The sequence below is a fragment of the Blautia parvula genome (assembly GCF_020215665.1).
Lineage (GTDB): Bacteria > Bacillota > Clostridia > Lachnospirales > Lachnospiraceae > Blautia > Blautia celeris.
Window position 1 is genome coordinate 288,358 of record NZ_CP084061.1, and the last position, 57,671, is coordinate 346,028.

The 57,671-nt window shown below is 48.8% G+C and carries 46 protein-coding genes, 1 tRNA gene and 1 riboswitch (2 of these 48 only partly in view); of the genes, 37 read left to right on the plus strand and 10 right to left on the minus strand.

What is annotated here, in order from left to right:
• The 3 genes in view from asd to LC508_RS01490 are tightly spaced (at most 58 nt apart) and all read left to right on the plus strand, a layout consistent with a single transcriptional unit that may run on beyond the window.
• On the plus strand, positions 1–999 hold the 3' portion of the coding sequence (gene asd / locus LC508_RS01480; protein ID WP_033143459.1) for an aspartate-semialdehyde dehydrogenase. It extends 87 nt beyond the left edge of the window; the window shows 999 of its 1,086 coding nt (coding positions 88–1,086); its start codon lies off the left edge, out of view; its stop codon occupies positions 997–999.
• Between the two features lie 58 nt (positions 1,000–1,057).
• Positions 1,058–3,079 (plus strand): DNA topoisomerase, encoded by a 2,022-nt coding sequence (locus LC508_RS01485; protein ID WP_103731621.1) that lies wholly within the window; start codon positions 1,058–1,060, stop codon positions 3,077–3,079.
• 5 nt (positions 3,080–3,084) lie between these two features.
• Positions 3,085–3,759: an acyltransferase gene (locus LC508_RS01490; RefSeq protein ID WP_033143457.1), complete on the plus strand. Its 675-nt coding sequence runs from the start codon at positions 3,085–3,087 to the stop codon at positions 3,757–3,759.
• 113 nt (positions 3,760–3,872) lie between these two features.
• On the opposite strand, the gene LC508_RS01495 is transcribed toward LC508_RS01490, so the two are convergent.
• From LC508_RS01495 to LC508_RS01505, 3 genes are all read right to left on the minus strand, one after another.
• Complete coding sequence (locus LC508_RS01495) at positions 3,873–4,484, minus strand: metal-dependent hydrolase (protein ID WP_033143456.1); 612 nt, start codon at positions 4,482–4,484, stop codon at positions 3,873–3,875.
• A gap of 110 nt (positions 4,485–4,594) precedes the next feature.
• A complete protein-coding gene (locus tag LC508_RS01500) occupies positions 4,595–5,353 on the minus strand; it encodes a TraX family protein (RefSeq protein ID WP_033143455.1) in 759 nt (252 codons plus the stop codon).
• Between the two features lie 116 nt (positions 5,354–5,469).
• Positions 5,470–5,542: transfer RNA gene (locus tag LC508_RS01505), tRNA-Ala, on the minus strand.
• A 164-nt stretch (positions 5,543–5,706) separates the two neighbouring features.
• Here LC508_RS01505 and LC508_RS01510 point away from each other — a divergent pair.
• The 18 genes from LC508_RS01510 (at position 5,707) to LC508_RS01595 (ending at position 31,389) form a co-directional block, all read left to right on the plus strand.
• Entirely contained in the window at positions 5,707–6,966 is a 1,260-nt protein-coding gene (locus LC508_RS01510; protein WP_054352381.1) for a glycosyltransferase family 4 protein, read from the plus strand.
• A gap of 1 nt (position 6,967) precedes the next feature.
• A complete protein-coding gene (locus LC508_RS01515; protein ID WP_033143453.1) occupies positions 6,968–8,059 on the plus strand; it encodes a glycosyltransferase family 4 protein in 1,092 nt (363 codons plus the stop codon).
• On the plus strand, positions 8,029–8,622 hold the full coding sequence (locus tag LC508_RS01520; protein WP_033143452.1) for a TVP38/TMEM64 family protein: 594 nt from the start codon (positions 8,029–8,031) through the stop codon (positions 8,620–8,622). Before LC508_RS01515 ends, LC508_RS01520 begins: the two co-directional genes overlap by 31 nt.
• Positions 8,623–8,883: 261 nt before the next feature.
• Positions 8,884–10,611: a [Fe-Fe] hydrogenase large subunit C-terminal domain-containing protein gene (locus tag LC508_RS01525; RefSeq protein ID WP_033143451.1), complete on the plus strand. Its 1,728-nt coding sequence runs from the start codon at positions 8,884–8,886 to the stop codon at positions 10,609–10,611.
• On the plus strand, positions 10,608–11,780 hold the full coding sequence (locus LC508_RS01530) for a PP2C family protein-serine/threonine phosphatase (protein WP_033143450.1): 1,173 nt from the start codon (positions 10,608–10,610) through the stop codon (positions 11,778–11,780). Before LC508_RS01525 ends, LC508_RS01530 begins: the two co-directional genes overlap by 4 nt.
• Positions 11,781–11,895: 115 nt before the next feature.
• A complete protein-coding gene (locus LC508_RS01535; RefSeq protein WP_033143449.1) occupies positions 11,896–12,375 on the plus strand; it encodes a complex I 24 kDa subunit family protein in 480 nt (159 codons plus the stop codon).
• On the plus strand, positions 12,372–14,252 hold the full coding sequence (locus LC508_RS01540; protein WP_033143448.1) for an NADH-ubiquinone oxidoreductase-F iron-sulfur binding region domain-containing protein: 1,881 nt from the start codon (positions 12,372–12,374) through the stop codon (positions 14,250–14,252). Before LC508_RS01535 ends, LC508_RS01540 begins: the two co-directional genes overlap by 4 nt.
• Positions 14,253–14,263: 11 nt before the next feature.
• Positions 14,264–16,960, plus strand: coding sequence for a formate dehydrogenase subunit alpha (fdhF, locus tag LC508_RS01545; protein ID WP_054352386.1), 2,697 nt, complete (start codon positions 14,264–14,266; stop codon positions 16,958–16,960).
• Between the two features lie 172 nt (positions 16,961–17,132).
• On the plus strand, positions 17,133–18,368 hold the full coding sequence (locus tag LC508_RS01550) for a molybdopterin molybdotransferase MoeA (RefSeq protein ID WP_103731844.1): 1,236 nt from the start codon (positions 17,133–17,135) through the stop codon (positions 18,366–18,368).
• A 3-nt stretch (positions 18,369–18,371) separates the two neighbouring features.
• Positions 18,372–19,646 (plus strand): NTP transferase domain-containing protein, encoded by a 1,275-nt coding sequence (locus LC508_RS01555; protein WP_103731845.1) that lies wholly within the window; start codon positions 18,372–18,374, stop codon positions 19,644–19,646.
• Positions 19,643–19,954, plus strand: a complete 312-nt coding sequence (locus LC508_RS01560; protein WP_103731846.1) for a hypothetical protein — start codon at positions 19,643–19,645, stop codon at positions 19,952–19,954. Before LC508_RS01555 ends, LC508_RS01560 begins: the two co-directional genes overlap by 4 nt.
• A gap of 3 nt (positions 19,955–19,957) precedes the next feature.
• Entirely contained in the window at positions 19,958–21,088 is a 1,131-nt protein-coding gene (gene mobB / locus LC508_RS01565; protein ID WP_103731847.1) for a molybdopterin-guanine dinucleotide biosynthesis protein B, read from the plus strand.
• Positions 21,089–21,178: 90 nt separating this feature from the next.
• Positions 21,179–21,256, plus strand: a riboswitch (cyclic di-GMP riboswitch).
• Positions 21,257–21,362: 106 nt separating this feature from the next.
• Positions 21,363–26,915, plus strand: coding sequence for a fibronectin type III domain-containing protein (locus LC508_RS01570; RefSeq protein WP_181014440.1), 5,553 nt, complete (start codon positions 21,363–21,365; stop codon positions 26,913–26,915).
• Positions 26,912–28,468 (plus strand): hypothetical protein, encoded by a 1,557-nt coding sequence (locus LC508_RS01575; RefSeq protein WP_225305296.1) that lies wholly within the window; start codon positions 26,912–26,914, stop codon positions 28,466–28,468. The genes LC508_RS01570 and LC508_RS01575 overlap by 4 nt, the downstream gene beginning before the upstream one ends.
• Before the next feature lie 161 nt (positions 28,469–28,629).
• Entirely contained in the window at positions 28,630–29,004 is a 375-nt protein-coding gene (locus LC508_RS01580; protein WP_033143444.1) for a GntR family transcriptional regulator, read from the plus strand.
• 2 nt (positions 29,005–29,006) lie between these two features.
• The gene (locus LC508_RS01585) at positions 29,007–29,870 is read left to right on the plus strand and encodes an ABC transporter ATP-binding protein (RefSeq protein WP_033143443.1); all 864 of its coding nucleotides are present in this window, start codon (positions 29,007–29,009) and stop codon (positions 29,868–29,870) included.
• Positions 29,867–30,517 carry an ABC-2 transporter permease gene (locus LC508_RS01590; RefSeq protein ID WP_103731849.1) on the plus strand — a complete coding sequence of 217 codons (651 nt, stop codon included), beginning with the start codon at positions 29,867–29,869 and terminating at the stop codon, positions 30,515–30,517. The genes LC508_RS01585 and LC508_RS01590 overlap by 4 nt, the downstream gene beginning before the upstream one ends.
• 134 nt (positions 30,518–30,651) lie before the next feature.
• Positions 30,652–31,389 carry a Sir2 family NAD-dependent protein deacetylase gene (locus LC508_RS01595; protein WP_033143441.1) on the plus strand — a complete coding sequence of 246 codons (738 nt, stop codon included), beginning with the start codon at positions 30,652–30,654 and terminating at the stop codon, positions 31,387–31,389.
• Between the two features lie 526 nt (positions 31,390–31,915).
• On the opposite strand, the gene LC508_RS01600 is transcribed toward LC508_RS01595, so the two are convergent.
• Together LC508_RS01600 and LC508_RS01605 are read right to left on the minus strand one after the other, a co-directional pair.
• Positions 31,916–32,926: a GGGtGRT protein gene (locus LC508_RS01600; protein WP_033143440.1), complete on the minus strand. Its 1,011-nt coding sequence runs from the start codon at positions 32,924–32,926 to the stop codon at positions 31,916–31,918.
• Between the two features lie 50 nt (positions 32,927–32,976).
• Positions 32,977–33,669 carry an iron-sulfur cluster assembly scaffold protein gene (locus LC508_RS01605; RefSeq protein WP_033143439.1) on the minus strand — a complete coding sequence of 231 codons (693 nt, stop codon included), beginning with the start codon at positions 33,667–33,669 and terminating at the stop codon, positions 32,977–32,979.
• Between the two features lie 330 nt (positions 33,670–33,999).
• On the opposite strand from LC508_RS01605, the gene LC508_RS01610 reads away from it, so the two are divergent.
• From LC508_RS01610 to LC508_RS01620, 3 genes are all read left to right on the plus strand, one after another.
• Positions 34,000–34,437 carry a MarR family winged helix-turn-helix transcriptional regulator gene (locus LC508_RS01610; protein ID WP_033143438.1) on the plus strand — a complete coding sequence of 146 codons (438 nt, stop codon included), beginning with the start codon at positions 34,000–34,002 and terminating at the stop codon, positions 34,435–34,437.
• Complete coding sequence (locus LC508_RS01615; protein ID WP_181014397.1) at positions 34,430–35,767, plus strand: MATE family efflux transporter; 1,338 nt, start codon at positions 34,430–34,432, stop codon at positions 35,765–35,767. Before LC508_RS01610 ends, LC508_RS01615 begins: the two co-directional genes overlap by 8 nt.
• A 92-nt stretch (positions 35,768–35,859) precedes the next feature.
• The gene (locus tag LC508_RS01620) at positions 35,860–36,516 is read left to right on the plus strand and encodes a lysoplasmalogenase family protein (protein ID WP_054352406.1); all 657 of its coding nucleotides are present in this window, start codon (positions 35,860–35,862) and stop codon (positions 36,514–36,516) included.
• 38 nt (positions 36,517–36,554) lie between these two features.
• Here the strand turns inward: LC508_RS01620 and LC508_RS01625 are convergent, their stop codons facing one another.
• Complete coding sequence (locus LC508_RS01625) at positions 36,555–37,721, minus strand: cation diffusion facilitator family transporter (protein ID WP_033143436.1); 1,167 nt, start codon at positions 37,719–37,721, stop codon at positions 36,555–36,557.
• Between the two features lie 157 nt (positions 37,722–37,878).
• On the opposite strand from LC508_RS01625, the gene LC508_RS01630 reads away from it, so the two are divergent.
• From LC508_RS01630 to LC508_RS01645, 4 genes are all read left to right on the plus strand, one after another.
• Positions 37,879–39,447, plus strand: coding sequence for an extracellular solute-binding protein (locus LC508_RS01630; RefSeq protein ID WP_181014396.1), 1,569 nt, complete (start codon positions 37,879–37,881; stop codon positions 39,445–39,447).
• Positions 39,448–39,460: 13 nt separating this feature from the next.
• The gene (locus tag LC508_RS01635; RefSeq protein ID WP_103731177.1) at positions 39,461–43,393 is read left to right on the plus strand and encodes an ATP-binding protein; all 3,933 of its coding nucleotides are present in this window, start codon (positions 39,461–39,463) and stop codon (positions 43,391–43,393) included.
• Between the two features lie 72 nt (positions 43,394–43,465).
• Positions 43,466–43,888, plus strand: a complete 423-nt coding sequence (locus LC508_RS01640; protein WP_033143433.1) for a bacteriohemerythrin — start codon at positions 43,466–43,468, stop codon at positions 43,886–43,888.
• 72 nt (positions 43,889–43,960) lie between these two features.
• Entirely contained in the window at positions 43,961–44,263 is a 303-nt protein-coding gene (locus tag LC508_RS01645; protein WP_225305381.1) for a cysteine-rich small domain-containing protein, read from the plus strand.
• Here LC508_RS01645 and LC508_RS01650 read toward each other — a convergent pair.
• Entirely contained in the window at positions 44,217–44,891 is a 675-nt protein-coding gene (locus LC508_RS01650; protein ID WP_054352412.1) for an HAD family hydrolase, read from the minus strand. The two genes, LC508_RS01645 and LC508_RS01650, sit on opposite strands and share 47 nt — an antisense overlap.
• A 104-nt stretch (positions 44,892–44,995) precedes the next feature.
• Between LC508_RS01650 and yaaA the strand changes: the two genes are divergently transcribed.
• Positions 44,996–45,736 carry a peroxide stress protein YaaA gene (gene yaaA, locus LC508_RS01655; protein WP_054352413.1) on the plus strand — a complete coding sequence of 247 codons (741 nt, stop codon included), beginning with the start codon at positions 44,996–44,998 and terminating at the stop codon, positions 45,734–45,736.
• A gap of 55 nt (positions 45,737–45,791) precedes the next feature.
• Here yaaA and LC508_RS01660 read toward each other — a convergent pair whose 3' ends face one another.
• Positions 45,792–47,150 (minus strand): MATE family efflux transporter, encoded by a 1,359-nt coding sequence (locus tag LC508_RS01660; RefSeq protein WP_033143430.1) that lies wholly within the window; start codon positions 47,148–47,150, stop codon positions 45,792–45,794.
• A 187-nt stretch (positions 47,151–47,337) separates the two neighbouring features.
• Here LC508_RS01660 and LC508_RS01665 point away from each other — a divergent pair, with 187 nt between their 5' ends.
• Together LC508_RS01665 and LC508_RS01670 are read left to right on the plus strand one after the other, a co-directional pair.
• Entirely contained in the window at positions 47,338–47,991 is a 654-nt protein-coding gene (locus LC508_RS01665) for an HAD-IA family hydrolase (RefSeq protein WP_103731176.1), read from the plus strand.
• A 27-nt stretch (positions 47,992–48,018) separates the two neighbouring features.
• Positions 48,019–48,600 carry a cyclase family protein gene (locus LC508_RS01670; protein WP_158587308.1) on the plus strand — a complete coding sequence of 194 codons (582 nt, stop codon included), beginning with the start codon at positions 48,019–48,021 and terminating at the stop codon, positions 48,598–48,600.
• 37 nt (positions 48,601–48,637) lie between these two features.
• Here the strand turns inward: LC508_RS01670 and LC508_RS01675 are convergent, their stop codons facing one another.
• The gene (locus LC508_RS01675) at positions 48,638–49,582 is read right to left on the minus strand and encodes a DMT family transporter (protein ID WP_103731174.1); all 945 of its coding nucleotides are present in this window, start codon (positions 49,580–49,582) and stop codon (positions 48,638–48,640) included.
• Positions 49,583–49,597: 15 nt separating this feature from the next.
• On the minus strand, positions 49,598–52,819 hold the full coding sequence (gene carB, locus LC508_RS01680; protein WP_033143427.1) for a carbamoyl-phosphate synthase large subunit: 3,222 nt from the start codon (positions 52,817–52,819) through the stop codon (positions 49,598–49,600).
• Positions 52,820–53,057: 238 nt separating this feature from the next.
• Between carB and LC508_RS01685 the strand changes: the two genes are divergently transcribed.
• The 6 genes from LC508_RS01685 to LC508_RS01710 form a co-directional block, all read left to right on the plus strand.
• Positions 53,058–54,083 (plus strand): nucleoid-associated protein, encoded by a 1,026-nt coding sequence (locus tag LC508_RS01685; RefSeq protein WP_033143426.1) that lies wholly within the window; start codon positions 53,058–53,060, stop codon positions 54,081–54,083.
• Positions 54,084–54,173: 90 nt separating this feature from the next.
• Positions 54,174–55,541, plus strand: coding sequence for a sodium-dependent transporter (locus LC508_RS01690; RefSeq protein WP_033143425.1), 1,368 nt, complete (start codon positions 54,174–54,176; stop codon positions 55,539–55,541).
• A gap of 154 nt (positions 55,542–55,695) precedes the next feature.
• Complete coding sequence (locus tag LC508_RS01695; RefSeq protein WP_033143424.1) at positions 55,696–56,049, plus strand: Hpt domain-containing protein; 354 nt, start codon at positions 55,696–55,698, stop codon at positions 56,047–56,049.
• A 16-nt stretch (positions 56,050–56,065) separates the two neighbouring features.
• Entirely contained in the window at positions 56,066–56,761 is a 696-nt protein-coding gene (gene pyrH, locus LC508_RS01700; protein WP_033143423.1) for a UMP kinase, read from the plus strand.
• A gap of 18 nt (positions 56,762–56,779) precedes the next feature.
• On the plus strand, positions 56,780–57,337 hold the full coding sequence (gene frr, locus LC508_RS01705; protein WP_033143422.1) for a ribosome recycling factor: 558 nt from the start codon (positions 56,780–56,782) through the stop codon (positions 57,335–57,337).
• 69 nt (positions 57,338–57,406) lie between these two features.
• Positions 57,407–57,671, plus strand: the 5' end (the start) of a protein-coding gene (locus LC508_RS01710) for an isoprenyl transferase (protein WP_103731173.1). It continues 443 nt past the right edge of the window; only the first 265 of its 708 coding nucleotides appear in the window; the start codon lies at positions 57,407–57,409; the stop codon falls past the right edge of the window.

A 57,671-nucleotide genomic window follows, 5' to 3' on the forward strand; every position in this document is an offset into this window, starting at 1 on the left:
TTTGAGGTGGTTACTGTGGCAGCCAGCGCAAGAAGCGCAGGCAAGACATATGAGGAAGCCGTGGGCGGACGCTGGAAAATGGACACTCCCATGCCGGAGGCTGTGAAAAAGCTGGAAGTCATGAATGTATCTGAGGTAGAGAAAGTGGCATCCACTGTTGACTTTGTATTCTCTGCCGTGGATATGAGCAAAGAGGAGATCAAAGCCATTGAAGAAGATTACGCTAAGACAGAGACACCGGTTGTGTCCAACAACAGCGCACACCGCTGGACTCCGGATGTACCTATGGTAGTGCCGGAAATCAATCCGGAGCACTTTGATGTGATCGAATTCCAGAAAAAACGTCTGGGAACCACAAGAGGCTTCATCGCCGTAAAACCCAACTGTTCCATTCAGAGCTACGCACCGGTGCTCACAGCATGGAGAGAGTTTGAGCCATACGAGGTAGTGGCAACCACTTATCAGGCAATCTCCGGAGCAGGCAAGACCTTCAAAGACTGGCCGGAAATGGTAGGCAATGTAATCCCCTTCATCGGCGGAGAGGAAGAAAAAAGCGAGCAGGAACCCCTTCGTCTCTGGGGTGAGATCAAAGACGGCGTGATCGAAAAGGCAGCAGAACCTGTCATCACCACACAGTGCGTGCGTGTTCCGGTACTGAACGGACATACAGCAGCCGTATTTGTAAAGTTTAGAAAGAATCCGACCAAAGAACAGCTCATCGAAAAAATGGTGAACTTCAAGGGCATTCCCCAGGAATTAGACCTGCCAAGCGCTCCGAAGCAGTTCATCCGTTATATGGAAGAAGACAATCGTCCGCAGGTTACCCTGGATGTTGATTACGAAAAGGGAATGGGCGTGACAGTGGGACGTCTGAGAGAGGACAGTGTATATGATTACAAGTTCATCGGCCTTTCCCATAACACCGTGCGCGGCGCTGCCGGCGGTGCTGTCCTTTGCGCAGAGACACTGAAAGCCAAAGGATTTATCACAAAAAAATAAAACTTAAAGTCAGACCGGGGAGCTCCCTCCGGTCTGATTGCATGGAAGAGGAGCTTTTATGAGTAAATCTTTATTTATCGCAGAAAAGCCCAGCGTGGCACAGGAATTTGCCAAGGCTCTCAAGGTCCAGACATCCCGGCATGACGGGTATCTGGAATCTGAGAATACCATTGTCACCTGGTGTGTAGGCCATCTGGTCACCATGAGCTACCCGGAAAAATACGACATAAAATTTAAGAAATGGAGTCTGGAGACCCTGCCTTTTCTGCCTGAAGAATTCAAATACGAGGTCATACCGTCCGTATCCAAACAGTTTCAGATCGTGAGCGGACTTTTAAACCGGGAAGATGTTTCCACCATCTATGTCTGTACCGACTCCGGACGGGAGGGAGAGTATATCTACCGCCTGGTCGCCATGATGGCAGGGGTGAAAGACAAGGAACAGAAGAGAGTGTGGATCGATTCCCAGACAGAGGAAGAGATATTGAGGGGAATCCGGGAGGCAAAGGATATCACTGCCTATGACAATTTATCCGCGTCCGCGTATCTGCGGGCCAAGGAAGATTATCTCATGGGTATTAATTTCTCCCGGCTTCTTTCTTTAAAATATGGAAATGCAGTGTCCAATTACCTGGGCAGCAAATACCAGGCCATATCCGTGGGCCGTGTCATGACCTGCGTGCTGGGCATGGTGGTGCGCAGGGAGCGGGAGATCCGGGAATTTGTAAAAACCCCGTTTTACCGTGTACTGGGCAGCTTCTCGGCAGGCGGACACCCCTTTGACGGGGAGTGGCGCGCCATGGAGGGCAGCCGGTATTTCCAGTCTCCTTATCTCTATAAGGAGAACGGATTCAAGGAGAAAAAACACGCAGAGGAGTTAAAAGCCATTCTGTCCGCCAATCCGCCGTACAAGGCTGTGGTGGAAAGGATTGAGAAGAAAAAGGAGAATAAAAATCCTCCTCTTCTCTATAATCTGGCAGAGCTTCAGAATGACTGCTCCCGCATGTTTAAGATCAGCCCGGATGAGACCCTGAAGATTGTCCAGGAACTGTATGAGAAAAAAATGGTCACCTATCCAAGGACCGATGCCCGTGTGCTCTCCACTGCGGTGGCAAAAGAAATACATAAGAACATCAGCGGCCTTCGGGGCTATGTGCACGGAAAACCCTTTGCGGAAGAGATACTGGAAAAGGGCAGCTACAAAAATCTGGAGAAGACAAGATATGTCAATGACAAACAGATCACAGACCATTACGCCATTGTCCCCACAGGACAGGGAATGGGTGCTCTGGGCAGCCTCCACCCCCAGGCGGCAAAGGTCTATGAGACAGTGGTGCGCAGGTTTTTAAGCATTTTTTATCCGCCTGCTGTGTATCAGAAGGTGAGTATCGTGTCTGTCATTGAGAAGGAGAGACTGTTTTCCTCCTTTAAAATACTGGTTTCAGAGGGATATCTGAAAGTGGTGCAGAACTCTTTCGCAAAAAAGAAGGATGAGAGTCCCCAGGAGGATGGGGAGCAGACAGAGGATACCGGCTTTCTGGAAATCCTGCAGACCATCAAAAAAGGCAGTGAACTGGATATCACGGGTTTCCAGATCAAAGAGGGGGAGACCTCCCCGCCGAAACGCTATACTTCCGGTTCTATGATCCTGGCTATGGAAAATGCGGGACAGCTCATAGAGGACGAGGAGCTGCGGGCGCAGATAAAGGGAAGCGGCATCGGCACCAGTGCCACCAGGGCGGAGATCCTGAAAAAACTTATGACCATCAAGTACCTGGCATTAAATAAGAAGACCCAGGTCATCACCCCCACTTTGCTGGGCGAGATGATCTTTGATGTGGTCAACGCATCCATCCGCTCTCTTTTAAATCCTGAGCTGACCGCAAGCTGGGAAAAGGGCCTTACCTATGTGGCGGAGGGGGAGATCACTCCGGAGGAATACATGGCAAAGCTGGAGAATTTTGTGAGAAGCAGAACCCAGGGCGTACTGGGACTTAGAAATCAACTGGCCCTGAAGCAGTTTTTTGACGCAGCGGCCGTATACTATAAAAAAGCCGGAAAAGCCGGCGGAAAGAGGTAAAGCAAATGGAACAGCTTAAAATCAGTGAATTATACAGCGATTTAGATCAGACAATGGCAAAAGAGCTTCTGGAAAGCAGGACATATCCCTGGGAAGTGCTCCCTCTTATCAGCGAATTTATTGTAAAACTTGGCAGCACACTGTCTGAGGAGGAGTACGAGAAGAGGGGAGAGAATGTGTGGATCGCCAAATCCGCAAAGGTAGCCCCCACTGCATTCATCAACGGCCCGGCCATTATCGGTAAGGACGCCGAGGTGCGCCACTGCGCGTTTATCCGCGGCAATGCACTGGTTGGGGAAGGTGCTGTGGTAGGAAATTCCACAGAACTGAAAAACGTGATCCTGTTTAACAAAGTACAGGTTCCCCACTATAATTATGTAGGCGATTCCATTCTGGGATACAAGTCCCATATGGGAGCCGGCTCCATTACCTCCAATGTAAAATCTGATAAAAAACTGGTGGTTGTAAAAGGTGCTTCCGGAAATATAGAGACAGGACTGAAAAAATTCGGCGCTATGCTGGGCGATGAAGTGGAAGTAGGATGCGGTTCCGTGCTGAATCCGGGAACCGTGATCGGAAGCCACAGCAACATTTACCCGCTGTCCTCCGTGCGCGGAGTGGTTCCGGCGAAAAGTATTTATAAGAATAAGAATGAAGTGGTAGAGAAAACAGAAGATTGAGTGTAACAATTCAGCCGGGGCTGTGCGTTTTAGCGCGCTGAATGGTTATGATTAATAGAAAAGAGCTGACCGGTTCGGAGTGGGTCAGCTCTTTTTGCGTCTGCAGATATATTTTAATGAAAATACATCCGGTATAAGAGAAACAGTACCATAATGGTTAAAACTGCCATACCTGCATGAAACAAGGCTTTGCTCACCAGGCCGTCCGCATGGCACAGATCCAGGCTGATACCGAATTTAAGAGGATATAAAATCCGGACATTTTTGTAATTGAGCATGTCGATAAGCATGTGTGAGAGCATGGCAGCAGAAAAATACGGTGTGATATCCGGAAAGATTCCGTATACTATGCCGCTTAAAATGACAAGTGCGGGCAGAGAATGCATGAAGGACCTGTGGGGCTGGTTTTTTCCAAAGGTGCATACACCCAGGAAGATAAGAAAACTTACGGTAAGTCTGTAAATGCTGCTCTCTTTTTGGAAACGGTATCGGATTCCCACATTCCATTTCCATTCTGCAAAGGCCAGGGCGGCTATGACAAGTACAGTGATGACAGTGATTTTATTCAGTTCATCCCGGGATTCCGAGGTGGTGACATCAATATCGCTGATCACGGAGCCGATGGCGGCTGTGCCAAGACATAATAATAAGCTGCTTAAGTTTTGCGGCTGCGTCACGCAGACAGCGGCGGCTGTACCTACGGACAGATGTGTTTTTCCGGTCATATGTATCTCCAGTTCCGGGAGACTGCAGAAAGGCGTTTCTTTTTTCCTGCCTGGATGCAGTCTCCCTGTTTCATGTAGTGTAAGTGTTTTTTATGCTGCATAGGCTGAAATCAGCATTTTAGAAGGGCATAGCGGATGAGAAACAGCAGGAAAAGATGCACCGGATAAAAGAAATAGAAAAAGTATTTGATCTTCCGGCCTCTCTGTCCGTTATACATGTTGATGGGAATAAAGGCGAAGCAGGCAGGCGGTTCCCACAGAAGAGAGAGACAGCCCGCAATGGTCTTTTCCAGGGGATAACTCTGAAACAGATATAGAAGGATGATCAGTATGACGCCTCTGTAACTGTAATCCGTTTTTAAGAGATATCCGAGGAGCAGACCGGCAGCGGCAGCCACAAGGGCCAGTGCAGGCACTCTTTTTCGGGCTTCGTCCATTGCCGTGATTGCAAGAAAACCGACGAGGAGTGTGATCATGACATTCTGGTAAGAAAATTCCAGGAATTTGCCTCTAAAGCACAAATCGAAAGGTATTTCCGAGAGAAGAGCAAACAGAGCGAGCCGCAGCGCATATTTTTTTCTGTTTGAAGTGTGGATAAAACCCTCTACAAGCAGGAAACAGAATATGGGAAAAGCAATACGCCCTATTTTTCTGAGAACCCAGTCAATCTTCCATATGAGAAGCGTATTTTCGTAGGACAGAGCCTGGGGCAGGTTCATCTGATAAGCATGGATAAATCCGTTTTCCAGAATGACGGCACCGATGTGGTCGATCAGCATAGTGACTATGGCAAGGATCTTCAGGGCAGACCCCGAAAGTACGGGAGGCAGAAGCTGCCAGCGGGACGGACGAAATGTTTTTTCCTGCATGTGATAACTCCTTTATTTTTTTTCGGCTCTTTGCCTTCCTATTTTGAAAAATAAAAGGGGCTGGAAAAATGGAGTTTAGATTCATTCCATTTTTTCACAGCCCTTACTGTTTTAAATGGAGCATACGGGATTCGAACCCGTGACCTCCACAATGCCATTGTGGCGCGCTCCCAGCTGCGCTAATGCCCCTCAGGATTTACAACGATGTTATTATAGCATATAGTTTTTAGAAATGGAAGTAATTCTTACAACTTTCTTTAGAAATTTTTTAAAAATCCGCCGACCATTTCTTTAAGTCTTCCGGTTAAGATAAAGTCAACCTAAGACAAGGAGAAAACAAAGGGGGACTTTTGATGAAGATATTAATTACTACAGACTGGTACAAACCCATTGTCAACGGAGTAGTCACCTCTGTTCTCAATCTGAAGAGAGAATTAGAAGAGCGCGGCCATGAGGTGAGAGTGCTGACACTTTCCGAGACCGGAGCTTCCTATAGAGATAACGAAGTTTATTATGTGAAATCCATGGATCTGGGAAGTATTTATCCCAATGCGAGAGCGGTTCTTCCCTATGGCAATCCCTTTATAGGGGAACTGATCGACTGGGAGCCGGACGTGGTGCATTCACAATGCGAATTTATGACTTTTCAATACGCGGTTAAAATCAGTAAGAAATGCGGATGCCCGCTTCTTCACACCTACCACACCATTTATGAAGATTATATGCATTATCTTCCGGGCATGCTGGGCAGATATACAGCGGGCCGCAAAGCAGGCAAAAAGGCGGTGGCCGAATTTTCCAGAACCATTCTGAACAAAACAGACCGGGTCATCGCACCGACAGGGAAAGTAAGAGACATTCTTTCCACCTATCAGGTTAAACCCGAAGTGGACGTGATCCCAAGCGGCATTGACCTTGGAAAGTTTAGGAGAATACTGACACAGGAGGAAAAAGAGCAGAGAAAAGAAGCTCTTGGGATTCCGAAAGAGAATAAAGTTCTGGTCAGTGTGGGCAGGCTGGCAAAAGAGAAAAATCTGGAAGAGATCATGGAGTATTTCGCCAGACTTTCGGAGGAGGGTACCGAGCACCTGACACTTCTGATCGCAGGTGACGGGCCGGACAGGGAGAACCTGGAAAACCTTTCGAAAAGTCTGGGAATCGACAAAAATGTCTGTTTTACCGGAATGGTGGCTCCGGATGAAGTGTGGGCCTGCTATCAGATGGGAGATATTTTTGTGTGTGCATCCAACAGTGAGACACAGGGAATCACTTACATTGAGGCACTGGCAAGCGGTGTCCCTGCCCTGTGCAGAAAGGATGCATGTCTGGAGGGTGTCATAGCAGACGGCTGCAACGGCTTCCAGTATGAGACGTATGAGTATTTCCGCATGCACCTTACCTATCTTCTGGAAAATGAGGAGAGAAGACAGGCAATGGGGGCAATGGCAAGAGAGATGGCGGAAGAATTTTCAACCTGGAACTTCTGTACCATGGTGGAACGTGCTTACCGCACCGCCTGCCGGGAGAAAGAGCAGGTTTCCGTATATACAGATACAGAGCGTGCTGCCTGGGGACGGGCGATGATGAAACGTATGATGAGGAGGGCTTCTTAATATGATGAAAATAAATATGATGTCAAAGGCAGATATGGTAAAAGGACAGGGCGTTCTTTCCGCTCATGATGAGCAGGTAGCGCTGGCGGCGCAGGTTCTGAAGGGACAGTTTGAGGTGCTGAACAATGCAAAAGAATCCTGTGAGATCACCCACTACCATTCCATCAACCCGGAATTTTACCTGGGGATAGGACACAGAAAAAGACAGGGAAAGACCGTGGGATATGTACATTTCCTTCCGGAGACAGTAGAGAACAGCATCCATCTTCCCCGGTTTATGAAGAAGATTTTCTACCGCTATATGCTCTCCTTCTATAAAAGAATGGATAAGCTGGTGACAGTCAATCCGTATTTTATTGAGCGTCTGGCACACTACGGGATTCCAAAAGAACGGGTGACCTATATTCCAAACGTAGTGTCAGAGGAGGATTTTTATCCCCTTCCCCGTGAGGAGAGGGCGCGTATCCGCAGGGAATATCGCATCAGCAAAGACGCATTTACCGTTCTGTGTGTAGGCCAGCTCCAGAAACGAAAAGGCGTGGTTGATTTTGTGGAGGCAGCGAAAAGAATGCCGGACTGCATGTTTGTCTGGGCAGGCGGATTTTCCTTTGGAAGGATATCCGACGGCTACGAGGAGATCAGGAAAATGATGAAACACCTTCCCCCGAACGTACGGTTTTTGGGAATCGTGGATAGGGAGAAAATGAATGAGATCTACAACATGGCTGATGTGATGTTCCTTCCCTCCTATGAGGAACTGTTCCCCATGACCATATTGGAATCCATGAACTGCGCAGTACCGGTCCTGGTACGGAACCTGCCTATATATGACCCGATCCTTTTTGATTACGCGCTCAGGGGAGACGGTATGGATGCATTTGTAAGTACCTTAAAACAGCTCAGGGAAGATCCTGATTTTTACCAGAGAAGTGCCCACGCCTCTTTTGCGGGACATGAATTTTACAGCAGGGAGCATGTGGGGCAGATGTGGAAAGAGTTTTATGAGAAGACAGCGGCAGAGGGAAAACGTACCGTCCCTGCCCGCCGGAGAGGAGGAAACGTATGGAGACAAAAAGAACAGCAGTTCTCATGAACCTGTGCACCATCGCGGGACTGATCGGAATGGGATTTTTCATTTTCTATGGAGTGCAGAATCGGATCTTTGTATCCAGGGATGCTCTGGAACTTTTCCTTCACAACTGCGGTGTGTGGGCTCCTGCCCTGTTTGTTCTGATTCAGATCGTACAGGTAGTGATTCCCATTCTTCCGGGTGCCATAGGGTGCCTGGGCGGGGTGCTGATCTTCGGCCCTGTGTGGGGATTTGTATATAATTACATTGGAATCAGCATTGGTTCCATACTGGCATTTCTTCTCTCCAAACAGTACGGCAGACCTTTTGTGCGGAATATCATTGGGGAGAAGAATTACGACAAATACATCGGATGGCTGAGCAAGGGAAACGGATTTGACAAGGCATTTGCAGTGGCGATCTTTCTCCCTGTGGCACCGGATGACCTGCTGTGCTACATTGCGGGCTTAACAAAAATGACTCTGAAGAAATTCACAGCCATCATCCTTTTGGGAAAACCGGGCTCCATCCTTTTATACAGCCTTGGACTGACCGGTATTATGGAAGTATTGAAAATGATGTTCTGATGCGTACAGCGTCCTCTTCGTGAAGCCCCAAGCGGCTGCAGAGAGGGCGTTTTTCTATGTATATTATGTAGAGTCAGAGCAGCTACAAATATACAGTGTGCAGGATAGAACAGCATTTATTGTAGGAAAATTACAAATAAAAAGAAAAATTGTGGAATGAATATTGTATAAATCCGATGATTCATGTATAATGAAATAGGTAATTCTAAGCAATATTGACGAATCTGCACAATACAGTGCGGAATGACGGAAAAGGAAACTATGTGGATTCTCAAATTTAAACCGGTAGACTGTAAAAATTGTTATAAATGTGTCCGCCATTGTCCGGTGAAGGCCATCCGGATCAGGGACCATCAGGCGCAGATCATGCAGGATGACTGTATTCTCTGTGAGAAGTGCACGATCATCTGTCCCCAGCACGCAAAAGCGGAGAAGAACGATGTGCCCAGTTTGAAGCGGATGATCGCGGAGGGATATCAGCTTGTGGCAAGTGTGAATCCAGCCTATACTGCAAAATACGGGCCGGGCAGTTTCCCGGTGCTCAGGGAGTCACTGCGGAAACTGGGATTTACGGATGCCAGAGAAGCTGCGGAAGGCACGTATCTGGTGCGAAGAGAATATGAACGGATTCTGCAGGAAGGGCAGATGGATGTGATGATCACCTCTGTATGCCCCGCAGTTGTGCGTCTTGTGCGCAGCAAATATCCGGAGCTGGCAAAATACCTGCTTCCGGTGTTATCCCCCATGCAGACCCATGCCAAATATCTGAAAGAGAAAAACAGGGACTGCATTCCGGTATATATAAGCCCGTGCATCTCGCCCGTTGCGGAAATCTCCGAGAAAAACAATTATTCCGCCTATGTCATAACCTTCGAGGAACTGGATGCCTGGATGGAGGAAAACAGTATCACGGTTGACGCAGATCAGGAGGAACCGGAGCCTATGCTCTCCAGAATGCGTGCCATGAGCGGCGGCATCACACGGATTATCAGAAAAAATGAAGATTATACCTATCTGAGCATTGATGGTGTGGAAAACTGTATGCAGATTCTGGAGGAACTGCGGGAGGGAAAGATACATAAATGCTTTCTGGAGCTGAATATCTGCGAGGGCGGCTGTATCGGAGGCCCCTCTTTCCAGAAGGATAAGATACGCAGATTGAAAGGTTCCATGGATGTGATGAAAGCTTCCATGAAAGACCCGTTTTGTCCCGATGATGAAGCAGATTTCAATCTCCCTGCAGGTATGAACCTGGAGCGGGAATTTATTGAAAAAGAGGTCAGCCATCCAAAGCCCACAGAGGCTGAGCTTCAGGAAATCCTGAAAAAGATGGGAAAGGCCACCCACCAGAAGGAATTAAACTGCGGTGCCTGCGGATATAACACCTGCAGGGAGAAGGCCATCGCTATTTTCCAGAACAAGGCGGAGATTTCCATGTGTATTCCCTATATGCGGGAGCGTGAGGCCAGCTATGCCAACAAGATCATCAATTCCATGCCGGGTATGCTGGTGACAGTGAATACAGATCTGGAAGTGGTGCAGCTCAACAGGGCAGCCATGGATTTATTCGATATCCGAAGGAAAAAGGCCATTATCGGCCAGCCGGTGTCAAAGCTTATGGATGATTACGCCTTTGTAAATATGCTGGCATTCGGTAAGGGATTTACCCAGGACAAGATTTTTGTGGAGGAATACAAGGTCTATCTGGAGCGTGTTCTCACGTATGATAAGAGTAACGGACTGATCATCTGCATTATGAAAAATGTCACAAAAGAGGTGGCACAGCAGCAGGAGGTGCGCCGTACCAGGATCATGGCGGCACAGATGGCGGATAAGCTGGCGGACGAACAGCTTCGCATCGTTCATCAGATCGCAGAGCTTTTAGGTGAGACGGCAGCCGACACAAAGGTGGCTGTGGAGAAGCTGAAGGAGACCATCCTCACAGAACAGGAAAAGTCCGGGACTGACAATCCGGAGGGATGGCTATGAAGATACATTTTGACAACCTCTTTGCGGATTTCGGACATGTCAGTCTGAATAAAAAGAAAGAATCCCTCTGCGGAGACTTTTACATTACAGAGGAACGGGGTTCCGACACGGTACTGGTTCTCTCGGACGGCCTCGGCAGCGGGGTAAAAGCCAACATTCTGGCAACGCTCACAGCAAAAATGCTCTGTACCATGATGATAAAAAAGCTTCCGCTGGACGATGCCGTGGAGGCCATTGCCAAGACACTTCCCGTGTGCCGCGTGCGGAACATGGCCTACTCCACCTTTACTGCCCTGAAGATAAGCGGCAGACAGGCCTATCTGGCCCAGTATGATAATCCGGGTGCCATTCTTCTGAGGGATGGAAGGTCTGTGGAATATCCGGAGACCTCACACAGCATCAAGGAGAAGGAAATCCGGGAGGCAGAGCTTACCCTGCAAAAAGACGACGTGCTCATCCTCATGTCAGACGGCGTTACCAATGCCGGTATGGGAAAGACCACCAACGGAGGATGGGGGCGGGAGGATGTAGTACGCTTCTGCGAACAAAAATACAAAAAAGAGATGTCAGCCCAGCAGCTGGCAGCCCATATCGCCAGCGCCTGTGTAGACCTGAATTTAGATGAGACAGATGATGATATCACGGTTCTGGTGATTAAATTATGTGAGAGGGCAGTTACGAATCTCATGATCGGGCCGCCCAGCCAGATGGAAAAAGATGAGGCATTTTTAAAACTGTTTTTTGCATCACCCGGAAAGCACATTGTGTGCGGCGGAACCACAGCTAAGTTCGTGGCAGACCATCTGGGTGAGGAATTAGTTTCGCTTGATGACACCAGATGCGATGAGGTGCCGGCCATGTCTGCCCTGAAAGGTGTGGATCTGGTCACGGAGGGCCTTCTGACCATCCGGCGTTTGAATATATATGCCAATCGCTATTTAAAAGACGGACTGGCAGTGCTTGGTTTCGGCAGGAAAAAGGATGCAGCCGCAAGGCTTCTGGAGGAGCTCTTTGAAAACTCCACAGACATCCGCATTTTTTTCGGAAATGCCAGAAACCCGGCGAACACAGAACTTCACATAGATGCAGGAGAAAAACTGCGTCTTACCTACCATTTAAAAGATTGTCTGGAGAAGGCGGGGAAAAAAGTGAAGATGAAAATATGGTAGTCATTTGATACCTTGCCAGGTTGAACCGGATAAGGAAGGTTCTGCATCTGAACAAAATGTGCAGGCCGCCTTTCAAGGCATCAGAGGTAATATATTATATATAGGAGGGTAATATATGTTAGACCAATCTTACTACGAAAAGGCAGATGAAATCATTGGGCGGTACGGAAAGAAACCGTCATCCCTGATTCCGATCATGCAGGACATTCAGGGTGAATACCGCTATCTGCCGGGGGAACTGCTCACTTACACTGCACAGCAGATCGGGGTGACAGAGGCAAAAGCTTACAGTGTTGCAACTTTTTATGAGAATTTCTCTTTTGAGCCAAAGGGAAAATATGTCATTAAAGTCTGTGACGGTACGGCATGTCATGTGAGGAAATCCATGCCGATCCTGGAGGCACTCTACAAAGAGCTGGGACTGAGCAAGAAGAAACACACCACCGATGATATGATCTTTACTGTGGAAACCGTATCCTGTCTGGGTGCATGCGGCCTGGCTCCCACGCTGATGGTCAATGAGGAAGTGCATCCCAAGATGTCACCGGAAAAAGTAGTTGCGTTAGTGCAGGAATTGAGAGGTGAAGGCGCATGATGATTTCAAACAAAGCAGAACTCGACAAGTGCAGGGAAGCGGCGGTAGAGGAGCTGCAGTCTTACGGATGCAGGATCCTTGTCTGTTCCGGTACAGGATGTATTGCCACAGGTTCCGAGAAGATCTATCAGAAGATGATGGAAATCGTGGGGAACACCCCCAATGTCACCATTGAATTTGCTCCCCATGACGAGAAAGAACACGTGGGTGTCAAAAGGACAGGCTGCCAGGGCTTCTGTGAATTCGGTCCTCTGGTGCGTATCCAGAAGGGTGACAAAGTGGTGCAGTACATAAAGGTCCAGCCGGATGACTGTCAGGAAATCTTTGACAATACGGTTATGGGTGACGGCCTTGTGGACAGACTGCTCTACAAGAAAGCGGAGAACACCTATGTACAGCCGGATGAGATTCCGTTCATTGCAAAACAGACACGTGTGGTTCTGGAAAACTGCGGCAGATTTGACGCGGAATCCATTGATGAATATATTGCAGCGGGCGGATTCAAAGCCCTGGAAAAAGTGCTGTTTGACATGAAGCCCGAGGATGTTGTGGAGGAAGTGGACCAGTCCGGCCTGCGCGGCAGAGGCGGCGGCGGATTCCCCACCGGAAGGAAATGGAAACAGGTTGCTGCTCAGGAAGAAAAAGAGCGCTATGTAGTCTGCAACGGTGACGAGGGTGATCCGGGAGCATTCATGGACGGATCCGTTATGGAAGGTGACCCCTTCAAGCTCATTGAGGGTATGATGATTGCCGGATACGCGGTAGGTTCCTCTGAGGGATATATCTATGTGCGTGCCGAGTACCCCAACTCTGTGGCAAGGCTGAAACACGCCATTGCAGTTATGGAGGAGAGAAATCTTCTGGGAGATGACATTCTGGGAACAGGATTTGCGTTCCATATGCATATTAACAGAGGCGCCGGTGCCTTTGTCTGCGGCGAGGGTTCCGCTCTGACAGCCTCCATTGAGGGCAACAGAGGATTCCCGCGTACCAAACCGCCGAGAACCGTTGACCATGGTCTGTGGGCAAAACCCACGGTTCTGAACAATGTGGAGACATATGCCAATGTTCCGAAGATCATCCTGAAAGGCCATGAGTGGTTCCGCACCATCGGAACAGAGGGAAGCCCGGGTACCAAGACCTTCTCCCTGACAGGCTCCATTGAAAATACAGGCCTGATCGAAGTTCCCATGGGAACTACCCTGCGTGAGATCATTTATGAGATTGGCGGCGGTCTTCAGGAAGGTTCTGAATTCAAGGCTGTACAGATTGGCGGACCGTCCGGCGGATGTCTGACTACCCAGCATCTGGATGAGCCTCTTGATTTTGATTCTGTTAAGAAGTTCGGTGCCATTGTAGGCTCCGGCGGACTTGTTGTTATGAATACGGACACCTGTATGGTGGAAGTGGCAAGATTTTTCATGAGTTTTACCCAGAGAGAATCCTGCGGAAAATGTGTTCCCTGCCGTATCGGTACCAAGAGAATGCTGGAAATCCTTGAGAAGATCGTAGCAGGCAAAGGGGAAGTGGAAGACCTTGACAAATTGGAGGAGATCGCAAAGAGTGTAAAAGATCTGTCTCTGTGCGGCCTCGGAAAGAGTGCACCGCTTCCTGTACTGAGCACTATTCGTATGTTCCGTGATGAATATATGGAGCATATCGTGGATAAGAAATGTGCTTCCCATACCTGTACAGCGCTTCGGAACTATTATATCAATCCGGAAAAATGTAAGGGATGTACCAAGTGTGCAAGAAATTGTCCGGTTGGTGCTATCACCGGTGAGAAGAAAGAACCGCATACCATCGATACCGCAAAATGTATCAAATGCGGCGCATGTATAGAAAACTGCAGTTTCGATGCAATCGAGGTAAGATAGGAGGAGAGAGAATGATTCATGTTACGATAGACGGAATTCCTGTAGAAGTTGAGAAGGGGACTACCATCTTACAGGCTGCAGAGAAAGCCGGTGTGAAAATCCCTACATTATGTTATATCAAAGACCTGCTTCCGGATGGCTCCTGCCGTATGTGTATGGTGGAGATCGAAAACAGGGGAAGAAAGAAAATGGATACCGCATGTTCCTGCCATGTAAGCGAGGGCGATGTGATCGAGACCATGAGCGAGAAGGTAGTGGATGCCAGAAAGACCATCCTGAACCTGCTTTTGTCCAATCACAAGACAGACTGCTTCTCCTGTGCACAGAACGGCAGATGTAAGCTGCAGGACTACTGCGTGGAATACGGCGTGGAGAGAACCACATACGAGGGCGAGATGACCGAGTTCCCGGTGGATGACTCCAACCCGTTCTTTACCTATGATCCGAACCTGTGTATTCTCTGCCACAGATGCGTGAATACTTGTAATAAGGTGGTAGGCCGTGGTGCCATTGACACCATGGAGAGAGGATTTGAGTCCTCCGTCGGAACACCTTTCGGCGTGCCTATCAGAAAGAGTACCTGTGAGTCCTGCGGAAACTGTGTGGAGGCATGTCCTACCGGAGCACTTTCCTCCAAGAGAAGAAAATCCTTCCGTCCGTGGCAGATCGACAAGAAAGTCCTGACTACCTGTCCGCACTGTGGTACCGGATGCCAGTTCTATCTGGTAGTCAAAGACAATAAGATCGTGGATGTGGAGCCGGCCAACGGTCCGGCCAACAAAAATCTGCTCTGTGTAAAAGGACGCAGCGGTTCCTTTGATTTTGTACACTCTGCAGACAGGGTGAAATATCCGCTCATCAAGAACAAAGAGACCGGTGAATTTGAGCGCGCAAGCTGGGACGAGGCACTGGATCTGGTGGCTTCCAAATTTATGGAGATCAAGAAACAGTATGGTTCTGAATCCCTGGCAGGTTTTGCATGTTCCCGTTCCCCGAATGAGGACATTTACATGGTTCAGAAGATGGTGAGAACCTGCTTTGGAACCAATAATACAGATAACTGTGCACGTGTATGCCATTCCGCATCCGTTGCAGGTCTTGCCATGACCCTTGGTTCAGGCGCTATGACCAACCCCATTGCAGACATCACCCAGAAACCGGACCTGATCATGATGGTAGGCTCCAACCCGGAGGAAGCGCATCCTGTTATTGGCATGCAGATCCGCCAGGCGGTACAGAGAGGCTGCAAACTGATCGTGGTTGACCCACGTGATATAGATCTGTCCAAGAAAGCAGACATTCATCTGAAATTAAGACCGGGTACCAACGTTGCGTTTGCCAACGGCATTATGCATGTGATCATTGAAGAAGGACTTCAGGATATGAAGTTCATCGAAGAGAGAACCGAAGGCTATGAGAAGATCAAAGAGATCGTAAAAGATTATACACCGGAAAAAGTTGCGGAGATTTGCCACATTGACCCGGATGATTTGAGAAAAGCTGCCATCATGTATGCAAAAGCAGACAAAGCGCCGATCATCTACTGTCTGGGCGTTACCGAGCATTCCACCGGTACAGAGGGCGTTATGTCCATGTCCAATATGGCTCTGCTGGTAGGCAAGCTGGGACGCGAGGGCTGCGGCGTTAACCCGATCCGCGGACAGAACAACGTACAGGGTGCCTGTGATATGGGTGCCGGCCCGAAGGATTACCCGGGATACCAGAAAGTGGAGAATCCGGAAGTACGTGAGAAATTCGAGAAAGCCTGGGGCGTGAAGCTGAATCCCAACAATGGTCTGCACTCCACAGAAGTATTCCCGGCAGCTATCGAAGGCAAGGTAAAAGGCCTGTACATTTACGGTGAAGACCCCATTGTCACAGACCCGGATACCCATCACATTATCAAAGCACTGGAAAATCTGGACTTCTTTGTGATCCAGGAGCTGTTCATGACAGAGACCGCACAGTATGCGGATGTTATCCTTCCGGGTGTCAGCTACGCGGAAAAAGAGGGTACCTTTACCAACACGGAACGCCGTGTGCAGAGAGTACGCCCTGCTGTGAAGCTGGACGGGGATATGAGACTGGATACAGATATCATCATTGACCTGATGAACCGTATGGGCTATCCGCAGCCGCATCTGACCTCCGCTGAGATCATGGATGAGATCGCGTCCGTAACACCAAGCTACGGCGGCATCAGCCATGCAAGGCTTGACGCAGGTGAAACGCTGCAGTGGCCGTGCCCGACCAAGGACCACCCGGGAACTCCGATTCTGCATGTGGGCAAATTCTCAAGAGGACTTGCCATGTTCTATCCTGCAGAGTATGTTCCGTCCGCAGAGCTTCCGGATGAGGAATATCCGATCATCATGATGACCGGCCGTATGCTGTATCACTATACAACAAGGGCCATGACCGGAAGAACACCGGGACTTATGGAAATCCAGGGTACCTCCTATATAGAGATGAACTACAAGGATGCCGAGGCACTGGGTATCAAAAACGGTGACAAGGTAAAAGTATCCTCCAGACGTGGTCAGATTGAATCCACCGCAAGAGTAGGACGCAAGGTTTCCCAGGGCGAATCCTGGATGCCATTCCACTTCCCGGATGGAAATGCAAACTGGCTGACCAATGCAGCACTGGACAAATACGCAAGAATACCGGAATACAAGGTATGTGCAATAAAAATTGAAAAAGTATAAGTAATGATTTTGTAACTGTTCAGCCAGGTCTGCGCATTTACCGCGCTGACCGTGTATAAGAATAGTAACGTGACAGCAGGTATTCGCCCCATCGCAAAGCGATTTTTAATGGGCGAATACCTGTAACGATTTAGCTGGCTGAGTCGTAACAAGTATAACGGAGACAACAGATATGGCACAAAACTATCCAAAGAGAATTGAAATACAGGAAGGCATAGACCTGCTTCTCTCCCATACAGAGAGAATGGAGAAGGAAAAGGTAGAGATCAATAAGGCTTACGGCAGGATTCTGGCCTGCCGGGTACTGGCCAAAGAGAATATTCCGCCCTTTGACCGCTCTCCCTATGACGGCTATGCCATCCGCTCTGCGGATGTTGCAGGTGCGGGACATGATACGCCGGTGACTCTGAAAATTATTGAGGAGGTACCGGCGGGACATGCGCCCGAAAAAGCGGTAGGGCCTATGGAGGCAGTAAAAATACTGACCGGAGCGCCTATCCCTCAGGGTGCCGATGCTGTGGTGAAATATGAAGACACTTCCTTTACTGATAAGGAAGTGTGTTTCTTTTCACCCATTGCTTCGGGGAGCAACATCGTAAAAGCAGGGGAAGATGTAAAGACAGGAGAGGTCGTCATGGAGGAGGGCGGGCATTTAAGCCCTGCGTCCGTGGGACTGCTTGCAGGTCTCGGGTATGGAGAGGTGGAAGTCTTCAAAAAACCCAGAGTCAGGATCATCAGCACAGGGGATGAGCTTCTGCCCGTATCGGAGGAGCTGAAACCCGGTAAAATAAGAAACAGCAGTGCCTACATGCTGCAGGGGTTTCTGCGGCAGTGGGGAATCACAGCAGATATCTACGGAATTGTCAGAGATGACGAGGACGCCATCAAGGATGCGCTCACCGCGTGTCTGGCCGATGCGGACTGTGTCATAACAACCGGAGGCGCATCTGTGGGGGATTATGACCTGGCCCTTTCCTCTATGGAGGGAATCGGAGCAGAGGTGCTCTTCTGGCAGGTGAGAATGAAGCCGGGAATGGCAACTCTGGCAGCGGTAAAGGACGGCAGGCTTTTATTGGGCCTTTCCGGCAATCCATCTGCAGCGGCGGCTGCTTTATTTTTGCTGGGGCTTCCCGCATTCCGCAAAATGTGCGGTAAAAAAGAATACAAAGTGCCCAGTATTCCGGTATGTCTGCCGGAGGGATTTCCAAAGAAAAGCCCGGGAGGAAGGATCATCCCCGGTATTCTGGAATTCCATCAGGGAAGAGTGTGCTTAAACACCAGGAAGAATCAGGCAAACGGTATGGTCAGCCCCTGGGGCGGCTGTAATCTCATCGGCATGATTCCAAAAGGCTCGGACGCACTTTTGCCGGGCAGCACCATTGATGCCCTTTATCTGGGGGAGGATTAGGATATGGTGAAGACAGCAGCAGGGATTCTGGCAGGAGGAAAGAGCAGCAGAATGGGAAAAAACAAGGCTTCCCTTACATGGAACGGTGACACCTTTCTGCATACGCTTATAGATGCCTGCCGGGATTTCCCTGAAATCTATGTCTCAGTGGATGACAGGGAAAAATACCGGGATCTGTCCTGTACACTGGTGGAGGATGAGGAAAAAGAATACGGACCGCTGGAGGGCATTTATCAGGTATTAAAGCAGATGGATGCACCGTATGCGGTGATGCTTGCCACAGACATGCCCATGATAAGCCGGGAATTTTTAAAGGCTCTGGTGTCAAACATTACCGGTGAGGAGGACTGCCTGGTGCTCAGAAGAGAGGGCAGGCCTCAGCCGCTGTGCAGTGTGTATGCAAAAAGTATTCTGCCTGTTGTGGAGCATATGCGCAGAAACCGGGAGCACAAGCCCGGACTTTTGTTTCAGCGGGTCAATACACGGTATCTGGATTTGGAGGAGCTGGGATTCGGAGAGGCGGTCATTGCAAATGTAAATACGCCTGAAGAATATGAACAGCTCTGTTTTCATTACGGCAGAAAGCTGCAGGAATTTGCGCCCCGTGTCAGGGAAAAACTGACACACGGAAAGGTAATGGTCTGTTACCTGGACGGATTGGGTTACCGTATGTACAAAAATGCGGCGGACAATGGCAGTGTGCCTTTTATCAGCCGTAATTTTTCCGTGCTCCCTGTGAGGACTGTGGAGCCGCCGGTGACGAATCCGGCTATGGCTACCATGATAACAGGGGAACTGCCGTATGTGCACGGGATACACTCCAGAAAGGACAGGGAAGTTCTGGTCCCCACCCTGTTTGCCGGCAGGAGTGGGGAAAATACAGCATTTTTAGAGGGGGATACCAGGATTTTGAAGACAGAACTTCTGCCCAGGCTTCATGCTGCGGCAAAGGGAAAAGGCTGCGATTATTGGATTTACCGGGATGCGTGCAAAGCGGCTTCGGAGGAAAAAGAATTTATTTTTGCCCATTTTCATGAGATTGATGATGCGGCCCATGCAGACGGCCCCTTTAGCTCTGCGTGTATGGAAAAATTAAAAGAGACAGACGGATATATAGAAGCGCTCTCCGGGATTTTTAAGGGAGAAATCTTGTTGATCAGCGATCATGGCGTGCATGAGACCGGTGACGGAGGGACCCATGGGGAGGATCCGTGTTCCAATGGTGTGTACTCCTATAACATAGAGGATATGCTGGCAGTCTGGGGTGAGCATATATGAAGATAGAAGATGGTTTGTTTGAAGGCATGACCCCTGTGAAACTCAAGGGGAAGTGTGCTGACGGAGCTGAATATTCCTATCAGGCTTTTTCGGTGAGTGAGGTACTGGGCAGTGTGACTGCGGACAGCCTTGTGGAGTTTGTGAGCGGGGACGGCAGGGATACGCTTGTTTCCGGTGAAGAAATCCTCGCGGGGGATGTATACCTTGCGCAGGATGGAGAGACATACCGTCTCGTGATTCCAAAGGATACACACCGAAGGCGCTGGTGTAAACATATAACAGAAATAGAGAGTGAGCAGGGAGGGTGACAGTTGAAAATCTGTACGATCGTAGGTGTGAGAAAGTCCGGCAAGACCACAACGGTTACCGGACTCATCAAAGAACTGAAAAAACGGGGATACCGGGTGGGAACCATAAAGAGTGTGTTCTGTCCCGAATTTACCCTGGACACTTCTGACAGTAATACGTGGAGACACAGGGAGGCGGGCGCTGATCTTGTCTGTGTAAAAGGGAAAAAAGAGACCGATATTTTACTTCCGGCGGACATAAGCGGGGATTTCTATGAGAAACTGCCTGTGGATTACCTCATACTGGAAGGAGAGTATGAACTTTGTGTGCCCAGAATCATCTGTGCACATAAGGATGCGGAGGTTTCGGAACGTTTGACAGAGGAGACGATTGCCATAGCAGGGAGACTTGCCGGGGATAAAAAAACCTATGGGGAGTTCAGAGTCTATCACTCTGTGGAAGAGATATCCGCTCTGGCAGATCTGCTGGAAACACTTCCGGATGCGGAATTTCCTTTAAAAAAGCGTCCCATGCTCCAAAAGGCAGCGGCTTTTTGCCAGTGTGGCTGCCATAAGGCAGAGAAAAAGCTGGCCGGAAAGAAAAAACTCACGGCCCATCCCTCAGAAGCACATAGAAAACATATCTTCCTGACAGGGGAAAAAGGGGCTGGCAAGAGCACACTTTTAAACCGTATTGTGGAAGAACTGGGAACAGAGCCGGTGGGTTACAGAACACTACCCTATGAGATCGGCGGTGTCCAGAAGGGATTTTACCTGCACAGCCTGGTACCTGTGGGAGAATACGAAAATGACAGTCCGATCCTAATACGGGCCGGTAAGGGAAAGAAGATATCCATACCGGAAACCTTTGAGACACTGGGCGCAGCCGTGATGAAAAAGGTGAAGGAAATGCCTGAAAAAACAGCCGTGATAGATGAACTCGGAAAGGCTGAGGCAGATGCCCCCGCCTTTCAGGAAGCATTGTTCTCCTGTCTGGATACCCAGAGTCTTGTCATCGGTGTCCTGCAGAAGAATACAGGTGCGTTTACACAGGCAGTGGCAGAACGCCCCGACGTGGAAGTGATTGAAGTTACGGAAAAGAACAGAGACGGTCTTCTGGAAGAAATCTGTAAAAAAATCAAAAATATGGAATGAAAAGACTTGACTAAAATTGTCAAAATTGATATTCTTAATATAGTGATCCTGTTTAATACATGAACAGAGTCAGAAAACGGAAATATAAAAAAAATAAAGGGGCAAAACTGTCGTAAGGCAGTGACGCAAAGCCACGGGTCCCAAGGGAGGGACAGCCGGGCTGCAGACAGTGATGGACAGGGATATTCTGTCCGTCTGTTGTCTTTAAGAAAAACGATATCCCTGGGTATCGTTTTTTTTGGCCCTGAAAGGGGAAGGAGAATAAAAATTGAAAATGAAAAAGTTATGCGCCTGGCTTCTTGTATCCGGTATGCTCCTGCAGACACCGGGGACTACTGCATCTGCCGCTATTCAGGGGCAGGATGTGGAGTCTTTTAAATCCGGTGCGCAGGCAGCATCCATGGATGTGGACAGCAGCCAGAAGATGGATGCCGGGAAGCAGAGCGAGACGCCCGGATGGCAGGCGGAAACGTTGAGGAACAGGAGCCTGCAGCAACCTGCAGAAGTGCCTGAGGGCCAGATGAAAATGCAGGGTGAACAGGCGGGAGCGCCAAAGAACGCAGAGGCTGCAGAGGAACAGATGGGAGAATCCGGAAAAGAAGGTACTACAGGAATACTGTCGGGAGAATCCGGGAAAGAGGATACTACAGGGATACTGGCAGGAGAATCCGGGAAAAAAGAGACCGCAGAGGAACAGACGGGAGAGTCCGGAAAAGCAGGGACCGCAGAGAAACAGACGGAAGAGTCCGGAAAAGCAGGGACCGCAGAGGAACAGACGGAAGCGTCCGGAAAAGAAGGGGCTGCAGGAGAACAGATGGCAGGTGATCCGGATGCGCAGAAAGGAGAAGGAGCACTGCTCTCTGAGACCGGAGCGGTGGTACAGAAAGGCCGGCTGCATCTAAGCCTGCTTTACACACTCCCATACAGTGACCCGGAAGCGCTGAACAGAGGACTGCAGGCAGTTTTAACAGGTGGCGGCCGGCAGCTTACAGCATCCTTTTCCATGCAGGAGGGTGAGGGCGTTTCTAAAAAGGCGGAGGCATCTTTTACAGATTTGGAACCCGGGCAGTACCATCTCAGTATAAGCGGAGACAGCTTTGCCTCGTATGACCAGGATGTGGAGATACAGGCCATGGAGCAGAAGATGCAGTTTCTGGATGTCTATACAGGAATGGATTTTTCTGATATGGAAAAACATCCCGGTGTTATGGGATACGGTGACGTGAACAGGGACGGCGTGATTGATGAGCAGGACAAATCGGGATTGGTCTTGGCAGTTCATCAGGAAAGTACGGACAGTATCTATGATCTGAATCAGGATCAGAGTGTTGACCTTGTGGATCTGCAGTGGCTTTCATACAGCTACGGATTTGAGAAAACGGAAGCTTATGTGTCAAGAAGTTATCTGATGGATGAAATCACAGCAGATGTGGGAGCGTCCACCCGGGTGTCGGATGGCAGTATTGAGAGTATTTTGGGCGACGGGGGAAGCGTTTCCCTGGAGCCTGCAGACGGCGGGGAGATATCAGAGGAAAATCCGGTGGAACTGCAGCTTGATCTGGAAAAACGTTCCGATATAACAGCAGGCGCGTTGGTTCTGACACCGCCGAGAGATTCCGCCAATGTCATCCGGGCAGGGTCCGTGACCGTGGAATACGATGATGAAAACGGGCAGCGGCAGACCATGGAGATTCCCATAAGCGGAGTGTCCATGTTTGCCCTCACAGCGGCACAGGCGGTCATGGAACCGGACGGTACCATAATCATCAATCTGGGAAAACAGGTTGCGATCAAGAAGGTAGTCATCAAGGTGACAGATGCCGGAGGAAGCAGTCTGGCAGATATCTCCAGGGTGGAATTTTTAAACGGAATGGAGGACAGGATTCCTGCCCCCGTGATGAATATTCCCGACAATGTAAGTACAGAGCCGGGCGATAAGAAATTCACAGTGACCTGGAACGCGCAGACAAATGTAGCCGGCTATGAAGTTATGGTGAAAAAGGACGGGAAGAGCAAAGTATATCCAACCGCTGAGAACAGTATCCTTATCACAAGCTTTGGCACAGAGAAGATGAAAAACAATGAGGAGTACACAGTTCTGGTACGTTCAGTGAACGGCGACTGGAGCAGTGCCTATTCAGAGCCGGTGACCGTGGTACCCAAGCCCTCAAAGGCGCCTGACGCTCCGGAGAATGTGAACATTTCCGGAGGATACAGAAAACTGGACATCGCCTGGAAGATGATGGAGGACACAGATTTCTACACCCTCTACTACAGGGAACAGGGCACAGAAGAATTTGAAAAGAAAGAGAATATCAAACAGAACAAATATCAGCTTACAGACTTAAAAGACGGCACAACCTATGAGATATGCCTTACGGGAACAAATGAAATGGGAACCGGCGGCAAGTCAAAAATATACGCAGGAGAGACAACGGATATCAATCCTGCAGTCACTTCCAATTACAGGCTGATCAATACGCCAAAGGAGGGCGGAGGACTGACCGCGCATATTAAATCTATTGAATATCCTTCCTCAAAACCGGAGACAGATGCAGCAGTGGCAGACAATGATTATACCACCTCCTGGAGTCTGGCATCCTGGGATGCAGGCGGATACAATGCCGGAAAGCCTTCTCCTGTCATTACCTTTGATCAGAGCTATGAGATGGACAGGCTGGTGGTAGTACCGGATGAGAAGCAGCAGTATACATATGGATATGCCAAGACAAAATATTGGGATGAAGACGGCAATGAGAAAATGATAGACGGCCATTTTACACAGAAGAAGAGTGTGAACGGCAAAGTATATTATGAATTTCAGTATTCCCAGCCATTTAAGACAAATCGGATACAGATAAACTTTGCCATGGCTTGGGCACCAGCAGACGGAAGAATCTCCATAGCAGAGATGAAGTTTTATTATTATGACAGTCTGGAAAAAGAGGTCGACGGACTGTTTGCGGATACCATGCATGTGGAGCTGCGGGAGGATGTGACCTTAAAGACCATCGAAGAGCTGGAGAAAAGGGCAGATACTCCGGATGAGGCGACAGGTGATTACCATCCGAAGCGGGAGCTGCTCCTTTCAGATCTGTCCTACGCGAAAGAACTTCTAAATGATAAAAATGCCGGCAGAGTTATGAAAGTGGACACAGCCGTGACAAAGAAAAAGGACGGTGCCCTGGGCTTTTCCGGCGGTCTGAACGCATGGCAGCCTCTCGGCATCAGTGCTCATGCCGGAGAAGAACTGGTTGTGTATGTGGGCAGAGATGACGCAGAACTGGGGGCCAACACGAACCTGAATCTCATCGCCACACAGTATCACGCGGAATCAGGAAACTGGAGCAAGGTTGTGGTCCAGAATCTGAAAAACGGAAAAAATGAAGTTACCATTCCCCAGATCGGAAGCCTGAGTGCAGAACACGGCGGTAGCCTGTATGTGGAATTTACGGGAAATAATGACGCTCTCAATATGAGCGTGCGTGTGAGCGGAGGACAGGAGATACCAAAGCTTGACATTTCAAATGCGGCAGATGAGGCGGAAGCAAAAGAAGCGGTCAGGGCGTATGTGGAGAAATTAAATGCATATGTTCCGGAAATTTCGGATCTTCACAAAAAGTTTCATGAGGGGAATAAGGAAAGCGGCTGTGACTACAGCTATGACAAAAAGAACTGCATTTTGGGAGCAACGGACATTGTACTGCATCAGATGATGTATTCCGTATCCGCGGAACAGATCTTAAACGGTATCAACAACAAGCTGAAAAACCAGGGAAAAGAAAACAGCCTGGACAACCAGACAGAAGTATTATACGAATCCTGTCAGGCCATGGAACAGATGGTGACACTGTTTTACCAGCACAAAGGACTTGGCGATTATAATGGTGACAAGACACTGGCAGCCCGGTACGGCGGCAAGAACAATCTGCCATCCAGCCGTCTGAATATCCGTTACATGAGAATGTTTTCAGGGGCATTTATGTATGCCGGCGGGCTCCATATCGGTATCGAGTGGGGCAGCGCAGCAGGACTGGCAAACAGTGTACCGGTACAGAGTGACAACGGCAGATATGTGAGCGGACAGCTATTTGGCTGGGGAATCGCCCATGAGATTGGCCATATCATCAATCAGCCATCCTATGCCATTGCGGAAATAACCAACAACTATTACTCCATTCTGGCACAGGCCAAGGAGACGAATGATTCTGTCCGTTATCAATATGCAGATGTATATAAAAAGGTCACTTCAGGGACAAAGGGCCGCGCAGAGAGCGTATTTACAAGCCTTGCCATGTATTGGCAGCTCCATCTGGCCTATGATGAGGGATATAATTTCAGGACTTATGATAACTATGAGGAGCAGTTTAATAATCTGTTCTTTGCAAGAGTGGATGCATACGCCAGAAATACGGCCATTGCGCCGGCGCCCGGAGGTGTCGCTCTCACAATTCCAAAAGATGTGGACAACACTCTGATGCGTCTTTCCTGTGCGGCAGCGGAAAAGAACCTGCTTGCATTCTTTGAGCAGTGGGGTATGACGCCGGATTCAGATACTATGGCGTACGCATCACAGTTTGAGGAGGAGACAAGAAGGATCAGCTATATTTCAGATGAAGCAAGAGCATACCGTATTGAGGGCGGAGAAAGCACGGCAGCACAGACTGCAGTAAGTGCGGATCTTTCATATGTTCCGAACTCCAACCAGGTTACGATCACGCTTTCCAATAATGCGGCTGACCAGAACTCCATGCTGGGATATGAAATATACAGAAACGGCCGGGTCATCGGGTTTGTGGAGGCGAAAGACGGTACCGTGACATTTACGGATACCATTGCGTCCATGAACAACAGAGTGTTTACTTATGAGGCAGTGGGATATGACAAGCTGCTGCAGCAGACAGAGAGGGCGGCCATAGACTCTGTGAAAATTTCCAATGACGGAAGTGTGGCGAAGGATGGATGGAAGATAACTACAAACATGACCTCATCAAGCGACCGTCAGGAGGAAGGAAATGAGGAAAATCCGGAAGGAATCACCATTTCCGGAATCAGCAGTATTTGCAACAATGACTATGCAGATGTATATACCGGAGAGGCAAAAAACCCGGAGATCGTCATCAGCTTCGGCAGAACCCTTCAGGCCGTTGCCTTTAAGGTGACAGCCGCTGACGATAAAACAGCAGTCAGGAAATTTGAAGCCTATGTAAGTCAGGACGGAAACCAGTGGACCCCTGTAAAAACAGGAACACTGTCCTATTCAGGGGATACGGCTGTTTCCTATTTTAACAAAGAGGGGGATTCCTGGCTGTATACCTACGACGCGGCTTATCTGAAGCTGAAAATCAAGGGCCAGAGTGCGGTCTCCCTGTCAGAGATAGATATTTTAGGACCTACGGGAGACAATGTAGAGCTGCTGGATAAGGGAATCGGCATCCTGGATGAAGATTACAGCTATGATGCTGAGGGCGGCAGAATACCGGCAGGCTCCCTGATCTTTACAGGGGAATATAAAGGAAATCCTTCCTATAATGTGGTAAAACTGTATGATCAGAATGGAAATATCCTGGATGGTTCCCAGTTGATCTTTGCAGAGGTTCCGGCAGAAGGGGAATTAGGTGAGGTCTCCTCCGGTACCTGGATCTACTATATGGAACCGGATCAGATTCCATCCGGTGTGACAAGCGTCAGAGCGGAATTATACAGAGTGGACGATGCGCATACAAATGAAGGGGAGCGTCTTGTGAGTGATACACTGCCTATGGAAGTGCCTGACCCGCTGCCGCCCATTCATTTGAAGGACAATCATGAGGAGGGGAACGGATGAAAAGAATGAAGAGCTTATGTATGGTCCTGATTTTGGCCCTGTTCGTGACTTATATACCCGTGCGCGCCGCAGAGCAGGATGATACAATGATCAAAATGCAGCAGAAGGATACGAGCCAGGTGGAACTGGCTCTGTACCCCAATGCAGATATGATAAAGAACCACGCAACAACACTCAGGATTCAGATGCAGATAAAGGAGACGGAAAGCGGGAGTATCCGTGATGTCCGGTTTGCTTTCTCAGAGGATTTACAGAATGATTGCAGAATCCGGGAGGCTATTTATGAAAACGGTATTCTGGACATTTATCTGTCATCATCAGGCGCCTTGTTTGAACAGGCCCGGGATGTAACAATCGGTACAATTTCAGGGACTCCCAGCAATGAAATGTTCCGGGCTTTTGTAATGCCTGTGAGCATAACGTTTGTGGACCAGAGCCATCAGATGAGATATGTGGATGAGGGAGTGCTGCAGGGGATATCTTATGAATGGGCAGTAGGGGAAAAAGTACCGGACAACCCGGATAACCCAGACAACCCGGATAACCCGGACAACCCAGATAATCCAGATCCAGACAATCCGGATAATCCAGATAACCCGGACAATCCAGACAATCCGGATAACCCAGACAATCCAGACCCGGACAACCCGGATAATCCAGATAACCCGGACAATCCAGACAACCCGGATAACCCAGACAACCCGGACAATCCGGATAACCCAGACAATCCGGATCCGGACAACCCGGACAATCCAGATAACCCAGACAACCCGAATAACCCGGACAATCCAGACAACCCGAATAACCCAGATTATCCAGATGGAATATGCACAGCTTTCACATACGAGGAACTGGAAAAAGGTCTGGCGGATACCAGTGTTACAAGCCTGATCTACAAGAGCAAAGACGGAAACGGTTTAACCCGGGAACAGCAGATGACCGTGTTCAAAAGCCTGAAAGGGACAGAAAGAACCCTTACCGTTATGGCAGAAGAGGACAACAGGCTTTTGTATTCCTGGAAATTTACCGGAACGGGAATTGCAGATCCGGATATTGCCATGGATTTTACCATTGCCCAAGAGAAAGAAAATAAAAAGGCCGGCAGCCTTATGGCCAAGGGATCAGAGAATTTATATCTGGAATTTGCCCATGAAGGAGAGCTTCCGGGACTGGCTGAAATTGAAATTTATGTAGGCAGTAGTTTTAAAGATGGACAGAATCTTTACCTGTATTATTACAATACCGAGAAGAATGCAATGGAACCGGTACAGAAGAATATTAAGGTTGTGAACGGATATGTGACAGTGCAGATAAAACATTGCTCCACCTATGTTCTCACCACAAAGCAGATCCGCAAAAGTGAGCAGTTCCCTGCAGTGATTGTGGATAAAACGGATAACACGAAAAAGACACCTGCGAAACCGGCAGCAAAGACAGCAGCCAAAACAGCTAAAACAGGAGATTCCTCCCCAGTGGAAGCAATGATTCTGCTGGCAGGACTCTCTGCGGCAGTCATGATCATTAGCCGGAGGAGCAGAAAAAAGAATATTTAAGAAAAAACAGCATCGGCATATCAATTCCTGGGCCGATGCTGTTTTTGCGTGCGGAAATTTTTTTTAGGATAGGTGTTGACAGGTGTGTATCTAATGTATATAATGAGTATATACAATAAATGATATATATACACGCGCGCACAGAAAGTTGAGAAGTAAGGATGAATATTATAATCAGCAATACAAGCGGGAAGCCCATATACGAACAGATCACGGAGCAGATAAAGCAGGCAATCATGAGAGGCCAGCTAAAGCCGGGGGAGTCACTTCCATCCATGCGCCTTCTGGCAAAAGAACTCCGCATCAGTGTGATCACCACGAAGAGAGCATATGAGGAATTAGAGAGGGATGGATTTATTTGTTCTCAGGTCGGCAAAGGCAGTTTCGTAGCGGATACAAACCATGAGCTTGTGAGAGAGGAGCAGTTAAAGGAAATAGAAGGTTTATTGGAAAAAGCTGTAGAAAAAAGCAAGATCAATGGAGTAGAACTGGAAGAATTGACAGAGATGCTTAGAATGCTCTATGAGGAGGAATAAAAATGGAAGCAGCGATCAGAATTGAAGGTCTGGTGAAAAACTATGAAAAATTCTCACTGGACCACATTAATTTAGAAATTCCAAAAGGCAGTATTGTAGGACTGGTTGGAGCAAACGGAGCCGGTAAGACCACCCTGATCAAGTGTATTCTCGGAATCATAAAAAGAGATGCCGGTGAAATCTATGTGGACGGCGAGAAACTGGAAGAAAAGAATGACAACTGGAAAAACCAGGTGGGTATGGTTCTGGCAGAAGCAAACTTCCATGAGACCATGAACGCTGTACAGATTGGCAGGATCATGGAGAACATTTTCAGCCAGTGGGATGCAGGACTGTACGAAACATATCTGAATGACTTTAAGCTGGAACATAAAAAGCTGATCAAAGATTACTCCAGAGGAATGAAAATGAAGCTGCAGATCGCAGTAGCGCTCTCTCACAGAGCCAAGATCCTTATATTTGACGAGGCAACCAGCGGCCTTGATCCTCTGGTTCGCGATGATCTGCTGGATATCCTGCTGGAATACATTCAGGATGAGGCACATACAGTGCTCCTGTCCTCGCATATTATCAGTGATTTGGAGAAGGTATCCGACTATATAGCATTTATCCAGAACGGCAGGCTGCTTTTTGTGGAGAATAAAGACGAGATCCTTTACCGCTACGGTGTGGGAAAATGTTCCAAAGAGGATTACAGCACACTGGATAAAGAAGGAATCCTGCGGTTGAAAAGAGGCGTTTTAGGCTACGAATTTTTGGTGCAGGACAGACAGGCGTTTATGCGCAGATATCCGGATATGGTAGTGGATGCTCCGGATATTGAGGATGTTCTTCTGCTGCTGGAGAAAGGTGAGGTGGTATCATGAAAGGGCTTATACTAAAAGATATATACAGTATCAGGATTACACAGAAAACATATGTACTATTATTTTTATTCCTATGTGTGTTTGGCTACTTGATGAAGAGTCCGGGATATGTGGGAACCATGTGTATTGTGGTATTTGCCACAGTGGTGCTCAGTTTGTTCAACGCGGACCAGTACTATCACTGGGACACATATGCAGCCGCACTCCCGCTGGGAAAAAGGATAATTGTACGGGCAAGATACATGCTGATTATTGTTATGACTCTCGGTCTTGCTGTATTTACAGCAATCATGACCGGAGCAACAGCGGCACTTCTGGGAATGTCTGTGTCAGAGCAGGTAATTTCCTCGGTTTCCATGTGTATGATCATCCCTATTTTTTCCGGCATAATTATTCCAGTGATATACAAACTTGGAGTTGAGAAGGGAAGAGTAATTTTTATGATGCTTTTTCTGATCCCGTTTTTAGTGCTGACGCTTTTAAAGGATTTGATACGAGGGACAGCTGTGGAAAAACTTCTGGTTAACCTTCAGCAGAATCCTAACGGACAAGTAATAATCGCAGGTATACTTTTAGCAGTAAGTATTCTGGTTTTAGCAGTATCTTACATGATTTCGATCAGGATATACAGCAATAAGGAATTCTGATTCAGAAAAGAACCTGGTTTGCCCTGCATTGTCATACAGACGTGATAATTGTTTTCTTGACTTTAAAATTATACAGTGATACATTATTCTTAGTGTAAAAAACTGGATAAGTAAAAGTACGGAGGAGTGGGAAAATGTCACAGGAAGAAAAGCTGCTGCGGGCAAAAAAAGTGATTGAAAACAGCAGGTATCTGGTATGTCTGCTGGGAATGCGGGTGAGCAGCCAGTGCGGATGCACAAACTGGAGATCAGACCAGGATGCGTATGATATTGAAACCAGATACGGATGTTCCCCTGAGGAAATGTTCAGTGCTGAGTTCTATAATACGAGAGTGACGCAGTTTTATGACTTTTACAAACGGGAAATCCTCAGCAAAAGAGGAAGAATCAATGAAGGTATGAAGACTCTGAAGCGTTTGGAGGACAGGGGAATCCTGCAGGCTGTCATTACCCGTGATATCTACTCCCTGCCGAAAAGGGCAGGATGCAAAAAGGTCCTGGAGATCCACGGAAGCATTTACCGGAATGTATGTCCGAAATGCAGAACGAAATACCCCATGAAAGCAGTGGCAGAGTGTGCAGGAACTCCCAAATGTACCAAATGCGGCACAACCATCCGCCCGGAGGTATGCCTGCGGGGAGAAATGGTGAATAACGCACTTCTGACCCGTGCGGTTGACGAGGTGGGAATGGCAGATACCCTGCTGCTTCTGGGATGCAGCATGCATTCGCAGCTTGCAAAGACATATGTAAAATATTTTGAGGGGGATAAGGTAATCCTCATCAACGACCAGGATCACTATGCGGATACGGCAGCCGATCTTGTAATTGATGGTAAGGCCATGGATATTATGAGCAAATTGGGATTGTAAAAGAGAAAAGGCTTGCATATGCAGGCCTTTCATACTGTAGACCCCCGGCTGGCAGCCGGGGGTCTTTTTTTAATGGAAATATACAATAAATATTATTTTGCCATATGTAATATTGCTGAATTTTCAGGAATGGGGTGAGAAACGGTGGACAGCAAGTTGTTAAGAAGATATAATTAGATTGCTGTTGACTCTTTCCAGCAGGAAGGAGGTGGCATAATGCACTACATAGATTCATTTTTTATTTTTGTCATGGCGGGTATAGTTTGTTACTATATTAGTAAATGGTTAGACAGAAAAAAATAACAACAGCTAGCCTGGGTTATCCTACCCTATAAAGGAAAAAGAAACCCCAGGAAGATAGCGCTTCCTGGGGTTTCGCTTTTGTGACATAACACACATAGATTCATTTTCTGTTATTTTTATATTAAACTAGAATAACTTAAATGTCAAGAAATACATATAATGTTTTTTGGCAAAACCATAAAATGGGGTTTGACTTTGCAAAATCTTGCTTATAAAGGTTTTCTTAGAATTTACCTTCTTTAGCCGCTTCCTCAACAGCCACAGCCACAGCCACAGTCATACCAACCATCGGGTTGTTGCCTGCGCCAATCAGGCCCATCATCTCAACGTGAGCCGGAACAGAAGAAGAACCGGCGAACTGTGCGTCAGAGTGCATACGTCCTAATGTATCAGTCATACCGTAGGAAGCAGGACCTGCTGCCATGTTGTCCGGATGCAGGGTACGTCCTGTACCGCCGCCGGAAGCAACGGAGAAGTATTTTTTGCCGGCTTCGATACGCTCTTTTTTGTAGGTACCTGCAACCGGGTGCTGGAATCTGGTCGGGTTGGTGGAGTTACCTGTGATGGAAACGTCAACGTCTTCCTTCCACATGATAGCAACACCTTCACGTACATCGTTAGCGCCGTAGCAGTTAACTTTTGCACGAAGTCCCTCAGAGTAAGATTTTCTGAATACTTCTTTTAATTCGCCTGTAGCATAGTCGTATTCTGTCTCTACATATGTAAATCCGTTGATACGTGCGATGATCTGTGCAGCGTCTTTTCCAAGACCGTTTAAGATAACGCGCAGAGGCTCTTTGCGGACTTTGTTTGCTTTCTCAGCGATACCGATAGCACCCTCAGCAGCAGCAAAGGATTCGTGGCCGGCCAGGAATGCGAAGCACTGAGTATCCTCTTCCAGAAGCATTTTTCCTAAGTTTCCGTGTCCGAGACCTACTTTACGCTGGTCAGCAACAGAACCCGGGATACAGAAAGCCTGAAGTCCTTCACCGATAGCAGCAGCAGCGTCAGAAGCTTTTTTGCAGCCTTTTTTGATCGCAATGGCAGCACCTACGGTGTATGCCCATTTTGCATTCTCAAAGCAGATCGGCTGGATGCCTTCTACCATTTTGTAAACATCGAGACCTGCAGCTTTTGTTACTTCTGCAGCTTCTTCGATGGTGTTAATGCCGTATTTATTCAGAGCAGCAAGAACTTGTTTTTCTCTTCTTTCATATGATTCAAATAAAGCCATTAATTTATCCTCCTATTCTTTCTATGACAGATGTTGCAGTGTATGTATAATTATTCTTTTCTCGGGTCAATGATCTTCACTGCATCGTCAACGCGGCCGTACTGTCCCTGAGCTTTTTCATATGCTGTGTTTACATCATCGCCTGCTTTGATGAAGTCCATCATTTTTCCGAAGCTGATGAATTTGTAGCCGATGATCTCATCCTCTTCATTTAAAGCGATACCAGTAACGTAACCGTCTGTCATTTCCAGATAACGAGGTCCTTTTTTCAGGGTACCGTACATAGTACCGATCTGAGAACGAAGACCTTTTCCTAAATCCTCCAGACCTGCACCGATAGGAAGTCCGTCTTCAGAGAATGCACTCTGGGTTCTTCCGTATACAATCTGTAAGAATAATTCTCTCATAGCAGTATTGATAGCATCACATACAAGGTCAGTATTCAGAGCTTCCAAAATGGTTCTTCCTGGTAAAATCTCAGATGCCATAGCTGCAGAGTGAGTCATACCGGAACATCCGATCGTCTCAACCAGTGCCTCCTGGATTACGCCATCCTTTACATTCAATGTTAATTTACAGGTACCCTGCTGCGGTGCACACCAGCCAATACCGTGTGTTAAACCGGAGATGTCCTTAATTTCTTTTGCCTGTACCCATTTTGCTTCTTCCGGGATTGGAGCTGCGCCGTGGTTAACACCCTGATGTACCTGACACATTGTTTCTACTTCGTGTGAATAAATCATTTTAAAACTCCTTTCAAGAATATATTTACTTCAAGTGCGTTAGAAATTTAACGTCCTATTCCAATTCATTTTCTCACAAAGTGACAAAAAAATCCAGAGTTATTTTTTAAAAAAGTAAAATTAAAAGCGGTCTGTCCCTGTAAATGGTAAAATATGGCGGGACACAGTTTTTCACAAATCAAAAATATGTTCTTTTCGATTCATTTAAGGTTGATTATGTACACTAAAATCCCAACATTTGTTGTTTCGGTTGACAAAGCCAATTGCTCCTGTTAATATAGTTAAGTAAATTTAATTAAATTAGCAAAACCAATAAGCGGGAGGATGCATATGGATCTTGTAAAAGAAATCAATGATTTCTACTATCACATGGCTCTGTACGAGCTGCAGGTGATGAATGGAAATGATTATTATAACGGGCTTTCCTACAACAGCCTTTTGTACATCAATGTGATGGAACAGATGGAGGAGTGCACAGTCAGCAAGATGGCCGATGTGCTGAAGATCACAAAATCCGCCGTGACCCTGAAGATCAATGAACTGGTAAAACAGGGCGTGGTGGTAAAAAAACAGAGCGAAAAAGACAAGCGGGTCTATTTTCTGGAGTTAAGCCCCCATATGGAGCAGATCGTGGGAGTATATGACCAGGTATTTTATAAAATAGAGAGGGAATTAAAAGAGAAATATCCGCAGGAGCAGTTAGAGATGTTCGGGGATGTGCTGAAGACCATCAGCGGATACCAGTGGAGGGATATGCAGGATGATTGATCAGGGACTGGAAAGAAAAATAACGGTTCCCTCTATCCTGAAATTCGCTCTTCCCTCCATGGTCATGATGGTCGTTATGTCCCTGTATACCGTGGTGGACGGTATGTTTGTGTCAAGGCTTGTGGGCACGGACGCTTTCTCTGCCGTGAATATCGTATATCCTCTGCTCAGCTTTGTGATCGCTCTGGGGACCATGTTCGGCACCGGCATCACTGCCATTGTGTCAAGAAAGCTGGGAGAGGGAAAGCAGCGGGAGGCCAATGAAAACGTAACGTTTATCACTCTGTTTGCCGTGGGGCTGGGCATTGTGATCACGGTTCTCTCCTTTATATTCCTGGAAAGGCTCATTTACATGCTGGGTGCGGATGAGGATATCTACGCATACTGCTATGCCTATGCCTTTCCCCTGCTTTTCTTTCAGCCGGCCAATATACTGCAGCTGGAGTTCCAGAGCCTCTTTGTGGCAAACGGAAAACCACATATCGGCCTTACCGTCACAGTGGCGGGCGGACTGGCCAATGTGATACTGGATTATGTCTTCATCGGTGTGTTCCACATGGGTATTGCCGGTGCAGCGGTGGCTACGGGAATCGGCTACTGCATTCCTGCATTTTTCAGTGTTTTTTACTTTACATTTAACCGGAAGGCGCAGCTTCATTTTGTAAAGCCAAAGGCAGACTGGAGGGTACTGCTTACATCCATGACAAACGGCTCCTCAGAGATGGTGAGCAATCTGTCAGGAAGTATCACAACCTTCCTGTTCAACATAATCATGATGCGTCTTGTGGGAAATGAAGGTGTCGCAGCAATATCCATTCTGCTGTATCTGGACTTTGTGCTGATCGCCATAAGCCTTGGGTATTCCATGGGAGTGGCACCGCTGTTCAGTTATAATTACGGCGGGGGAAATGTGGCGAAACTACGAAAATTATATAAGATCAGCATCGGATTCTGTATGGGTGTGGGTGCGGTGATGACAGTGGGAACCCTGCTGTTTTCCGGAAATCTGGCCGCTGTTTTTGCCCGGCGCGGCAGTCAGGTCTATGAACTTGCCACTGCGGGACTTTTGGTTTATGCGTTTGGGTATCTGTTCAAGGGATTTAATATCTTCAGCTCAGCTATGTTTACCGCCTTTGGGGATGGGAAGGTTTCGGCAGTCCTGTCTTTTATGCGGACGCTGGTGTTTCTTGTCATCTTTTTGATCGGATTTTCCGTACTGTTCGGTGTGAACGGAGTCTGGAGTGCGTCCGTGGCGGCAGAGCTTATGGCATTTGCCCTGGCTGTGTTCTATACCGTTAAAAAAAGATCCGTATATCACTACCTTCCCTGAGCGGGAATGATGGACGCGGATACGCGAATATAGTATAATGAAGATACGAAAATTCCGGAGTCCGTGAAGAGACCGGGGAAGGCGGTGCGTGCTTGAAGGGATGGGAAATGCTTCTTCTGCCGGCAGCGGCAGTGCTGATGGTTTTTTTGGGAACCACATATGTGAGAAAAAAACATGAAACAGGCAGAAAGGAGATCGGATACAAAGTCTCTGCCACACTGATGGCTGTGCTTCCGGCGCTTTACCTGGCAATTCGGGAGCAGAACCGAGTCTCCCTGCTCATAGCAGCGGGAACGCTCTGCTGCATGGCTGCCGATGCGCTTTTGGAGGTACAGTTTGTGACAGGTGCCGCCGTGTTTGCTGCGGCTCATCTGTTCTTTATCGCGGGGATGCTGTGCCTGGTATCACCGGGTCTGTTTACGCTGGTATTGTTTGCCTGTGTGTACGCAGTACTCTTTGCCATACTCAGGCCGTATATCAGAAAACTTGGGAAGCTGGCGGTTTTGGGGGCGCTGTATGTGGCGTTTCTCTGTGCCATGTTTTCCATGGCGGGGACTGTGTTTTTTGAAAATCCGGGGCTGTCCGGCGGGGCTGCGGCTCTTGGCGGGGCCGCGTTTGTCGCATCGGATACCATACTGGCTGTGAATCTCATAGGGGAGAAGAACAGCAGAAAATTAGATAAAATACTTCTGGTTTTGTATTACAGCGCGGTTTACCTGCTGGCTGTGTGCAGATATTTACCGGGATGAAAAAAGGAGGAAGGCTGTGTGCAGCTTTCCTCCTTTTTTCAGCTGTAACTGTGGTCCACCTGGATCACTGCGTAGTAGCAGCCCCGGAGCCCGCGGATCTGGTCTTTGACCTTGTTTACCACGTCCACTTCAGTCATGGAGAAGTCATGGGGAATGACCAGGTCGAAGATCAGATTGGAATGGGTGGGGCCTTCCACCACACGAAAATCATGCATATTCAGCCGGGGTGAGATTTCGGCGAGGATGCGGTTCACCTCCGCCTTCAGTTGATTGATATGGACATTGTCTGTGACTACCGGGTCCATATGTATGGTGGCGGAACAGTGCAGCTTTTCCTGAAGCTCCTTCTCAATGTTGTCTATCTCGTCGTGAATCTGTAAAATGTCACCGCTTGCGGGCACCTCCGCGTGCAGAGATATCATCAGTCTGCCCGGTCCGTAGTCGTGGACAATCAGGTCATGGATGCCCTGGACTGTGGGATGGGCTGTGACAAGAGATTCTATGCTTTTTACAAAGTCTTCCTTGGGCGGTTGTCCCAGAAGCGGGTTCATGGTCTCTCTCAGAGCCTGGATGCCGGTGTAGAAGATAAAGAGTCCAACCAGAATACCGCACCATCCGTCAATGAGGATACCCGTATACCGCCCCACCAGTGTGGCTGCCAGGACAACGGCCGTGGATACGGTATCACTGAGGGAATCCGCAGCCGTGGCGGACATGGCCGCGCTGTCCAGTTTTCTGCTCAGGGCCTTATTATAGTATGCCATGTACATTTTTACCAGGATAGAGGCGCAGAGGATGGCAAGGACCAGAGGACTGCTGTCCACCGGGGCGGGGTTTCTGAGCTTCTCAAAGGATGACTTCACCAGCTCAAAGGCCATGATCAGTACAGCGATTGACACAAAAAGGCCGGATATATACTCAATCCTGCCGTGTCCGAAGGGGTGTTCCGGGTCCGGCTTCTGGCCTGACATCTTAAAACCGATCAGGGTGATGACAGAGGAACCGGCGTCCGAGAGGTTGTTGAAGGCATCGGCCGTGATGGCAATGGAACCGCTGAGCATACCGGCCGCAAATTTTCCGGCAAACAGTACAAGGTTGAGAAAAATCCCCACCGCACCGCTTAAAATACCATATGCCTGGCGCACCCGGGGCATGGCAGTGTTTTTATAATCCTTGATAAACAGACGTGATAATAACTGAATCATATAGCTCCCTCCAAATATTGGTTTTGTGAAATTCTCTGTTTATTTTATACGAAAGTTTGGAAAGACGCAAGAAAGCAGGAAAAAGATTTACATTCTCGGGTGCGAATGATATGATAAAAAGGAATAAAATTGCAGATAACACAGGGGGGAAATACATATGAAAAAGAGAATGAGATATATCTGCTGCCTGATGCTGGCAGCTTCCCTGACTGCCGGACTTCTGGCAGGATGCGGAAATGATACGGCCGGTACGAAGGATAAAAGCACAACAGAGGATAAAGCGCAGACAAAAGAAAAGGAACAGGACAGCCAGGAGAAAACCGGAGAAGGGGAGCAAGAGGATGCAGTGAAGTTGAATCCCGACAAACCGCTCTCCATCACGATCTGGCATTATTATAACGGTGCCCAGCAGGTGGCGTTTGACGAGCTTGTCAATGAATTCAACGAGACGGTTGGAAAAGAAAAGGGTATTTTTGTGAAAGGCTACAGCCAGGGAAATGTGAATGAACTGGAAGACGCAGTGATGGCCTCCATGAACGAGGAGGTGGGGTCTGAGGAAATGCCAAATATTTTCTCAGCCTATGCGGATGCCGCCTATACGGTGGACAAAAGGGGAAAGCTTGCGGATATCTCAGCCTACATGTCAGAGGAGGAACTGGATTCCTATGTGGATTCTTATATAGAGGAGGGAAGAATCGGGAAAGGCAATACGCTCCGCATTTTCCCCACAGCGAAATCCAGTGAGATCTTTATGATGAATAAGACAGACTGGGACAAATTTGCGGAGGCATCCGGCGCCTCCCTGGATGACCTCTCCACCCTGGAAGGGGTGACGGAGACGGCGCAGAAATATTACGAGTGGACAGATTCCCTGACCCCGGACGTGCCGGAGGACGGCAAGGCTTTCTATGGAAGAGATTCGGTTGCCAACCTCTTTGTCATCGGTTCCAAGCAGTTCGGCCAGGATATCTTCCGGGTGGAGGACGGCAAAGCTTCCGTTTCGGCGGACCGGGAAACCATGAAAAGAATCTGGGATAACTTCTATGTGCCCTTTGTGAAGGGATATTTTACGGCGTACGGAAAATTCCGTTCAGACGATGTGAAGATCGGCGAGATCCTGGCATTTACAGGCTCCTCCACGGCGTCCATGTATTTTCCGGACGAGGTGGAGCAGGAAGACAGTGCCTACCCTATAGATTATGTGGTCCTGCCTGCACCCTCCTTTGCAGAGGGAGAGAATTATATTGTGCAGCAGGGAGCCGGAATGGTGGTCACAGAGACCACAAAGGAAGAGGAATACGCCTCCGTATTGTTTTTAAAATGGTTCACAGAGTCAGAGAACAACATCCGTTTCAGCTGCGCTTCCGGCTATCTTCCGGTGAAGAAAGAGGCAAACAGTCTGGGGGCGGTTGACAAGGTAGTGAAAGAACAGGGACTGGAAATCCCGGATAAGACCTATGATGTCCTGGACAGCCTGTTCGGCACGCTTGAGACAGCAGTGCCTTATACCACCAAGGCGTTTGAACACGGAACCGAGGCCAGGAAAGTTCTGGAATACAATCTGGCTGACAAGGCGGCAGAGGACAGAGCAGCTGTACAGGAGCTGATCGCCCAGGGGCAGACGCTTGAGGAAGCCTGTGCCTCATATATATCGGAGGAATCCTTCCAGAACTGGTATAACGACTTTGTGGCAGCTTTGCAGAATACCATGAATAAAGCAGAATGAGGCGGAATAGATAATGAGGAAAAGAAAGTGGACGATATTGGCTCTGTTTTGTATCCCTCTGATTGCGGTACTTGTGATACAAAGCCTTCTTTCATACGGAACAGTCCTGATCGGCGGTACCATGCGGCTGCTGGACTCCTATGCTGTGGGAATGATGGAGCAGACAGTGGAGAACAGGAAGATCACCTTGGAAAACAATATGGTCCAGCACTGGATGGAAGTCAGTGAATTTGAAGAGAAGATCACCAGAGAGCTTAACAGTCTGCTCTCATCCAACAGGACTTCCGTGGAAGACTTTCTGGGGGACAGTGTCCTCCAGAAAAAGCTTCTGCAGAATACAGCCATGTCCAGCCTGTACCAGCTCAGGAAAAATGAGGTGACAGGCAGTTTTATGATCCTGGCAAATAAGGACGGGATAAATGAGGAGGGCAGCATGACCTGTAAGGGTTATTATTTCAGGGATGCTGACCCATCTGCAAATTCTCTGGATTACTCTGATGTGCTCATTGAGCGGGGAGGCAGGGATATTGTCCATCAGACCGGGGTTGCTCTGGACAGCTACTGGACTACAGATTTTACATTTGGACCCTCAGGGCAGAACTCCAGGGATGATTTTTTTTATAAGCCCTTTGAAGCGGCAGAGAAAAATCCGGATGCCAGCTATGCTAATCTTGGATACTGGAGCGACCCTTTTTCCTTAAATGAGGGAAAGAGCGGCGGAGAATACCCGGCTGTCACGTATTCCGTGCCCCTGATCAGTGACGGTGTGGTGTACGGGGTTATGGGAGTGGAGATATCCGCCAGCCATATTCAGGATATGCTGCCGTCCAGTGAACTGAATAAAAATGAACAGAGCGGCTATATGCTGGTAAAGAGCACCGAGAAGGACCGGTGGGCGCCCCTTGTGGCTTCCGGTATTCTGGGGGAACGGCTCAAAGCAGCGGGAACGGTCCTGCGTGTGGAGGAGAGTAAGTTTGATCAAGTCTATGTCCTCAATGAGGATAAGGCCGACGGGGAACTCTACGCGTCAGCCAAAAAGCTGCATCTCTATAACACAAACACCCCCTTTGAGGATGAGGAATGGTTTCTGGTAGGCGTGCAGAAGGATGATGCCATATTCGGGATCGGACGGCAGATTCTGTGGAAGGTGCTGGCAGCTATTCTGGTGGCCCTGGTATTCGGCATAATCTGTACATATCTGGTGGCAAGCCACGTGACAGACCCCATCCGGCGCCTGGCAGAATGTATACGCAGCAGCGCCGGTAAGAACCTGGAGCAGTTTAAGACCTCCGGAGTATCCGAGGTGGATGAGCTTTACGATGTGGTGAAAAACCTGACCAGCCGGCAGGAGCAGGCTGAGAGGGGGCTTACAGAGGAGAAGGAGCGCTACCGGATCGCCCTGCAGAGCAGTGATGATATTTTCTTTACTTATGATCTGAGCGGAGGGGAGATTGAGCTGTTCAACTACCCCGAACGGGACGGGCAGGCAGTCAGATACAGAATAACAGAAGAAATGGATCGGCTGGAAACCCGTACATATCCGGAGGACAGCAGGAAGCTGGAACAGGCATTCTCGGGAGATGAGGATGTGATCTATGTGGAGTTCCGGGGAAAACGCGACAGCACGGAGGATTACCGCTGGAGGCTGTTAAAGGGTGAGGTGATCAAGGACGAAAATGGCAGGAAGACTAAGATCATCGGCAGTATCCGTGATATCCACGAACAGAAGATACAGGAACTCAGGGAGATTGAGTCTGCGAAGCGTGACCCCATAACAAAGCTGCATACCCAGAGAGAGGGACGCCGGTATCTGACGGAGGTACTCACACGGGGCGACAGCGGCTGCATGGTGCTTCTGGATCTGGATGGATTCCGCATTCTCAATGAGACCTACGGCCTTATCTTCGGGGATGTGATCCTGGAGGAGATCGGCACGCTGCTGCTTGCTAAAAAGGAGCGGTTCATGCAGACCCGGGAGCAGGAAATCCTGCTGGTGCGCCAGGGCGGGGATGAGATCCTTATCTGGCTTCCGGATTTTACCGGGGAACAGACCGTGCAGTTTATGGAGGAAGTGAGGGAAGAGATCTCACAGCTTTACCAGGGAGCGGAATTCCGCGTCCATGTATCAATTGGTGCCTGTATGAGGAATAACTCCAATCTGGGATATGTCCAGCTTCTTCGCAGGGTGCGCTGTGCGCTGACCTTTGCCAAGCAGAAAAAAGACGGAAAGGTGTATTTCTACCGGGAGATTCCAAGCCAGACCAAAGAGAATATCCTGACGGAGATCAACGATATAGCCAGCATCACCAGCGGACCTCAGCTCAATATGGTTTCTCTTACCCTGAATTTCTTTGATAAGGGGGGAGACATGGCATCCATTCTGGCTGTGCTTTTTGTGAAGATGGGCCGCTATTACGGGGCAACGGATATTCTCATGACTTCCGTGGACCGGGATTTCCATACCGCGTATATTTCCCACCAGTGGCACAGAGACCCGTCGGATCATCAGGAAAAGGACATGAAGCGTTTTACGGCAGAGGAGTTTAAAGCGCTGACGGAGCAGTATGGCTCTGAACCTTTCCTGCTGGACGGAAGAAAAATGACGGAGCGCCAGCGGAAATTCCTTATGATGCCAAAGACGAAACAGGGATTCAGTGTTCCCATGACAGACGGAGGAAAATATATAGGTTCCATCACGCTGACAGCAGAGGCAGACGCAGTTCTGTGGGATAAAAAAGAGCAGAGCAATATCCAGGAGGCTGCCAAGATCATTGAGAACAATCTGAACAAAGTACGTTACGACCAGGCGAGCAGGGCCAAGAGCGAATTCCTATCCAGAATGTCCCATGAGATCCGGACCCCTATGAACGCGATCATAGGTATGACGGAAATCGCCATGCAGGATAAGGAGGTGCCGCCAAAGGTACAGACCTATCTGGAAAAAATCAGCAGCTCTTCAGACTATCTTCTTTCGCTGATTAATGATATACTGGATATGTCCAAGATTGAGAGCGGCAAGATGAAGCTGGAGATGCTGGATTTTGACCTGGAGCAGTGGGTGAGGAACATAGATGATCTGATCGGGCCGCAGGCTGCGCAGAAGGGAATCTTCTATACAACGAAGACCCATTTGATACAGAAGTGGGTGATGGGAGATGCCATGCATCTGAAACAGGTGCTGATCAATCTTCTGGGAAATGCCCTGAAGTTTACAGGAAAAGACGGACATATCCTCTTTGCTGTAAGCCAGCGCCGGACGGCACCGGACAGGACAGAGATTTCCTTCTCTGTGGAAGATACCGGAATCGGAATCGAAGCGGAGGACCAGAAACGCATTTTCCATTCCTTTGAACAGGCAGGCGAGAGCACGGCCCGCAAGTTTGGCGGAACCGGCCTGGGGCTTGCCATCAGCAGCCAGCTTGTGCAGATGATGGATGGGGAGATCAGCCTGGAAAGTGAGCCTGACAAGGGCAGCAGATTCTCTTTTGCCATTGTCCTGAAGGACGGCACAAAGCAGGCGGAGGAAGAGGCGGTTCCCGGAGAGCTGGATGCCCTGCAGGGCAGACGGATCCTGGTGGTGGAGGACAATGAACTGAACGCGGAGATCGCCGGTTCTATTCTGAACCTTCACGGCATTGAGGCAGAGCGGGCGGTCAACGGGCTTTTGGGCGTGAAGGCATTTTCTGAGAAGGAGCCGGGATATTACGACGCGATTCTCATGGATATCCGCATGCCGGTCATGGACGGTTTGGAGGCCACTAAGGAGATACGGAAGCTGCCCAGAGAAGATGCCAGGACCATCCCGATCATTGCCATGACGGCCAATGCGTTTGATGAGGATATGAAAAAGTCCATTGAGAGCGGTATGAACGGCCATCTGGCAAAGCCCATTGACTTTAAGGAACTGATGCAGACGCTGCTGAGAGTCATAGGCAGCAGGAATTGACCCTTTTATTTTGGTAACTCTTATCTGCCGGGCAGATAATGGTTAATATAATTGTACAGGAGGTATTGATTTATGAGAGCAGAATTTGATGAGACACTGGTAACCGGCAATGACATGATCGATTCCCAGCACAAGGAGCTGATCGGCAAGATCAACCAGCTTCTGGAGAGCTGTGAGGATGGACAGGGGAAGGTAAAGGCAGTTAAGATGCTGGATTACCTGCTTGACTACACAGAATTTCATTTCAGTGCAGAGGAAAAGCTCCAGGAGGAGATTGAATATCCGGGACTGGAAAAGCACAGGGAAAAACATAACGAATTCCGCCAGGCAGTGAAAGAGCTCCAGGAGATGCTGGAGGAAGAGGAAGGTCCCACAGAGAACTTTGTAAAACAGGTGGAAAAAAATGTTGTGGACTGGTTATATGACCATATCAAGGGATTTGACCGCTCCGTGGCTGAATACAAATTTATGCGCTCCAATCCGGAGAGGCTGTAAAAAACATAGGGGGCGGGAGGCTTCAGGCTGTCCCGCTCCTTTTCTGTTAAATTTATAGAAAGGGTAAGAATGATGAGCGAAGAAAAATACTGGGAGGGAAAGCAGTACGCGTTTTTTAGCCATAAGGACTGCGAATACTTCCCCTGCCATAAGACAAATGACCCGGAAAATTTCAACTGCCTGTTCTGCTACTGTCCTCTGTATGCCCTGGGCGACCAGTGCGGCGGAAATTTCAGCTATACAAAAGAGGGCATAAAAGACTGCAGCAAATGCGGCCTTCCCCACAAGCGGGACAATTTTGGGTACATCACAGGAAAATACAATGAGATCATGGAGATTGCAAAGAAGAACCGCAGGAATCCAGATAAGGAATGACCCGGGACAAATCTTCACATATGAGATCACAAAAGGGACGGATCTCATCCACAGCAGGTGTCAGGTCCGGTACCATACAGGACCAGGCACCTGCGGCTTTGGCGGCACGGATGCCGTTTAGACTGTCCTCCAGAATCAGGCACTGCTTGGGCGGTGTCTGTAGTTTTTCTGCGGCAGTCAGAAAGATCTCCGGGTCCGGTTTTCCCTTTGTCACCTCATCTCCGCAGACCGAGGCGGTGATATAAGGTGTGACACCTGCCATGTCCCAGTAACGGGAAGCCTCACTTCTGGCAGTGGAGGTGGCAACTGCAGCCGGGATCCTGTGATCCTCCAGGTATGTAAGAAGCTCCATCAGTCCTTTCTTGAGGGGAACCCCATGCTTTTCTATATATTCCCTTTGATACTGTGTCCGGATGGCACGGCCCCGGTCATAGTCCACAGCTCCGTCAAACCACTTTTCAAAAAGTTTGCTGCTTCGTTCCCTTGTGCCTCCCCGCATCTGGCTCAGATGGTATTCTGTCAGGGTAAAGCCCATTTCCCGGCTGGCTTTCTCCCAGCCTGCTTTCATCAGGCGCTCTGTGTCGAACATCAGACCGTCCATATCAAAAATCACTGCGTTTATTTTCATTTTCTATATCTCCTGTAAAATTTTCTCAGACAAAAAAGCAAATCCATTATAGCATAGAATCCGGGAATATGCTAAACTTTTCGGGAGAGGAGATTCGATTACATATGAAGATCATAATTTCACCGGCTAAGAAAATGAATATAAATACAGATGAACCCTTTGAGACCACCACGCCTGTCTTTTTAAAGGATGCCCGGGTCCTGAGAGGAAGACTGCGGGAAATGGAGTATGGGGAACTGAAAAAGCTGTGGCAGTGCAATGACAAAATTGCAGAAGAAAATTTTATGAGGCTAAAGGAGCTGGAGCTGGATACGCATTTGACACCGGCTGTGCTGTCCTATGAGGGCATCCAGTATCAGTATATGGCACCTCAGGTGTTTTCAGAGAGACAGTGGGCGTATGTAAAAGAGCACCTGAGGATCCTGTCAGGACTTTACGGTGTGCTGAAGCCCATGGATGGCGTGATTCCTTACCGCCTGGAAATGCAGGCAAAATTAAGGACAGGGGATGCAAAAGACCTGTATGCCTTCTGGAGCGACAGGATTTACAGGGAGCTGTCGAAAGGAGAGGATTTTATACTGAACCTGGCCTCAAAAGAATACAGCAGGGCAGCAGAAAAATACGCAGGCAGAGAAACGCGCTTTGTCACCTGTATCTTCGGAGAGCTTCTGGACGGGAAGGTGAAGGTAAAGGGAACTATGGCGAAGATGGCCAGGGGTGAGATGGTGCGCTGGCTCTCAGAAAAGAATATCACGGAGCCGGAAGAGATCAAAGCGTTTAGCGGTTTGTCTTATGGATACGACGAGGGCCGTTCCACAGAGAATGAGCTGGTCTTTTTAAAATAATGTGATAAAAGAAAGCCCCCGAATCCCGGCAAAGGGATAAGGGGGTTACTGCGTGTCAGAAATCCCTGGTAATATTCTGCAGCCATTTGTAGCTCTTGTAATGCCGGTAAATAAAGGGCATTTTCACAAATTCATCCAGGCAGATGAGGAAATAGACCCACATAGGGGGAAGCTTCAGCAGGAAGGCGCTGATAAAGCCCAGGGGAACAGCGAACAGCCACATATCAATAAAGTCACAGAGGAATCCCCACCTGGAATCCCCGCCGGAGCGGAAGATACCGCAGATCACGGTGGTATTCATGGCCTGTCCCAGTACATAGTACATATTGATATAGAGCATGGTGCTCAGATATCCCTGCGCCGTTGGGGTCAGGTCAGCCATGTTCATAAACAGGGGGCGCAGAAGGAAAATAATGATTCCCCCCGCGATTCCGCTTAAAAATGTGATCTTGCAGAACCGTGTGGAATCCTCCTTCACCGTGTCCATAAACCCGGCGCCAATGGATTTGCCCAGAAGGATGGCGCCTGCGTTGGCAAGGCCGAAGCATACCACTGTGCCCAGATTCCTGGCTACGATCACCACGGCGTTGGCGGCCACCATGTCACTTCCCAGGTGTCCCATGATCACAGAGTACATGGAGAAGGCCACACCCCAGGAGACCTCATTTCCGAAGGCCGGCAGGGAGTAGCGTATAAAATCCTGAAACAGCAGCTTGTGGCGCTCAATAATGGTTTTTGGCCGGAACCGTATGGTCTTAAAACGGCAGGCATCCAGCAGACAGATGGCAAGCTCCACGCCCCTTGCAATGGTGGTTGCCATAGCGACTCCCACAATGCCCATTTTGGGAAGCCCGAACAGTCCGAAAATAAAAACAGCATTCAGAACAATATTCAGCCCCAGCGCAGATGCATTGGTGGCTGTGGCGAAGATCACCCGCTCTATGGAGCGCATGGTGCACAGATAGACCTGTGAGATGCTCATGAACAGGTAAGAGATACCCACGATCCTGAGATAGGGGATACCTGCGGTGATCAGCTCCTGGTCAGAGGTGAAGATCACCATGAGCAGTCTGGGGAAGAAACAGGCCAGTACAAAGAACAGGGAGGATATGAGGATCGACAGGCGCATGCCGATTCCCATGATCCGCTCAATGGTCTCAGTATCCTGTTTGCCCCAGTATTGTGCAGCCAGCATGATGACACCGGATGCTATGCCGGAGTAGACCAGATTCAGGATGAACATGATCTGGCTTGCCAGGGAACCGGCAGACAGGGCGGTCTGGCTGACCCAGCCCAGCATGATCACATCAGCGGAGCTTACCGCGGTGGTGATCAGATTCTGGATGACAATGGGCAGTGCCAGCCGGAACATATCTTTGTAAAAGGTGGATTGTCTTGTTGCAGCGATTTCCATTATGTAGAACCTCTCCTGATCCAAATAGTATTTTTGCAGTCTATCCTCTAGTATAATAGATTTTCCCGGAAATGTCATACAATAATTGGTGAAAAATCTATAATATTTTGACTTGTTCTTGTTTTTAAGAGGGTTTTTGTCTATAATGGAAAAAATAATGTGAATTTATATAAGGGAGAGAGAAGCCATGTATCGAGTATTGCTATTTGACCTGGACGGCACACTGACCGCATCCGGGGAAGGGATAACCAAGTCCGTTCAGTACGCCCTGCATAAGATGGGGAGAGAGGCGGAGGATTTGAAGGCGCTGGAGGTGTTTGTGGGCCCTCCGCTTCTGGAGCAGTTTATGCGATACTGCGGCATGTCAGAGGAGGAGGCGGTGCAGGCTGTCCGTTTCTACCGGGAACGGTACAATGTGACCGGCCTGTTTGAAAACAGTCCCTATGACGGCGTCAGGGAGATGCTGGAGACGCTGAGAGCCAGAGGATTTATACTGGGCGTGGCATCCTCTAAGCCGGACGGCATGGTAAAACGCATCCTGGAACACTTTGAGCTTTCAGAGTATTTCCATGAAATCGTGGGAAGCGACCCGGAGAAGATGAAAATGTCCAAGGCGGATGTGATCGAAATTATCCTTGAGAGACTGGGATACCGGGACAGAAGAGGGGAAGCGGTCATGATCGGGGACAGGGACCAGGATGTAAACGGCGCGGCTAAGGCTGAAGTTGCCTGCATAGGAGTCACATACGGATACGGCAGCTATGAGGAACTTTCACAGGCGGGAGCAGACAAGATTGTCCGGAGTGTAAAGGAACTGGAGGAGTACCTGCTGAATGGCTGAATGGTCAAGAGAAAAGAGGAATCAGATATGAATGGAAAGAAAATGTACGATATAGGAAAAGAACTGTTCTCCACCCCGGCTTATCCCGGGGACCCGGTGCCGGGAAAGACACCCTATTATGAGATAGAAAAGGGAGATGACTGTAATCTGACCGTGCTCACCATGGGAAGCCATAACGGCACCCACTTAGATGCGCCGAAGCACTTCTGTGCAGGAAAGCACGGAGTGGACAAAATCCCACTGGAAAAATGCATGGGAGTGTGCAGAGTCGCGGAATCTGCAGGCACAGTACAGGCGGAGGATATGGAACGGATGCTGGCGGACGGCACAAAAAAGCTGCTGGTGAAGGGGGATATTCTGCTGACGCCGGAAGCTGCCGCTGTGTGCGCCCGGGCAGAGCTGGATCTGATCGGCGTGGAGGACCAGACCGTGGGAGATTCGGAGACCCAGAAGGAGATACACAGAATACTTTTGGGAGCAGAGATCGTAATCGTGGAGGGACTTGTGCTTAAGGAGGTACCGCAGGGGGAATATTTCCTGGCAGCCCAGCCAATGAAAATGGCGGATCTGGATGGCTCACCGGTGCGTCCGGTTCTGATCGAGATATAAAAAAGGTGTCGGCAATTGCCGGCACCTTTTAAAATATTCAGGATACGGTTTCCCCGTTAAGGGATTCTGCCCCTGCGCCCTGCTTTTTTGGGTTGACCTGGGCAAGGATGATGGCAGCAAACATAAGTACACAGCCGGTGATCTCCTTGGCAGAGAGACTCTGGTGGAGAATCACCCATCCCGCCAGAACCGATACCACAGATTCCAGGCTCAGGATCAGGGAAGCGATGGTGGGATCACAGCCCTTCTGCCCGATGATCTGGAAGGTATAAGCCACTCCGCAGGAGAGGATTCCCGCATAGAGAATGGGCAGCCATGCCTGCAGGATATTGCTCATGCGCGGTGTTTCCAGCAGAAACATGGGAATTGCCGACAGAGCGGCAGATATAAAAAACTGGATGCAGGACAGCTTGGTTCCGCTGACTTTCACAGAAAAGTGATCCACGATCATAATGTGGATGGAAAAACAGAAGGAGCAGATCAAGATAAGAAAGTCTCCTTTGCTCAGGGAAAAGCTTCCTGTCATACACAGAAGATACAGACCCACCAGCGCGATCACCACGCTGATCCAGATGCGCAGCCCGGGCTTCCTTTTCAGAAAGATTCCCAGTATGGGCACAAGGATGATATACAAAGCTGTGATAAATCCTGCCTTGCCCACCGTGGTGTACTGAATGCCCACCTGCTGAAGAGAGGTGGAAATAAAAAGCATCAGGCCGCAGAGACCGCCGCCTATGAATAGATCACGGGGGCGGTCAAAGGTCTGTGAGGACCGGCTGCCGTCATGGTCCTTCCGGACATTTTTTCTGCCCAGAAGGAAGATGCAGGGGATGAGGACCAGGCCGCCCAGCAGGGTCCTTACCATATTAAAGGTATAAGGACCCACATAGTCCATGCCTACGCTCTGTGCCACAAAAGCCACTCCCCAGATAACTGCGGCGGTGAACAGCAGCAGAAAATTCTTGGATTGTTTTGCTGTCATGTAGAAAGCTCCTTCTTACTGTTCCAGGCTCTTATGGTACTCCTGCAGGGATTTCAAAGAGCCGTGTTCCTTACGGATCACTGCTGCGATGCCTTTGGCACTTGCCAGGGCAGCAGACATGGTGGTCAGGTAAGGTATTTTTTTATTGATCGCTGTTTTTCTCAGGTAGGAGTCATCGTATTTGCTCTGTTTTCCGGCCGGAGAGTTTACGATCAGATCCACTTCCCCGTTTACCATGGCATCGTAGATGTTGGGACGGCCTTCCTGCAGCTTCTTGAGAATCTTGCAGGGAACTCCGTTTTCTGTAAAATACTGTCCGCAGCCCTCTGTGGATACAATGGTGAAGCCCAGCTCGTGAAGCTGTTTTGCAACCTCCAGAGCCTGAACCCGGTCTCCCTTGTTGACACTTACCAGTGCGTTGCCGGACAGCGGAAGCTTGGCGCCTGCTGCCTCCTGGGCTTTGTAGTATGCCAGGCCGAAGGACTCGCTCAGGCCCAGAACCTCGCCTGTGGAACGCATTTCCGGTCCCAGAAGAGGGTCAACTTCCGGGAACATGTTGAACGGGAATACAGCTTCCTTGACACCGTAGTACGGATGTGCCTTTTCGGAGAAGGATGTCACGTCCGGGCGTTCCCCTGTCAGTTCATATGTCATGAGCTTTGTGGCGATATTGGCCATGTTGATGTTGCAGACCTTGGAAACAAGAGGCACAGTACGGGATGCACGCGGATTGGCTTCCAGAACGTAAACTTTTCCCTCGCAGATGGCATACTGCATGTTCATAAGACCTACAACGCCCATCTCACAGGCGATGGCTGTGGTGTACTCACGGATGAGCTTTTTGTTCTCCTCGGAGATCTCCACAGACGGAATCACGCAGGCAGAGTCTCCGGAGTGGACACCGGCCTGTTCAATGTGCTGCATAACGGTAGGAACAAAAGCGTGGGAGCCGTCAGAGATGGCATCTGTCTCACATTCCAGCGCGTTCTGCAGGAATTTGTCCATGAGGATGGGACGTTCCGGTGTCACATCAATGGCTGCTGCCATGTAGTCACGGAGCATATTGTCATCATATACCACTTCCATTCCGCGGCCGCCCAGTACATAGGAAGGACGAACCATCATAGGATAGCCGATGCGGTGTGCGATTTCCAGTGCCTCATCCACATTGACAGCCATTCCTGATTCCGGCATGGGGATATTCAGCTTCTTCATCATGGCATTGAACAGGTCACGGTCCTCAGCCATATCAATGACAGCCGGGGAAGTACCCAGGATGTGGGCGCCGCGTCTCTCCAGTTCCGCCGCGATGTTGAGCGGTGTCTGGCCGCCGAACTGTACAATGACACCCAGCGGTTTTTCCTTATTATAGATAGACATGACATCTTCTACGGTCAGAGGCTCAAAGTACAGCTTGTCGGAAGTGTCGTAGTCTGTGGATACGGTCTCAGGGTTGCAGTTGACCATGATGGTCTCGAAGCCTAAGTCTCTCAGGGTAAAGGCAGCGTGTACACAGCAGTAGTCAAATTCAATACCCTGTCCGATCCTGTTTGGACCGCCGCCCAGTACCATGACTTTTCGTCCGTCTGATACGGGTGCTTTGTCCTCCCCGTTGTAGGTGGAGTAATAGTAGGCAGCAGGTTCTTCCACACCGCTTACCGGAACTGCATCCCAGCGCTCATTCATACCCAGCGCTTCTCTTTTCCTGAACAGTTCCCATTCATCCACGTCCAGAAGCTCTGCCAGATATTTGTCGGAGAAGCCGTCCTTTTTAGCCTGAATCAGCAGTTCATCGGGCAGGCTGCTGCCGCGGCAGGCCAGAATCTTTTCTTCCAGGTCAACCAGCTCTTTCATCTGTTCCAGGAACCACATTTTGATGCGTGTCATCTCATGCAGTTTGGCAAGCGGAGCGCCCTTGCGGATAGCTTCGTAGATGATAAACTGTCTCTCGCTGGTAGGCTCTGCCAGTTTCACATACAGCTCATCCAGAGTAAGCTCATGAAAATCCTTGGCGAATCCCAGACCGTAGCGGCCTTTTTCCAGGGAACGGATAGCTTTCTGGAGGGCTTCCTTATAGTTCTTGCCGATGGACATAACCTCACCCACAGCTTTCATCTGTGTGCCCAGCTTGTCCTCTGCTTTTTTGAATTTCTCAAAGGCCCAGCGCGCGAATTTCACAACCACATAATCGCCGGAGGGCTTGTAGTCTGCCAGGGAGCCTCCCTTATAATAAGGAATCTCTGCCAGTGTGAGTCCTGCAGCCAGCAGTGCGGACACATAGGCAATGGGGAATCCGGTCGCCTTGGAGGCCAGCGCTGAGGAGCGGGAGGTTCTCGGATTGATCTCAATGATGATGATACGGTCTGTCTTGGGATCATGGGCAAACTGTACGTTGGTTCCGCCGATGACACCGATGGATTCCACAATGGCGTGTGCCTGTTTTTCCAGACGGTCCTGTACCTCCTGGGAAATCGTCAGCATAGGAGCGGAACAGAAGGAATCACCTGTATGTACACCCATGGGATCAATATTTTCTATGAAACAAATGGAGATTTTTTTGCCTGTTGCATCGCGGACAACTTCCACTTCCAGCTCTTCCCATCCGATAACAGACTCTTCAATGAGAATCTGGTTCACCATGGATGCCGCAATACCGCGGGCTGCCACTTTTCTGAGCTCTTCCTCATTATATACAATACCGCCGCCGGTACCGCCCATGGTGTAGGCAGGACGGATGACACAGGGATATCCAAGCTCGGATGCAATCTTCACTGCCTCCTCAACGGTGTAAGCCGGTGCGCTCTTAGCCATCTCAATGCCCAGTTCGTTCATGGCTTGTTTGAAAGCGATACGGTCTTCGCCGCGGTTGATGGCGTCAACCTGAACGCCGATGACTTCTACCTTATATTTTTCTAAAACACCTGCGTTGTACAGCTCTTCGCAGAGGTTCAGTCCTGACTGTCCGCCCAGGTTTGGGAGCAGGGCGTCCGGTCTTTCTTTTTCTATGATCTCTGTGAGCCGGTCTACGTTCAGCGGTTCAATGTAAGTGACGTCAGCTGTTGCCGGGTCTGTCATAATGGTTGCCGGGTTGGAATTGACCAGTACGATCTCGTAACCCAGGCTTTTCAATGCTTTACATGCCTGTGTTCCGGAGTAGTCAAATTCGCATGCCTGTCCGATGATGATAGGTCCGGAACCGATAATCAGAATTTTGTGAATGTCATTTCTCTTTGGCATAGCTATCCTCCATTTTTTCTTTATGCTATAGAAACATGATAATAGAAGGCCTGTATATCACGCCTTCGGTCAGGGACAATTATAGCATAGTCATATATTTTGCCGCAAGAGTAAATAGGTCGAAAAAAGTAGATAAAATTTGCGGTTTGCGGTATACTCTTCAGGTAACCTGCATAAGGAAGGGGAATCCTATCGCCCAAAGGCAGGCAAAGAACAGAAGAACAGGAGTGAAACACACATGATAGCAGATAAGGAAGAAATCCATATCGGACAGGTCATAGTACATATTCTGGATTCCACAGTGGGCATGCCGGTACTGTCCGACAAGGTACTTGATTACGGTTCTGATTTTGCGGATTTTCTGAAAGCCCATATATTCAGGATCGACACAAGTGACGAGATACGAAGCTGCAGCTTTTCCGAGGAGGAGTCCACTATTTACAAGTACATGGAAGAATATGACTCTGAGAATTTTGTTGAGATTTCCAAGAAAACAGCCCAGGAGCTTTTCACCATCATGAACCAGAATATTGAGATTCCGCCCGCGGACCTTCTGGTGGCGGAATATCAGGTGGACCGTCATAAATATCTGGCACTTTTAAAAATGAATTACCGCACATCCTACACCCATATGACAAGTGCGGACCCCTGGGGCAACAACAATGACATTATCATGCAGAAGGCCATCCTGCCGGGAGAGACACAGAAGCTTTCTGAGGCGGCCCTGCTTGACCTGGGAGCACCTAAGTATGTGCGCCTGGTGGAGAAAAAGTATGATGTGAACGGCGTAAAGACCAATTATTTCTCAAAACTGTTTTTAAAATGTCAGGGCTCCCTGTCTGCCAAGACGCGGCTTTCCATTGTGAATAAAGCGGTGACGGATGTACAGAAAAAGTATTACAATGAGTCCGAGCAGTTTGAGGTGCAGATGGAGACCAAGAGCATCATCAATCAGGAGCTCTCAAGTGAAGGGGCACTGGATGTGCCTGTGGTTATAGAGAAGATCTTTAAGGAGCATCCCCAGATGAAGGAGGAGGTGCAGGAGAAGCTGGAGAAATACAATCTGGCCGAGACCCGGGTGGAACCACAGAATCCCACCACCACCAAAAAGTTCACAAAACAACACCTGCTCACCGACACGGGAATTGAGCTTAAAATCCCCATGGAGGAGTACAATAATAAGGATAAAGTGGAATTTATCACCAATCCGGACGGAACCATATCCGTTCTCATAAAAAACATCGGGAGCATTGAGAGTCGTTAATAAAATTGTGGCGTTTTATCAGACATTGTGATACAATATTTCAGCCGGAGGAGAAAAAATCCGGGATAAAAAAATAATGAGGTTGAGGAAATGGAAAGAGAAAAATTTTCTTCCAGACTGGGCTTTATCCTGATATCTGCAGGTTGTGCCATCGGTCTTGGAAATGTATGGCGTTTTCCCTACATAACGGGAAAGTACGGCGGTGCGGCGTTCGTTCTGATCTATCTGTTCTTTCTGATCGTTCTGGGGCTGCCGATCATGGTCATGGAATTTGCAGTGGGCAGGGCCAGCCAGAAGAGTATTGCCACCTCCTTCAATGTACTGGAAAAGAAGGGCAGTAAATGGCATATCTACCGATATTTCGGTATGGCAGGCAATTATCTGCTGATGATGTTCTACACCACCATCGGCGGCTGGATGCTGGCTTATTTTGTTAAAATGGTGAAAGGCGACTTTACAGGCCTTGACACGGAAGGAGTCAGTGCGGCATTCGGAAGCCTTTCCACGGACATGACCCAGATGATCTTCTGGATGGTCCTGATCGTAGTCATCGGTTTCGCAGTGTGCTCCATGGGTCTGCAGAAGGGTGTGGAAAAGATCACCAAGATCATGATGGTGGTGCTGCTGGCGCTGATGGTGCTTCTGGCTGTGCGCTCCTGTACGCTGGAGGGTGCGTCTGAGGGACTGAAATTCTATCTGCTGCCGGATTTCGGCAAGCTCTCCGAGTATAAGATCCAGGAGGTTATCTTTGCGGCCATGGGACAGGCGTTCTTTACCCTGAGCCTTGGAATCGGCGCCCTGGCTATTTTCGGAAGCTATATAGGCAAGGAACATAAGCTCACCGGGGAGGCTGTCAGCATTACGATCCTGGATACCATGGTGGCGCTCATTGCAGGGCTTATCATTTTCCCGGCATGCTCCGCTTTCAACGTCAATCCCGGAGAGGGCCCGGGTCTTGTGTTCGTGACCCTGCCCAATGTGTTTAATGCCATGAAGGGCGGAAGGTTCTGGGGAGCGCTGTTCTTCCTGTTCATGTCCTTTGCCGCGCTTTCTACCATTATCGCCGTGTTCCAGAATATCATATCCTTTGCGCAGGATCTGTGGAACTGGAGCGTGAAAAAGGCAGCGCTCATAAACGGTATTGCCATATTTCTATTGTCCCTGCCCTGTATTTTCGGTATGACCATATTAAGTGACTTTACCATTCTGGGCAAGGATATCATGGGATTTGAGGATTTCCTGGTGAGCAACAACCTGCTTCCTCTGGGTTCCCTTGTGTATCTTTTGTTCTGTGTGACAAGATACGGCTGGGGATGGGAAAATTTCCTGAAGGAAGCCAACACGGGGGAAGGCATCTCTTTCCCCAGAAAAATAAAGGTTTATCTCACATTTATCCTGCCTGTCATTGTCCTTTATATCTTCGTGCAGGGATATTGGAGTCTGTTTCAGAGTTTATAGAAAATTCCCTTGAAATCAGTAAATTTTACAGGTATACTAGGGATAGAATGAAAATCTAAGTTACCGTTTATGGCGAAGCGTGTCTGACAGGTAACTGCCGAAACAGCGGATGCTGTGCCGGGGAAGCATATTTTCCGGTATAAGGAGAATGTATATGGAACATGTAATGCTGACAAAACTGCGTGAAGCGGGGTGTGACATGGACGGCACACTGGAGCGTTTTATGAACAATGAAATGCTGTGCATGAAGTTTTTAAGAAAATTTCCGGAGGATACCACCTTTGGGGAGATGCAGAAGGCCTTTGCGCAGGGAGATGCGGAAGAGTTTTTTAAAGCTGCCCATACCATGAAGGGAGTATCCGGCAATTTGGGGCTTAGCTGCCTTTATGATGAGATGCAGCCTGCGGTGGAGAAGGGCAGAAGAGGTGAACTTCCCTCCCGGGAGGATATGGATGAAATCAAAAAGCAGTATGACCAGATAATAAAGATCATTACAGAAAATGAATAATGAAGAGGAATAACAGATGAAGAGAATTTTACTGAAACTGAGCGGAGAAGCACTGGCAGGTCCAAAGAAGACAGGTTTTGATGAGGCGACAGTCATGGAGGTTGCCCGCCAGGTAAAAGTTCTGGTGGACGAGGGAATCCAGGTGGGTATTGTCATCGGCGGCGGCAATTTCTGGAGAGGCCGTACCAGTGAGAATATTGACAGGACCAAAGCTGACCAGATCGGAATGCTTGCCACAGTCATGAACTGTATCTATGTATCTGAGATCTTCCGCACAGCAGGCATGAGAACCAGCGTCCTGACCCCGTTTGAATGCGGCTCCTTTACAAAATTATTTTCCAAGGACCGTGTCAATAAATATTTCGACCGCGGCATGGTAGTCTTTATGGCAGGCGGCACCGGCCATCCTTATTTCTCAACGGATACGGCAACGGTACTGCGCGCAGTGGAGATTGAAGCGGATATGATTTTCCTGGCAAAAGCAGTGGACGGCGTGTATGACAGTGATCCCAAGAGCAATCCGGATGCCAAGAAGTATGATGAGGTGAGCATCCAGGAAGTCATTGACAAAAAGCTGGCTGTTGTGGATATGACCGCCTCCATCCTCTGTATGGAAAATAAGATGCCCATGCTGGTGTTCGGGCTGAATGAGAAAGACAGTATTGTGAATACCGCGCACGGTAAATTCACGGGAACAAAAGTATTAGTATAATCTGGGAGGAAAACGAGTATGGCAACTGATGAGAGAATCGCAAAATATGAAGACAAGATGAACAAGACCATGGATGCCCTGGTAAAAGAACTGGGAACCATCCGTGCCGGACGTGCAAATCCGCATATTCTGGATAAAATCACCGTAGACTATTATGGAGCACCTACACCTCTGCAGCAGGTGGCAAATGTAACCGTTCCGGAACCCAGAATGATTCAGATCCAGCCATGGGAGGCTTCTCTGATCAAAGACATCCAGAAAGCGATCCTGACATCTGACTTGGGGATCAACCCCAATAATGACGGCAAATCGATTCGTCTGGTGCTGCCTGAGCTCACTGAGGAGCGCAGAAAAGAGCTGGTGAAAGACGTGAAGAAGAAAGGGGAGGCTGCCAAGGTAGCTATCCGCAATATCCGCCGCGATGCCAATGAGGCATTCAAAAAACTGGCAAAACAGGATGTATCTGAGGATGAGATCAAGGAGCTGGAAGATGTGATCCAGAAACTGACAGATAAGTTCGGCAAGAACATTGATAAGACAGTGGAAGAGAAATCCAAAGAAATCTTAACCGTATAATTTATAATCAAGAGGGGCACATACAAGAAAAAGGTATTGTGCCTCTTTTACGCGTAGGAGGAGAAAAACATGGTGATTCCAAATCATGTGGCAATCATTCTGGACGGAAACGGCCGCTGGGCCAAAGCCAAAGGAATGCCGAGGACATACGGGCATGTGAAAGGCTGCGAGAACCTGGAAAAAATATGCTCCATAGCCAAGGGGCTGGGGGTAAAATATCTCACGGTCTATGCCTTTTCCACTGAAAACTGGAAACGTTCCAAAGATGAAGTGGACGGCCTGATGAAGCTGTTCCGCAATTATATGAAAAAATGCCTGAAAATCGCAAGGGACA

What these genes read in the sequence shown, in the direction of transcription:
- LC508_RS01485 (WP_103731621.1), top strand. Translation starts at nt 1,058, where the DNA reads ATGAGTAAATCTTTATTTATCGCAGAAAAGCCCAGCGTGGCACAGGAA.
- LC508_RS01490 (WP_033143457.1), top strand. Translation starts at nt 3,085, where the DNA reads ATGGAACAGCTTAAAATCAGTGAATTATACAGCGATTTAGATCAGACA.
- LC508_RS01495 (WP_033143456.1), bottom strand. Translation starts at nt 4,484, where the DNA reads ATGACCGGAAAAACACATCTGTCCGTAGGTACAGCCGCCGCTGTCTGC.
- LC508_RS01500 (WP_033143455.1), bottom strand. Translation starts at nt 5,353, where the DNA reads ATGCAGGAAAAAACATTTCGTCCGTCCCGCTGGCAGCTTCTGCCTCCC.
- LC508_RS01510 (WP_054352381.1), top strand. Translation starts at nt 5,707, where the DNA reads ATGAAGATATTAATTACTACAGACTGGTACAAACCCATTGTCAACGGA.
- LC508_RS01515 (WP_033143453.1), top strand. Translation starts at nt 6,968, where the DNA reads ATGATGAAAATAAATATGATGTCAAAGGCAGATATGGTAAAAGGACAG.
- LC508_RS01520 (WP_033143452.1), top strand. Translation starts at nt 8,029, where the DNA reads ATGGAGACAAAAAGAACAGCAGTTCTCATGAACCTGTGCACCATCGCG.
- LC508_RS01525 (WP_033143451.1), top strand. Translation starts at nt 8,884, where the DNA reads ATGTGGATTCTCAAATTTAAACCGGTAGACTGTAAAAATTGTTATAAA.
- LC508_RS01530 (WP_033143450.1), top strand. Translation starts at nt 10,608, where the DNA reads ATGAAGATACATTTTGACAACCTCTTTGCGGATTTCGGACATGTCAGT.
- LC508_RS01535 (WP_033143449.1), top strand. Translation starts at nt 11,896, where the DNA reads ATGTTAGACCAATCTTACTACGAAAAGGCAGATGAAATCATTGGGCGG.
- LC508_RS01540 (WP_033143448.1), top strand. Translation starts at nt 12,372, where the DNA reads ATGATGATTTCAAACAAAGCAGAACTCGACAAGTGCAGGGAAGCGGCG.
- fdhF (WP_054352386.1), top strand. Translation starts at nt 14,264, where the DNA reads ATGATTCATGTTACGATAGACGGAATTCCTGTAGAAGTTGAGAAGGGG.
- LC508_RS01550 (WP_103731844.1), top strand. Translation starts at nt 17,133, where the DNA reads ATGGCACAAAACTATCCAAAGAGAATTGAAATACAGGAAGGCATAGAC.
- LC508_RS01555 (WP_103731845.1), top strand. Translation starts at nt 18,372, where the DNA reads ATGGTGAAGACAGCAGCAGGGATTCTGGCAGGAGGAAAGAGCAGCAGA.
- LC508_RS01560 (WP_103731846.1), top strand. Translation starts at nt 19,643, where the DNA reads ATGAAGATAGAAGATGGTTTGTTTGAAGGCATGACCCCTGTGAAACTC.
- LC508_RS01570 (WP_181014440.1), top strand. Translation starts at nt 21,363, where the DNA reads ATGAAAAAGTTATGCGCCTGGCTTCTTGTATCCGGTATGCTCCTGCAG.
- LC508_RS01575 (WP_225305296.1), top strand. Translation starts at nt 26,912, where the DNA reads ATGAAAAGAATGAAGAGCTTATGTATGGTCCTGATTTTGGCCCTGTTC.
- LC508_RS01580 (WP_033143444.1), top strand. Translation starts at nt 28,630, where the DNA reads ATGAATATTATAATCAGCAATACAAGCGGGAAGCCCATATACGAACAG.
- LC508_RS01585 (WP_033143443.1), top strand. Translation starts at nt 29,007, where the DNA reads ATGGAAGCAGCGATCAGAATTGAAGGTCTGGTGAAAAACTATGAAAAA.
- LC508_RS01590 (WP_103731849.1), top strand. Translation starts at nt 29,867, where the DNA reads ATGAAAGGGCTTATACTAAAAGATATATACAGTATCAGGATTACACAG.
- LC508_RS01595 (WP_033143441.1), top strand. Translation starts at nt 30,652, where the DNA reads ATGTCACAGGAAGAAAAGCTGCTGCGGGCAAAAAAAGTGATTGAAAAC.
- LC508_RS01600 (WP_033143440.1), bottom strand. Translation starts at nt 32,926, where the DNA reads ATGGCTTTATTTGAATCATATGAAAGAAGAGAAAAACAAGTTCTTGCT.
- LC508_RS01605 (WP_033143439.1), bottom strand. Translation starts at nt 33,669, where the DNA reads ATGATTTATTCACACGAAGTAGAAACAATGTGTCAGGTACATCAGGGT.
- LC508_RS01610 (WP_033143438.1), top strand. Translation starts at nt 34,000, where the DNA reads ATGGATCTTGTAAAAGAAATCAATGATTTCTACTATCACATGGCTCTG.
- LC508_RS01615 (WP_181014397.1), top strand. Translation starts at nt 34,430, where the DNA reads ATGATTGATCAGGGACTGGAAAGAAAAATAACGGTTCCCTCTATCCTG.
- LC508_RS01625 (WP_033143436.1), bottom strand. Translation starts at nt 37,721, where the DNA reads ATGATTCAGTTATTATCACGTCTGTTTATCAAGGATTATAAAAACACT.
- LC508_RS01630 (WP_181014396.1), top strand. Translation starts at nt 37,879, where the DNA reads ATGAAAAAGAGAATGAGATATATCTGCTGCCTGATGCTGGCAGCTTCC.
- LC508_RS01635 (WP_103731177.1), top strand. Translation starts at nt 39,461, where the DNA reads ATGAGGAAAAGAAAGTGGACGATATTGGCTCTGTTTTGTATCCCTCTG.
- LC508_RS01640 (WP_033143433.1), top strand. Translation starts at nt 43,466, where the DNA reads ATGAGAGCAGAATTTGATGAGACACTGGTAACCGGCAATGACATGATC.
- LC508_RS01645 (WP_225305381.1), top strand. Translation starts at nt 43,961, where the DNA reads ATGAGCGAAGAAAAATACTGGGAGGGAAAGCAGTACGCGTTTTTTAGC.
- LC508_RS01650 (WP_054352412.1), bottom strand. Translation starts at nt 44,891, where the DNA reads ATGAAAATAAACGCAGTGATTTTTGATATGGACGGTCTGATGTTCGAC.
- yaaA (WP_054352413.1), top strand. Translation starts at nt 44,996, where the DNA reads ATGAAGATCATAATTTCACCGGCTAAGAAAATGAATATAAATACAGAT.
- LC508_RS01660 (WP_033143430.1), bottom strand. Translation starts at nt 47,150, where the DNA reads ATGGAAATCGCTGCAACAAGACAATCCACCTTTTACAAAGATATGTTC.
- LC508_RS01665 (WP_103731176.1), top strand. Translation starts at nt 47,338, where the DNA reads ATGTATCGAGTATTGCTATTTGACCTGGACGGCACACTGACCGCATCC.
- LC508_RS01670 (WP_158587308.1), top strand. Translation starts at nt 48,019, where the DNA reads ATGAATGGAAAGAAAATGTACGATATAGGAAAAGAACTGTTCTCCACC.
- LC508_RS01675 (WP_103731174.1), bottom strand. Translation starts at nt 49,582, where the DNA reads ATGACAGCAAAACAATCCAAGAATTTTCTGCTGCTGTTCACCGCCGCA.
- carB (WP_033143427.1), bottom strand. Translation starts at nt 52,819, where the DNA reads ATGCCAAAGAGAAATGACATTCACAAAATTCTGATTATCGGTTCCGGA.
- LC508_RS01685 (WP_033143426.1), top strand. Translation starts at nt 53,058, where the DNA reads ATGATAGCAGATAAGGAAGAAATCCATATCGGACAGGTCATAGTACAT.
- LC508_RS01690 (WP_033143425.1), top strand. Translation starts at nt 54,174, where the DNA reads ATGGAAAGAGAAAAATTTTCTTCCAGACTGGGCTTTATCCTGATATCT.
- LC508_RS01695 (WP_033143424.1), top strand. Translation starts at nt 55,696, where the DNA reads ATGGAACATGTAATGCTGACAAAACTGCGTGAAGCGGGGTGTGACATG.
- pyrH (WP_033143423.1), top strand. Translation starts at nt 56,066, where the DNA reads ATGAAGAGAATTTTACTGAAACTGAGCGGAGAAGCACTGGCAGGTCCA.
- frr (WP_033143422.1), top strand. Translation starts at nt 56,780, where the DNA reads ATGGCAACTGATGAGAGAATCGCAAAATATGAAGACAAGATGAACAAG.